This is a genomic window from Campylobacter concisus, assembly GCF_902460415.1.
In the GTDB taxonomy this organism is placed as follows: Bacteria; Campylobacterota; Campylobacteria; order Campylobacterales; family Campylobacteraceae; genus Campylobacter_A; species Campylobacter_A concisus_Y.
The window spans coordinates 597,827-654,625 of record NZ_CABPTY010000002.1; the positions used below are offsets into that span (position 1 = coordinate 597,827).

The window sequence follows — 56,799 nt, forward strand, 5'->3', positions numbered from 1 at the left end:
ACGTAAAAACGTATAAAAATATTAGAACGTAGAGGTAATATAAAAGATTTTTAAGTTTGTTTAATTATTTTTTGTAATTTTATTTTTGGAAAGACTTATACAATTAATATTAAAGAAGCTTAGTTATATAGACTAAAGATATATAAATAAATTATTTTAACTTAAATACTTGACATTGACAAACTAAAGTTGTATAATCCGCTTAGCAATTAAAAAGAAAGAGTGCTAAAAGTGAGTAAAACAAATAAACGTGATTTGATACTAAATTCTATCATCGAGGCTTATTTGCAGGACAATATGCCTATTGGTTCAAATGAGCTTGGCTCTCGTATGAGCGCGGCTATTCCGGCTTCTACGATACGTGTTTATTTTAAAAAGCTTTCAGATGAAGGTGAGATCACAAAGCTTCACATTAGTGGCGGTCGGATCCCAACAATCGCTGCGATGAGAAGATATTGGAGTGAAATTTTTGCTATAAGTGATATAAATTTAGAGATAAATGATGCCGAAGGGCTAAAAAAACTATGTGATGAATTTGAGCTTTATTGTATGATTTTTGGCACAATCGATAATGAGTTGCTAGAAATTTTAAATTTAAATAATAGATATATGATCTTAAATTTTGGTGAAGATGAGATCGTTATTAAATTTGATGCTAGGATGTATAAATTTTTAAGTAATCTTGCTGGAGTTAGTTTAAACAAGCTTGAGCTCATCTGCTCTCAAGTTGGCTTAAGCGAACTAAAAAGTAAAATAAGAGAGCTTAAAAGGACTAAAATTTACTTCCAAGAAAACGAAATTTTAGCCTTTGATATGTTTAAGGATAGACGTTTTAAGATGGTTTTTGACCCAAGTTTTAGTCTGCAAATGGATGAAAAACTTACATTTTCTCCTATGTTTGATGAAAATTTTATGGGGCTCAAATTTAGTGCAAACTATCTTGGCAACGAAGCACAGATGATCTGTGCTGGCAGTATTTATACTGACTATGTGAAATTTATAAATCTAATAAAGGAGGCTGCGTGAGCGAAGAGGTAAAAGAGCAAAACCTACCTGAGGTTGAGCCTGTGCAAGAACTAGCTAATGATAGTGTAAATTTGGACGCACTTGGCGATATTTCAAAGGTTGAAAAACTTGAAAAAGAGCTCGGAGAAATAACTGATAAATATTATAGAGCAAATGCTGAGTTTGAAAATATCAAAAAGCGTTATGAAAAAGAAAAGACAGACGTTGCAAACTATGCAAATGAGAAATTTGCTAGGGACTTGCTACCAGTCATCGATGCTCTTGAGATCGCTGCAAATTTTGATCCAGAGGATGATGAATTTGCCAAAAAGATCAAAGAGGGTATTTTGATAACTATAAATCAGTTTAAAAAATGCTTTGAAAAGCATGGCGTAAGCGAGATACCAACTGATACTGAGTTTGATCCAAGCGTGCATAATGCCGTTTTAAGGGTCGATAGCGAGGAGAAGCAGAGTGGTCAAATCGTACAAGCCTTGCAAAAAGGCTATATGATAAATGGTAGGGTTTTACGCCCAGCTATGGTCAGCGTGGCAAACTAAAATTATAAAAATAAAATCTAATAAAAAGGAAAAATATGTCAAAAGTTATAGGTATAGACTTAGGTACAACAAACTCTTGTGTGAGCGTTTTTGAGCGCGGCGAGAGCAAAGTTATCCCAAACAAAGAGGGTAAAAATACAACTCCATCAGTTGTTGCTTTCACAGACAAAGGTGAAATTCTAGTAGGTGACGTTGCAAAACGTCAAGCAGTTACAAACCCTGAAAAAACGATATATTCTATCAAACGTATCATGGGTTTGATGAGCAATGAAAAAAATGCTGAAGAGGCAAAAAGCCGCTTGCCATATCACGTTGTAGATAGAAACGGCGCTTGCGCAGTTGAGATCGCTGGTAAGGTTTATACTCCACAAGAAATTTCAGCAAAAATTCTTATCAAACTAAAAGAAGACGCTGAAGCATATCTTGGCGAGAAGGTAACAGATGCGGTTATTACCGTACCTGCATACTTTAACGACAGCCAAAGAAAAGCTACAAAAGAGGCTGGAACGATCGCGGGACTAAACGTACTTCGTATCATCAACGAGCCAACAGCTGCAGCGCTTGCTTATGGTCTTGATAAAAAAGAGGCTGAGAAAATTTTAGTTTATGACCTAGGTGGTGGTACGTTTGACGTTACAGTGCTAGAAACTGGTGATAATATTGTTGAAGTTTTGGCAACTGGCGGTAACGCATTCTTAGGCGGTGATGACTTTGATAACAAGATAATCGACTGGCTAGTAAGCGAGTTTAAAAACGAAAATGGTATCGATCTAAAAGGCGATATCATGGCACTTCAACGCTTAAAAGAAGCTGCTGAAAATGCTAAAAAAGAGCTAAGCTCAGCTCAAGAGACTGAGATAAATTTACCATTTATCACAGCTGATGCAACTGGTCCAAAACACCTTGTTAAAAAGCTAACTCGTGCTAAATTTGAGGGCATGATCGACTCACTTGTGGGCGAGACTATTACTAAGATAAACGAGGTAACAAAAGATGCTGGTTTAAATAAAAGCGACATCAAAGAGGTCGTAATGGTCGGTGGTTCAACTCGTGTGCCACTAGTTCAAGAAGAGGTTAAAAAAGCATTTGGTAAAGAGCTAAATAAGAGCGTAAACCCTGACGAAGTCGTAGCTATCGGTGCTGCTATCCAAGGTGCGGTTATAAAAGGCGATGTAAAAGACGTGCTACTTCTTGACGTTACTCCACTTAGCCTTGGTATCGAGACACTTGGCGGTGTGATGACAAAGATCATTGAAAAAGGTACAACTATACCAACTAAGAAGAGTCAAGTCTTCTCAACTGCTGAAGATAATCAAAGTGCGGTTACTATTATGGTTTTACAAGGTGAGCGTGAGTTTGCAAGAGATAATAAATCACTTGGAAATTTCAACCTCGAAGGCATCCCAGCAGCTCCAAGAGGCGTACCTCAAATAGAAGTTGAGTTTGACATCGACGCAAACGGAATTTTAACCGTTTCAGCAAAAGATAAAGCAACTGGCAAAGCTCAAAACATCACTATCTCTGGATCAAGCGGCTTAAGCGAAGAAGAGATAAACAATATGGTAAAAGATGCTGAGCTTCATAAAGAAGAGGACAAAAAACGCAAAGACGCAGTTGAGGCTAGAAATCAAGCTGACGCATTAGTTCATCAAACTGAAAAGAGCATGAGCGAGCTTGGCGAGAAGGTCCCAGCTGAGGATAGAAGCAACATCGAGGCTGCGCTAAACGATCTAAAAGAGGTCTTAAAAGATGAAAATTCTTCAAAAGAGCAAATCGATGCAAAAGTAGAAGCTCTAAGCAAAGCTAGCCACAAACTAGCAGAAGCTATGTATAAAAAAGATGAAAACGCTGGAGCAAACGGCGGAAATAATAAAAAAGACGACGACGTTATAGACGCTGAAGTCGAGTAAAACTTCTAGAGCAGGGCAGCTTGCCTTGCTCTTTTATAAATTTATCTTCATAAATCCTTAAGATTGATTCAAAATAAGTATTTTAAATAGTTAAAATTTATATAATGCCAAACAAAAAAAGGCAAAAAATGTATTTATTTTTTTTGATTACTCATTTAATTTGTGCCATTGTATTTATAGGATACGTTTTTTTCGATGTTTGCATATATCCGTTTGCTAAAAAAACGGTTGATGCTAAAACCCTTGAAATAGTTAAAAAGGCCTACACAAAAGGCAGCGCAAAGGTTTTTGGCACAGCATTTTTATTGCTTTTAATAAGTGGCGCTTATATGGCAAAAGACTATTTTGGAGGTAAGCTTGGCTGGTGGCAAAGCAACTTTCAAAAGCTACTGCTTGTAAAAATTTTTGTTTTACTCATAATGTGCCTTGTAACTTTTATCTCTGTTTTTAATGTCATTATTTTAAAAAAACCTGATCCATTTGGTAAATTTTCACATTTAATAGCTCTAGTGCTTTGCCTAATAATGGTCATTTTAGCAAAAGTAATGTGGTGGGCTTAAAAATTTAGCTAACAAATCTAAGCAAATCGCCAGCTAGAAGTTAAAAGTGTTCTAATCGATACTCTTTAACTTATCTTTATTTAGCCCTTCTTCTATGCGCTTTATCTCTTCACTTCCATCTCTTACGACGTTTTTGTCAAATTCCAAGTAGTCATTTATCTTTTTTGGATATTCAACGTGACTTAGGATAAATTTAAAGACATTTAGCCTAGCTTCTTTTTTGTTATCGCTTGAGACAATGACCCATGGTGAAATGCTATTGTGAGAGGCAAGAAGCATCGAATATTTAGCGATAGAGTACTGATCCCAAAGTTCTTGTGCTTTTTGATCAACGGGTGAAATTTTAAATTGCTTTAATGGATCATTTTGCCTCTCTTTGAAGCGTTTTTTCTGCTCATCCTTTGTGATTGACAGATAAATTTTAAAGAAAATTATGCCAGAGTTTATGATCATCTCTTCAAATTTTGGTACTTCACGTAAAAATTCCTTATGCTCTGCTTGCGTGCAAAAGCCCATCACTGGCTCAACACCAGCTCTATTGTACCAGCTTCTATCAAAGATCACGATCTCTCCAGCACTTGGTAGATGAGTCACATATCTTTGAAAATACCACTGCGTTTTTTCGACATCACTTGGCTTAGCAAGCGCTACTATACGGCAACCCCTTGGATTTAGATGCTCAGTTAGGCGTTTTATCGTTCCTCCTTTGCCGGCTGCGTCGCGCCCTTCCATTAGCATAAGTACTCTAAGACCTTTTTCTTTTACGTAATTTTGAAATTTTAAAAGTTCAATTTGAAGTAGTCTAAGCTCTTCCTCGTAGCCAAGCTTCTCGCTTTTTTGGTGTTTTTTGTCTTTTGACATCTTTGCTCCTTTAAAATTTCACATATTTTCACGATTTTACAATAAAATAGAATAAATTTAAGAATTTAGACTAAAATCATCTTTTTTAATTTAGCAAGGATTAGTATGTTTTTAAAATTTCTTTTTTCGCTCATTTTGTTTGCAGGCTCGCTTTTTGCTGAGGTTTTAGATGTTAGCAAAGCCTTTGTTTTAACTCCAAGCGTTGATAGTCAAAATGTTGAAGTGAAGTTTAACTTTGGTGAAAATATCTATCTTTATAAGGAGAGTTTTGAGATTAAGCTAGCTGGCAAAAAGATAAATGAGCTATTAAATTTGCCAAGTAGTGAAAATACAGGGGAATACGAAATTTATCCAAAAGATTTTTCGATTTTTATCCCATTAAATTTAGTAAAAGAAAATCTTTCAAATGGCAAAGCAATACTTGACATTAACTATCAAGGCTGTGCTAAAAACGGCATTTGCTACCGTCCACAAAGCAGAATTTATGAGATAACTGACCAAGCTGGAAAATTTAGTATCGCCACTTTTAAAAAAGAGCAAAAAAGCGATACCGACAGCTTTGCTGAAGAATTTTCTAGCGAGCAAGATATCGCAAATGGGCTTGGAGATAAAAATTTTTTTATCTCACTTCTTACTTTTTTTGGTTATGGTCTCTTGCTTTCACTAACACCTTGCGTCTTTCCGATGATACCGATACTTTCAAGTATAATTGTCTCAAAAGGTGCTAATTTAAATGCAAAAAAAGGCTTTTTATTATCATTTATCTATGTTGTCGCGATGAGCTTAGCTTACGCATTAGCTGGAGTGGCAGCTAGCCTACTTGGTTTTGGTATCGCAGGAGCTTTGCAAAACATCTATGTGCTCGGCGCTTTTGCGGCCATTTTTGTCATTTTAAGCTTTAGTATGTTTGGATTTTATGATATAAAATTGCCAGCAAAATTTGAAAATTTGATAAGTAAAAAATCGCAAAATAGTTCAGGCTATGTTGGAATTTTTATTATGGGTTTTGCCTCAGCTCTCATCGTATCACCTTGCGTAGCAGCACCATTAGCTGGCGCACTTCTTTATATCGCTCAAAGCGGAAATATCTTTTATGGTGGCATTATGCTTTTTATCATGGGGCTTGGCATGGGCGTGCCACTACTTATTATCGGGCTAAGCTCTGGAAAGCTCTTGCCAAAACCTGGTAGTTGGATGGATGAAGTGAAAAAATTCTTTGGTTTTTTGATGCTCATCATGGCGGTTTGGATCCTTGCACGTGTACTTGGAGAATTTTTTGAGCTATTAGGATATGGCATTATAGGCGTTTTTATGGCAGTTTATTTTGGGGCATTTGAAGTAGCAGAGCAAAGCTGGACTAAGTTTAAAAAAGCGTTTTTTATCCTAGTTTTTATATATTCAGTTATGCTAATAGTTGGTTCATTTTTAGGCTCAAAGGAGGCTTTTTCTCCACTTTCTGGATTAAATTTGGCAAAAAGTGATAGTGCGTTAAAATTTAATTCCGTTAAAAATTTAGATGAACTAAATGAGATAATAAAAAACTCAACCAAACCTGTTTTAGTAGATTTTTATGCTGATTGGTGTGTAAGCTGCAAAGAGATAGAAAAGATCACTTTTAAAGATAGCGATGTTATGGATGCTTTGGCAAATTTTACACTTATTCGTATCGATGTAACAAATGGTGGATCACAAAATGATGAGATGCTAAGAAATTTTGGACTTATTGATCCGCCTGCACTCTTGCTATTTAATGGTGGCAATGAGCTAAAATTTCTTAGAACTATCGGCTTTATAGATGCTAAAAATTTTCTAGCAAAGCTTGAGAAAATTAAATAATCTTATCCTTGCTGTTACAAAGATCATTTAAGATACACTCATGGCAAAGTGGCTTTTTGGCTTTACAGGTATAACGTCCAAAGAGCACCATGGCTTGATGAAGCTTACCAAGATCTGTTTTAAAGGCATGGCTAAGATCAGCTTCAGTGGCTTCTGGCGTTTTTGCATGGCTAAGATCAAGTCTATGTGCTACTCTAAAAACGTGCGTATCAACAGCCATAACATTTGCATTTGTAGCTTCTAAAAGCACGACATGAGCGGTCTTTTGTCCAACTCCAGCAAGCGCTTTTAGCTTCTCTTCATCAAGCGGAATTTCTCCATTATAAAGCTCAACCACGCTGTTTGCCATTTTGATTAAATTTGCCGCTTTGTTATTAAAAAAGCTACACGAGTTTATCATGAGTTTTAGACTTGCTAAATTTGCACTTGCTAGCTCAAAAACGTCTTTATACGCCTCGAATAGGGCAGGTGTGATCAAATTTACCCTTTTGTCGGTGCACTGGGCTGATAGCATGACGCAGACAAGTAGTTCATATAAATTTCTAAATTTAAGCTCACTTTTGGCGTCTTTAAACTCTTCTAGAAGTCTTCTTTTTATCTCTAAAATATCTTTTTTTGTTCTTTTTGTTCTCATTTTCGTATTTTACCTTATTTTCTTAAGTTAAATGAAAAGTTATCACTTTATTTGATATAATCTTGCCCATAAAATCAATTTTTTAAAGGATTTATATGAAAAAATTTTTGTTTCCAGCAGTTTTAAGTTTAGCTGCAGCTGTCACTCTAAACGCAGCAGTAGTTGCAACAGTTGATGGTGATGCTATAAGCGATAGCGATATTTCAAGCCTTTTATCGGCAGCTATGCCAGGATTTGACGCTAGCAAGCTTCAACCAAATGAGAAAAAACGTATAATCGACGATCTAATAAATAGAAAACTTCTTTTAAAAGATGCTAAGTCAAGCGGTATCGAAAAAGATGTAGAGTACATCAAAGCTGTAAAAGCTGCACAAGAAGGCATCGCGGTTGAGCTTTATATGAGAAAGCTTTTTGACGGCATAAAAGTAAGCGATAGTGATTTAAGGGATTTTTACAACAAAAATAAAGCTAGCATGAACCAACCAGCTCAAGCAAGAGCAAGACATATCTTAGTTGAAGATGAAAAAACAGCAAACGACATCATTGCTCAGCTTAAAAATTTAAAAGGCGAGGCACTAACTAAGAAATTTGCAGAGCTTGCAAGCGCAAAATCAATCGACAAAGGCTCAGCAGCACACGGTGGCGAGCTTGGCTGGTTTGGTCAAAGCCAAATGGTAAAACCTTTTGCAGATGCAGCATTTTCAATGGCTAATGGCACAGTTTCAACAAAACCAGTTAAAACTCAGTTTGGCTACCATGTTATCTTAAAAGAAGATGGCAAAGCTGCTGGCACTGTAAGCTTCGAGCAAGCAAAACCAGAGATCGAGCAAGCTGTAAAAATGGAGAAATTCCAAGCTGCTGTTAGACAAAAAAGTGAAGCTCTACGCCAAAAAGCAAAGATAGAATACAAATAAAATTTGGAGGATAAAATGGGCGTTTTAGATATCGTAAAACCTGGTGTTTTAAGCGGAGATGATGTAACAAAACTTTATGCTTATGCCAAAGAGCAAGGTTTTGCAATACCTGCTGTAAATGTCGTAGGTAGCGACTCGGTAAATGCTGTTTTAGAAGCGGCAAAGGTTGCTAACTCGCCTGTTATCGTTCAGTTTAGTAATGGCGGTGCAGGTTTTTACGCTGGTAAAGCCTGCGAAAATGCAGCCGTTCTTGGCGCGATCGCTGGAGCAAAGCATGTTCATTTGCTTGCTAAGGCTTACGGCGTGCCAGTCATTTTACACACTGACCACGCTGCTAGAAAGCTTTTGCCTTGGATAGACGAGCTAGTAAAAGCAAGTCATGAGTATAAAAAAACTCACGGCGTGCCACTTTTTAGCTCTCACATGCTTGATCTTAGTGAAGAGAATATCAACGAAAATTTAAGCACGTGCGAGAAGTATCTAAAAGAGCTTAGCGAGCTTGGCATAAGCCTAGAGATCGAGCTTGGCGTCACTGGTGGCGAAGAAGATGGCGTAGATAACACAAGCGTTGATAACGCACTTCTTTACACTCAGCCAGAGGACGTCGCGCTTGCTTATGAAAGACTAAGTAAGATAAGCGATAAATTTAGCATCGCAGCTAGTTTTGGCAACGTTCATGGTGTCTATAAACCAGGCAATGTCGTGCTAAGACCAGAAATTCTTAAAAACTCACAAGCCTATGTCGCTAAGAAATTTAACACAAAAAGCGACAAGCCAGTAAATTTTGTATTTCATGGTGGTAGCGGTAGCGAGCTAAAAGATATCAAAAATGCTGTAAGTTATGGCGTTATCAAGATGAACATTGACACCGATACGCAGTGGGCATTTTGGGACGGTGTGCGCGAGTATGAGGCCAAAAATAGAGCATACTTGCAAGGGCAGATCGGCAATCCAGAGGGCGAAGATAAGCCAAATAAAAAATACTACGACCCAAGGAAATGGCTAAGAAGTGGCGAGGAGAGCATGGTTAAGCGTCTTCAGACTGCTTTTAGCGACTTAAACTGCCTAAATAGGAACTAATCCTATGCAAAATCAAAATGATTTTAGTGAGCTAAGCGTACCAAAAGAGCGCCAAGCTCACTCTTTCTTTGTCTTTTTTAAAGTTATCTTTATCCCTTTAGCTATCTACATCTTGGCGATACTGGCGTATCTTGGCGTTATAAATTTTCAGATGAAGCTTCACACCATCGTGATGATGGGCGTTATACTCTTTGTTGCTTTTATATTTTCTCGCCACAGCGCCTTGGTCGCTTACTCAAATTTCTTAGCAAATGCTAAAGACTACAAGATAAGGCTAAAAGAATTTATCATCGCTCACCTTTTTGAAATTTCAAGCGTCAAAAAGGCAAACGCTAAATTTGAAGATTTTTTCGAGAGCTATACAAGAAATTTTAGAAATGACAACCTAGCAAACATCGGTCAAGCAGTCTTTCCTATGCTTGGAATTTTGGGCACATTTATCAGTATCGCTATCTCTATGCCAAGCTTTAGTTCAAGCACTGCAAACGGACTTGAAAAAGAGATCGCCATACTGCTAAACGGCGTGGCCACAGCGTTTTATGTATCGATATATGGCATATTTTTAGCGCTTTGGTGGATGTTTTTTGAAAAGATCGGCGTTAGTAAATTTGAGAAATTTTACAGCGAGCAAAAAGAGCTAAGCCGTGAGTTTTTCTGGCAGGAAAATGAGCTAAATGCAAATTTCATGAAGGCAAGTGTAGGCTACTTTAAAGATAGTCACGACGCCTTTAAAATGGTGCTTGATGATAAATTTGTAAAAGAGCTAAGCGAGCAGACAAATGAGAAATTTAACAGCCTAAAAGAGCTTTGCGAGGTTGAGAAAAATATCATCAATCAAAGCAAGGCCGAGCTTAGCGCAAGTTTAAAAATGCTAAACGAATCTGGACTAAAACAAGATGAATTTGTAAAAATCCACTCTGATATGCTAAAGGCAGTAAGCGCATTTTCTAATGCCTTTAAAGATATGGAGGTTAAAATTTTAACCGAGCATGCAAAGCTTGGCGAAATTTTTAGTAGAAATTTAAACGCTACAAAAGAGAGTCAGCTTAAATTTGAGCAGACTATCAAGGGCTTTGACAAGGTTTTAAGGGAATTTTCTTACTCACTCATGAAAGAGCAAAACGACGCACTAAAGGAATTTAGAGCCTCGCTCGTGGAGAGTGCTACGATATTTAAGGCGGCTTATGAGCAAGAGGGCAGGAGTTTGGAGCGTGAAAAAGAGCGTGAGAGCCTCATAGCTGAGCTTAAGAAAAACATAGACGAGATCGACAAAGAAGCAAATTCTGTAATAGAAAAAATCGAAAATCTAGTGCAATGAAAATAAACAAAAATAACGAGGATCAATCGAGCTTTTGGGTTTCGTACGCGGACTTGATGGCGGGTCTGCTCTTTGTTTTTATGCTGCTAATCGGCGCTGTCGTCGTAAAATACGTCCTAACTCAAAACACCCTTGAAAATAAAGAGCAAGCCATTATCACGGCACTAGCAAATTTAAAAGACGCTCAGGGTAAGAATTTCACCCTTGAAGAGCTAAATGAAGCCCTAAAAAGCGAGCTTTCAAAGATAAGCGACGAAAATATAAATTTAAAAAAATCAAATGAAATTTTTGTCATCCAAATAGACGCCCTAAAAGAAAAACTAGCCCAGCTCATAGAGCAAAACAAAGACGCAAATGCGAGCATAAAAGAGCTAAATGCTAGCATTTTTGATCTAAATCAAAAGATGATCGTGCTAAATGATGAAATTTCATCAAAAGATAGAGCGCTTAGCGACGCAAACGAAAGCAGTGAGAAAAATTTAGCCAAGATCGCCTTTTTGCTTGAGCAAGTGAGCCAAAGAGAGGCTAGATATGACGAGCTTTTAAGGGATCTAAACGTTACTCGCGATAGAGTTAAAAATTTAACCGGTATCAGAGTAAAAGTGATCTCAGCCATAAAAGATAGGCTAGGCTCAAGCATCGAGATCGATCCAAACTCAGGCGCGCTAAAGCTTAGCTCTTCAGTGCTTTTTGATAAAGGCAGTGCAGTCTTAAAAGAAGAGGTCAAAGAGGAGTTAAAGGCCGCGCTTAGTAAATATTTCGACGTACTTTTAAATGATAAGGATATAGCGTCAAATATTGATCAAATCATAATCGAAGGCTTTACAGATAGCGATGGAAGCTATATTTATAACTTAGAGCTTTCGCAAAAAAGAGCTTACGCGGTGATGGAGTTTATAAACTCATTTAGCGATGATGTGCGCCTTAGAAAGCTACTTGTCGCAAGCGGGCGAAGCTACAATGAGCTGGTTTTTAAAGACGGAGCCGAGGACAAGGATGCTTCAAGGCGCATCGAGATCAAGTTTTCACTCTCAAACAAAGAGGCTATCAACGAGATAGAGAAATTTTTGGAGTTTAAGGGTGATTGATAAAATTTGCTTAAGAGGGCGAGAATTTTGGCTTTTAAGAGATGATCTGTTAGGCGAGTTTAACGGCAACAAAGCAAGAAAACTAGAGTATTTTTTAAATGCTGATCTTGGCGCCATCAAAGCCATCGTTTCTCACGGCTCAAGCCAGTCAAATGCGATGTATAGTCTAAGCCTTTTTGCTAAACTAAAAGGGCTTAAATTTTACTACGTCGTCTCTCATCTAAGCTCAAATTTAAAGCAAAATCCAGTTGGAAATTTCAAATTTGCACTTGAAAATGGCATGGAAATTTTCGTAAAAGAAGAGCGTGAGAAATTTGCTAAAGAGCTAGCTAGAAGCAAAAATGCACTTTTTATAAACGAGGGCGTGGCGCAAAGCGAGGCTGAGTTTGGTTTTATCACGCAAGCAAATGAGATAAATGAGTGGAGCAAAAAAAGTGGCATAAGGCCTGATATCTTCTTGCCCTCAGGCACTGGCACAAGCGCATGCTACCTAGCAAAACATACCGATCTTAGAGTTTTTACAGCCCCTTGCGTGGGGGACAGTGACTATCTAAAAAAGCAAATTTATGAGCTAGATAAAGATAGCAAAGTGCAAATTTTAAATCCGCCAAAGAAGTATCATTTTGGGAATTTATACCCAGAGCTTTATGAAATTTGGCTAGAGGTTTGCAAAAGCGGCGTGGAATTTGACCTAGTGTATGACCCTGTTGGCTTTATCACGCTTTTTGCAAATTTAGATAAGCTTGGAGCTGAAATTTTATATATCCACCAGGGCGGAATTTTAGGTAACATTACACAAAGACAAAGATACGAGAGAAAAATAAAATTAAAGGAGCATGGATGAAATTTTTTCATAGCAGCGACGCTGATTTTGAGAGTAAATTTTTACAGCTTGTTAAACGAAGCGATAATGATATGAGCGCTGTAATGCCGGTGGTTGCTGGAATAATAGATGAGATAAGAAAAGATGGCGATAGTGCACTTTTTGCGCAGATAAGTAAATTTGATAAATTTAGCGTTACAAGTAAAAGCGACATAATAATCGATGTAAAAGAGATGGAAGCTGCCTATAATTCGCTAGATAACGCCTTAAGAGTAGCTTTAAATTTAGCTCACGATAGGATAAAAAGCTATCATGAGCGAACAAAGCCAAGTGACTGGACCTACAAAGATGAGCACGACATCTTACTTGGTGCAAAATACACAGCGGTTGACCGCGCTGGCCTTTATATCCCAGGTGGCAAGGCGGCATATCCTAGCTCACTTCTTATGAATGCGATCCCAGCGATTGTAGCTGGCGTAAAAGAGATCGTGGTTTGCACTCCAGCGCCAAATGGCAAGGTAAATACCTTGCTTCTTGCGGCAATGCACCTTTGTGGCATAAAGACAGCCTTTAAAATAGGCGGTGCAAGCGCGATCGCAGCGATGGCGTATGGAACTGCAACGGTGCCAAAAGTAGATGTCATCACAGGACCTGGCAATATCTACGTAGCTACTGCTAAAAAGCTAGTTTATGGCGATGTAAATATTGATATGATCGCAGGTCCAAGTGAGATAGGCGTTATCGCTGATGATAGTGCTGATTCTCGCCACATAGCTATCGATATGCTCTCACAAGCCGAGCACGACGAGATCGCAAGCGCCTTTTTGATAACGCCAGTGGAAGCTTTCGCAAGAGCGGTGCAAAGACACATCGAAGATGAGTTAAAGACGCTAAAACGTGAGCCGATCGCAAGTGCAAGTATAAGAAATAAAGCTGCAATAATAGTGGCAAAAGATTTAAAAGAGTGTTTTGTCCTTATGAATGAGCTTGCTGTTGAGCACCTAGAGATCGCTACAAACGATGCTTTAAGTTATATTGATGATGTGACTCATGCGGGCGCTATATTTTTTGGACACTTTACGCCTGAAGCGATGGGAGATTATATCGCTGGACCAAATCACACATTGCCAACTGGAGGAAGTGCGAGATTTTACTCGCCGCTTGGAGTTGAAAATTTCATGAAGCGAAGTTCGATCATTTCAGTAAGTAAAAAAGGTATCATGCATCTTGGCAAATCATGCATGCAGCTAGCTGAAGCTGAGGGGCTAACCGCTCATAAAAAATCAGTTGCAGTGAGGCTAGAAGAGTAAAGAAAAATGGATTTTATAGAGATTTTGCAACTTTTTATAGAATTTATAGTAGAATCCATGGCGAATTATTAAAAAGGAGTTGTTATGAAGTTAGGAACTTATATTGCAAACCAGGCTTCAGGAAACTATTATTTAGATCAAGCAAAAAATAGCGAGAAGAAAGCGCTAAATGCTATCTCTGCAAACAGCGAGATCAAAGCATCAGGTGCAAATTTGCAAATCGCAGAGAGTTTGCTTTCGCAAACAAATGTCTTGAACGAAGGTTTGGCAAATGCAAACGATATGATCGGTATGCTTCAAATCGCTGATTCAACGCTTTTAAATTTAAGTAAAAGTACGGATAGAATAGGTGAGCTTTCAAGTAAGCTTACAAATCCTACTCTCTCGGCAAATGAACAAAAAGGCATAAAGAGCGAAATCAACGCACTAAGAAATGCTATGAATGATAGCGTAAAAGAGGCTAAATTTAACGGTAAAAACGTATTTGATGCTGAGCTTGGATTTTTTACAGGCGAGAGTACAAAAAATATAAATTTGGGCACAAATGCTCTTTTAAATGTAAAAGATGACGGCTCAAATACAGGTGAAATTTTAAAAAATATAAATTCACTTCGCTCAGAGATCGGATCAACACAAAATGCTGTATTTAGAGGTATAAATGCTCTAGCCGCAAGAAGCGTGGCAAATGCTAATAGTGTAGAGAACCTTGATAGCAGCGACATCGCAAAGAGCTTGGAAGAAAATTTACAAGCAAATTTAAAACTTCATGCTGCGAGCTTAGCCAAAGCTCATGACACTACGAGCTTAGCTACAAAACTAGATAAACTTCTAGCTGAATAAATTTTTACCGGTTTTGTGCCGGTAAATTCTTTTTATCTAATTTTATTCTTTAAAAAATATTAAGTTTTTTGTATTTTTAAGTTGGTCTAATGGCTAAATGAGGGCTGAATCCAGCCTTTCAATAATAAAATCAATGTAGATTGTTAGTGAAATTTGTTGCTAAAAAATTTTTAAATTTTATAAAGCTAAAGAGAAAGTCTTAAGGAAAATATCCAAAAGAAAAAAGGGCTTTTTAGCCCTCAATGTAGTTTTTAAGTTTTCTACCGACTTTTGGGTGTTTTAGTTTTTTGATAGCTGAGCTTTCTATCTGGCGAACACGCTCGCGAGTGACATTTAGTGCCTTGCCGATCTCTTCAAGTGTGCGGTCGCTCTCATCTTCAAGCAAGCCAAATCTCATCGAAATGACTGCTTTTTCACGCTCATTTAGCTGCGAAAGCACATCGTCAATTTGCTCTCTAAGGTCACTTTTTAAAATTTGCTCTATCGGAGAAAGTGAGCTTTTATCCTCTACAAAATCTCCAAATTTTCCGTCCTCTTCGTTTGCGATTGGAGCTTCGAGGCTTATAGGCTCTTTTGTTATTTTGATGACTTGTTTTACCTTATCAACGCTTAGCCCAACCTCTTTTGCGATAACGCTTACATCAGGCTCTTTTCCCTCTTCTTGGAGGTATTTGCGGTTTATTTTATTGATACGATTTATCGTCTCTATCATATGGATAGGTATCCTAATCGTCCTTGCCTGATCGGCGATCGCACGCGAGATAGCCTGGCGGATCCACCATGTGGCGTAGGTTGAAAATTTATAACCTTTTCTGTATTCAAATTTATCAACCGCCTTCATAAGGCCGATGTTGCCCTCTTGGATGAGATCTAAAAATGGCAAGCCTCTATTTGTATAGCGTTTCGCGATACTTACAACTAGACGAAGGTTTGACTTAGCCATTCTAGCTTTTGCCTCGTCAGAAATTTTCTTTCCGCGTTTGATCTGCTCTAAAATTTCTTTTAGCCTTGTTGGCTCAAGATCAAAGCCTTGCTTGCTCGCCTCTTTTGTAGTAAATAGCTTTTTGATCTCGACATAAGTTGAGACCATTGTAGCTTCTGGCACACGAGCTGCGATCTCTTCTTTGCTAAGCTTTATGATATCTTTTAAAATACTTTTGTGATTTTTCTTAAGCTCGTCGCTAAACATCGGTAGGCGATACTCCAAGCGTTTTAGCTCTCTGTCAAATTCGTCATCGCTTTTTAGCGCTGTCTCCATTGATTTTACGATCTCGCTAATAAGCTTGCTTGTTGGGCCAAGGTCCATTAGCTTCTCTTTTAAAATTTTCTTTTTAAATGCAAGAGTCATCTTTGAAGCCGTGTCATCGCTCTCAACTTTATCTTGCTTATTTGCAGTCTTTAGCCACTCTTTTTTTGCCTTTTCGAGGGCCTTGAAACTCTCTATAACTTTTTCTGCGCGCTTGTCGTTTTTGGCTGATTTTTTAGGAGCTTCGTTTTCTTCGTTTTCTTCATCTTCCTCGTCTATATCGTCTTCGCTATCTTCATTTTCTTCGTTTTCACTCTCGTCTTCAAAGCTCTTAAAAAGCTCTTTTACACGGCGTTCTCTGTTGATAAGTGGCTCTTTATAGTCAAGTATGAAATCAATCAAAAATGGCACCGAACAAAATGCGTCGATGATAATATCTTCGCCAAGCTCGATTCTTTTGCTGATCTCTACCTCTTCATCTTTTGTAAGAAGCGCGATCTGACCCATCTCTCTTAAATACATCCTGACAGGGCTATCTGACCTTGACCACTCTAAAAGGTCGCTCTCGCCAGAAAGATCGAGATCTTCGTCGATATCTTGATCACTTTTTTGAGCATTTTCTTGGCGTTTTTTAGCATCGGCTAAATTTCTAAGCTTTGCAGCTTCAGCAGATGTGATGAGCTGGACTTTATTTGTTTTTGCTAGTTGTTCTATCTTTTTTACTATCGTAGCAGTCGGAGCTTTGTCTAATAATTTTACTAATTTTTCGTATGTCAAAAAGCCTTTTGCATTTTCAGCGAAAAGCTCTTCTATCTGAGAAAAAGAGTCTTTTGCGGCGCTCATAAATTTCCTTTCGAATCGTCTAATTGTGATTTAAGTATTGTTTAAAAGAAAGTGGATTATACCCAAATTTTGTAAATGTGTATAAAAACAAAGTTGGAACGATGATTGCTTAGTAGCTATAAAAATCAAATTTTGATTAGGAAATTTTATGCAAAATGGTTATTATCAAGCCACTGCTGGCATGGTAACGCAGTTTAACAGACTAAATGTCATCTCAAACAACCTTGCAAATGTAAATACGATCGGCTACAAGCGAAACGATGTGGTCATCGGTGACTTTGCGAGAATTTTTAAAGAGACGCAAGATGAGCTTCCGCTTAAAAATCACACAAAAGATGGAGCTAAATTTTTAAATAGAACTCTTAACCGTGTGCCACAAGTGAGCGAAGAGTATACCGACTTTAGTGCTGGTGGCTTTAAATACAGCTCAAACACGCTTGATTTTGCGATAAAAAGAGATGACGCATTTTTCTTAGTTGATACCCCAAATGGCGTAAAACTTAGCAAAAATGGCTCTTTTAGCCTTGATGGCGATGGTTATATCGTCACGAAGGAGGGCTATAAGGTTTTACCAAGTGGCTATGAGGCACAAAACCCTGGACAAAGAGGCATTCAGGTACCACAAGGTGAGGTACTAACTGCTGATAAAAATGGAAATTTATACTCAAATAACAATCAATTTTCTAAATTTTTTATAGCTCAGCCAAGAGAGATAAGAGATCTAAAAAAGGTTGGAGATAATCTCTTTGAGAGTAGAAATTTTGACGACATCACGGAACTTGACGAGGCTGATAGCGTGATGCAAGGATATGCTCAGATGTCAAACGTAAACCCAGTTTTAGAAATGGTGGGCCTAATAGAAACCCAGCGCTTAGTTGATATGTATCAAAAGGTTATGACAAGCCACATGAGCGACCTTAACCAAGATGCTGTTCAAAAACTAGCCCTAAAAGCTTAATAAAAGGATAAAACTATGATGAGATCACTTTACACTGCGGCCACTGGCATGATCGCCGAGCAGACGCAGATAGACGTAACCTCACACAACATCGCAAACGTAAATACCTATGGATATAAGAAAAATAGAGCTGAATTTGCCGATCTTATGTATCAAGTCATGGAGTACGCAGGCACGGCGACAAGCCAGACTACCACAAGCCCGACAGGCATCGAAGTAGGCCTTGGCGTGCGCCCAACAGCGATAAATAAAATTTTCTCTCAGGGCTATTTTAAAGAGACTAGCAACAACCTAGATATGGTCATAGCTGGCAACGGCTTTTTTCAAATTCAACTCCCTGATGGCACGACGGCTTATACTAGAAATGGCGCATTTAAGCTTGATGCAAACGGCACGATCGTAAATAGCGACGGCTACCAGCTCATCCCTCAGATCACAGTCCCTGCAAACGCGACGCAAATTTCAATAGGCACAGATGGCACCGTCTCAGTGCTTCAAGCTGGCGAAACCAACATGGCTCAGATAGGTCAGATCGAGCTAGCAAATTTCATAAACCCAGCTGGTCTTCACTCGATGGGTGATAACAACTACCTTCAAACAAGCGCTAGTGGCGACGTAGTGGTAGGTGTAGCTGGACTTGATGGACTTGGCACTATTAGACAGGGCTTTGTCGAGATGAGTAACGTGCAGCTAGTTGAAGAGATGACTGATCTTATCACTGGTCAGCGCGCATACGAGGCGAACTCAAAGGCGATAACTACGAGTGACTCGATGCTCGAAATAGTAAATGGGCTTAAAAGGTAGGTAGTATGGATGTGACTCTGACTATCGTTGGGCTTATACTGCTTTCTTTTACGCTTGAGGTATTTTACTTTTTAAATAAAACATCAAAAGGCAAGGACTCGATAAAACAGACTCATTAATTTGGGCGAAATTAAAATTTGGCACATCTCGTCTAAAATTTCTGCTTTTAGTAGCAAGAATAAAAGTTACTGAGAAATTTTTAAGCTACTGCATGCTTCTTCCAAATCAAGCTCGCAGGCTTTTTTATAGTAGTTTTTTGCTCTATTTTTATCTTTTGGTATATCAGCATCTCCTGTTTCATAGATAAGTGCAATGGTATAGCAAGCAAATGCATTTTTTAGTTCGCAAGCCTTATTATAAAGCCCAAGCCCTTCTTCTTTCTCCTGTGCTAGGGTGTCTTTTTGTAGATATATATTTCCTAAAAATAGACAATTGTGCGGATTGCCTAGCTTGCAGGCCTTGTTTGCCATAGCTGCCATTTTATCGTGCTCATTTTTGTCAAGGTAGATATATATAAGATCGGTGCAGCTTTCTATGTTGTTTAAAGCGCATTCATTTTCAAGCTTAGTGGCATCAAAATTTTTACCCCAAGAAAATAGAACACAAAATAAAATTAAAATTACTTTTTTCATCTTTTGGCTCCATAAATTTTTATTATTTTATAAAATTAGCTCCATTTTTACTCTAAATTTTTCAAATTTTGCTAACATTTCGGCTTTTATCAAGGTAAAATTTTGTCATTTAACTACGTTTTTAAACTATCTATTCCTATTTTTATGGGCTATTTTCCCCTCGGCGTCGCCTTTGGGATACTGGCTAAAAGCATGGGCGTTAGCGCTTTTATCGCCGTCGCTCTTAGCACGCTGGCATACGGCGGCGCAGCGCAGTTTATGATGCTCTCGCTCTTTAGCGTTGGCACGAGCTATGTTGAGGTCTTTATCGTGAGCTACCTTGTAAATTTACGCCATACTTTTTATGGAATTTCACTTTTAAAAGAGTATAGCGGGATCAAATTTAGGCTTTTAAACATCGCTTTGCTAACAGATGAGACTTTTGCCATATTTAAAAATTTAAAGCTAAAAGAGGCGAGTGATCGAAGCTTTGCCTTTACTTGGCTAAATATCCTTTCTTGGTATTACTGGGCGGCTGGGACGCTGTTTGGAGCGATACTTGGTGATTTTATAAAGGCCGATACAAAAGGGCTTGAGTTTAGCTTAACAGCACTTTTTATAGTTATTGTGATTGAAATGTTTAAAAATGATAAAAACTACCGCGTGCTTTTTTCGGCGACATTTTTTGGTGTGCTTGGAGTGAGCCTATTTCCAGCTAAATTTGTGCTTGTTGGCTCAATGGCGCTTTGTTTTATATTTTTGCTTTTGTTCAAGGATAAAATTTGATAAGTGTAAGCTCAAGCGAGATGGTACTTTTTGTGGCAGTGCTTTTAAGTGCTATAGCTACTTTTATAACGAGGGTAACGCCATTTTATGTACTGAAAAACTATAAGTCAAACCCTTATTTAGACGCCATTGAGAAGCATATGGGTATGATGATAATGGTCGTTTTGGTCTGCTATGGCTTAAAAGATACGAAATTTAGCGAGTTTCCTTATGGCTTAAGCGAGATAGTAGCAGTTTTTACAGCTATTTTGATGCATTTAAAATTTAAAAATACCCTTCTTAGCATAGTTATTTCAACCGGAATTTATATGTTTTTGATAAGAATTTTTTAAATAAATATAAAATTTGGAAGTTAATAATTTTTTTAAATAAATGGCATTATAATGACTTTGCAAATTTTAATGCAAAGGAGTTAAAATGCGTTTAATCTTTAAGGCGGTGTTACTCATGATTTTAGGTGCTACTTTAGCGGTTGCTAAGCCAACCATCTACATACTAGCTACTGGTGGAACGATAGCAGGAAGTGGCTCAGGATCGCTTGATTCGAGCTATACTTCTGGAACTGTTACGGTCGATAAACTAATCGCAGCCGTGCCAGATATCAACAAGATCGCTACCATAAAAGGCGAGCAAATTTCAAATATCGGCTCACAGGATATGAACAACGAAGTTTGGCTAAAGCTTGCAAATAGAATCAACGAACTTCTAAACAGCGGCAAGGCTGATGGTATCGTCGTTACTCACGGCACAGACACTATGGAAGAGACAGCTTACTTTCTAAATTTGGTCGTTAAAAGCGACAAGCCAGTTGTGCTTGTAGGTGCGATGAGAAATAGCGGCTCACTAAGCGCAGACGGTCCACTAAATTTATTTAACGCTGTAAACGTAGCTATTAGCAAAGATAGCGTAGGCAAGGGCGTTGTGGTCACTATGAATGACGAAATTCACGCTGCTAGAGAGGTAACAAAAACCAACACAACAGGCGTTGATACATTTAAATCACCAAACAGCGGTAAGATCGGCACAGTTTTTTATGGCAACGTAAAATACTATATGAATCCGATTAGAAAACACACAGCAAAATCAGCATTTGACCTAGAGGGCGTAAAAGAACTTCCAAGAGTCGATATCATCTACTCTCATGCAAATGATAACCCTGACTTTGTAAACATAGCTGTTAAAAACGGCGCAAAAGGTATCGTTAGTGCCGGCCTTGGCAACGGCAACCCTTACTTTAGCGTGCTAGAGGCTCTTGGCGAGGCTTCAAAAGCTGGCGTAGTGGTAGTTCGCGACTCACGCGTAGGAAGCGGCGAAACGACTATGAACGGTGAGGTGGACGACGCAAAATACGGCTTTTTAACAAGCGACAACCTAAACGCTCAAAAAGCTAGAGTGCTTTTAATGCTTGCTCTTACAAAAACAAGCAACAAAGCAAAAATTCAAGAGTATTTCTTGACTCACTAAAATTTATTTTTGGGCGGATCTGCTAAATTTATAGCACCGCCCTCTCTTTTCTCAAATTCACATCAAATTTAAGGCTCTAAAATGGGAATCAGTGCGCACTACTACGCCTACTTGCAAGATGATATAGAGATGATCAAAAATGGCTGCGGTGGTGAACTTTTGGACGAATACGACATGGATAATTTTTGGGATGCGATGTGTAAAATGCTAACTGGCAGAAATTTCTCCCAGAGACTTAAGGCTGGTTATATTTTTAGCTCAAAAGAGCCTTTTAGCTGGGCTATTTTTGGGCGTAGCGCGTTAAACGAAGAGCTAAGCGAGATGATCTCTTACACCAATGCTATAGATGTAAAAGAGGTGGCTAAAGCGATGATGGATACTGACATAAACGCACTTTTAGCAAATATAAATTTAAAAGAATTTGCAAGTTCAGGCACATATCCTGATATTTTTGGGTGCGAGAGCGAATTTGAAGATATAAAAGAAAAGCTAAAAGAGCATTTTGCCGGACTTTTAAATTTTTACCAAAATGCCGCTGATAAAGGGCTTGGCGTGCTAATAGTAATAGCCTAAATTTCTAAATTTATAAATTTGCCGTTTTGCTGTTTTTTATCATAAATTTATACATTTTGATTTAGCATTTCACTAAAATTTCAAGGCCTACCTATGAATTTCTTGCTCTTTTTCGTCACTATTTTTCCTATCTCTATGATGCCAGGTATAAACATGACCTATGCGATGAGTGTTGGTATGAGCCTTGGCTACAAGCACTCGTTTTTTGTAATGGCTGGGCAGCTTTTAGCACTTGCATTTGTTTCGTTTTGTTGTATGCTTGGCGTGGGCGCGGTGCTTCATCATTTTGAGTACGCATTTAAGGCACTAAACATCATTGCAGGCCTATATATGCTCTACCTTGGTGCGATGCTCTTTTTTGGCAAGGGCGAACTTAGCATCACGAACGTCTCAAATTTGCCAAGTAAAAAGCAGATGTTTATAAACGGCCTCATCGTTTGCGTCACAAATCCAAAGGCATGGATATTTTTCTCGGCTTTACTGCCTACATTTTTGGATAAAGAAGATCCCTTTAGACTAACTCGTATGTGTGCGATCGCGGCAATGCTCGTTTTCATCGAGTTTTGCTCGCTAAATATCTATGCGCTTGGCGGAGCTATGCTAAAGAAATTTTTACAAACGCACCTAAGGCTACTTGAAATTTGCACTGCCCTTATCGTCTGCACGATCGGAGTACTTTTACTTTTTAGATAAATTTAGCCTCTTTTTATATAGCTTGGCTAAAATTTGCTCGGTTTGCACTACATTTTTGGCAAAAGGAGAAAAAGATGAAAAAATTTCTATTTATACTTACAAATCAACCATACAACGGTACCGACAACGCTTACAACGCATTAAGGCTAGCTAAAACGCTAAAAGAAAAAGGCGAAGAGGTCAGAATTTTTCTAATGAACGACGCGGTCGACCTTGCGCGAAATAGCACCAAAAAGCCGGAAAACTATGACGTAGATCTAGTAGCGATGTTAAAAGAGCTTTACGCTAGCGGCGCTATATTAAAGGTTTGCGGTAGCTGCCAAACGAGGTGCGGTTTGCATGCGGGAGAGCCTTATTTCGAGGCTGAGGTGAAAGGCAGCATGGATATCTTGTCCGAGTGGGTTAGGCAGTGCGATCAAGTGATGACGTTTTAGAGTAGGCGAAAGAGAATTTATGAGCGTAACATTTAAGGTGAAAAATAAAAAGAAGCTTTTGGGCGGATATGAAAAGGCGCTAAGCGAGCGTGAAATTTCAGAGTTTATAGAGGGATTTTGCTTTTTTAATAGCCAAAACGACGAGCCGAGCGAGCATTCGCTAAATGAAAACGTGATGATTGCTGGCGTATGGCAAAAGAGCGCTCGCGGGTTTGAACTAAACTATGAAGACGGCAAATATATCGTCCGAGTCTGTACTCCAAGCGGGGTTGGCGACTGGCAGACGGCGATTTTGTTTCTTTCTAAAATTTCAGCCAAAACCGGCTCGAAAATAGAGTGCGACAATGAAGAAATTTACGATAGCGAGCAAATTTTAAAATTTGATTATGAAGCCGACATAATGTGGGGGCTTGAGGCTCTAAAGGACGCAAAAGAGAAAAATCAAACGCTTTATATCTCTGGCCTGGAGCGCGACGTGGCGTTTGACGCGGTTATGATAGATGAAATTTTTGCAAGCGCTAGCCCTGCGGCTAAATTTGATGAGATGATGAGACAGGTGCAGTATCTTGACGCTTATAGCGCAAGAGAGAATTTATACGAAGATAAAGACGGGAATGAAATTTTTGGCGCGTATACGCTTAGCGAAAATTTACCGACTATCTTGCCTTATGCCCCCTCTCCGTCGTGGCAAGCGCAAGAAGCACTTGGAGATCGCAAGGTCTCGCGCTGGATACTTACGCTAGTCGTCGGCGTAGACGATAGGGACGCGCACGTGCTCGGCGAATGCGAATATGGCGCTTTTATGGCAAATTTGCCAAAAGAAAAATATCGCTTCATAGACGCCGCAAATATACTGGTTGAGCCGCTTAGCGAAGAAGGGGTGATAGAAATTTTTAAAAAGGCAAATGAAGCTCAGGTTTAAATTTGATAAATCGCCCGGAAATGAAAATTCGCCTCAGGCTTGCTTAAAAATTTAAGTCGGTTTTAAGTGCAGATTTAAACTCGTAAAAGATAGAATTTTACTGGTATTGTCGCTTTTTGGGCTAAATTAGGCGAAATTTTAACCTAAATTAATCTAGGCTTTGCGTGATTTGAAAAAGGATAAAAATGAAAATTTTAAAGGCTATTTTAGCGGCGGCATTGGCGGTTTGTTATCTAAACTCGGCCGTTTTACCGCAAAACGACTGGAGCAAAAGAGAGCTAAAAGGCGAGGTAAAAAGCATGACGGCTACGGAGTACGAATACTCAATGGACGGCTCCGGGACGCTAGAAAATACGCGCGTAAAGCGGACGGAGTTTAACGAAAACGGCTATATAGTGCAAGAAACCGAGCATATAAACGGCGTACCGAACGGCTCGGTTTTGTTTGAGTACGGCAAAGACGGGCTAGTGCGCAAAAAGTATCAAGATAGCGCCGTTTATCTCTACGAATACGAATTTGACGGCGAAAATTTAGTCGCGACGGCCAAAGAACAGCACGTGGAGGATAAATTTTATCCCCGCACGGAGAAAATTTCCTACGGCAAGGACGGCAAAATGATCGCTAGGGCGGCGTATTCGGGCGGGACGCTAGTGACGGACGATAGCTACGTCTACGACGAAAAGGGCGTTTTAACGCGGATAGAAAATAATATGGAGCTGCGCCACGGCATAGAGATAAGCTTCGAACGCAAGCCAAACGGCGAATACGAAAAAATCACGCAAGCCCCAAACTCAAAATGGGTCTATTACTACGCCGCAAACGGCGACGAGATGGAGTATACGTCGGTAAATTACTTCGGCTCCGAGGCAAAAATCTGGCAAATATTGCAGTTTAAAGACATAACGAGGGACGAGCGAGGAAATTTGACGCGTAAAACCTCGGTCAAATTTAAGCCCGCGGACAAATACTACGAAAACGGCGACATAACGGAAATCGGCCTATATAAAAAGCTAGAAATTAGCTACGAATACTACTAAAGTGAATTTTTGAGCTAAGGCTATTTTTCCGAAAAAATTTTGCCGTTTATTATAGATTTAACCGTTAAAAACCCGACTATCAAAATCGAAGCGACTAGAACCGCAAAAGCGCCGACTCCTAAAATTAAGTAAAAATCGCTTTGCGTAATTTCGTAAGCTTTTAAAAACGCTATGGAGCTAGCGGCCGTCGGGAAAGTAAAAGCCCACCACGATAGGGCGAATTTGAGTTTAATAAATCTTTTATACGAAAAAAGTATAAGCGCTACGAAAAATACGTTTATATTAAGTAGTATCGCTGCAAAAGCGTCGAATTGCTCGGTTAATTTTACGTATCCCAAAAACGCCATAGCCGGCGGCGCTAGCGTAATGACTAGTGTCGGGACGAATTTGTCGGCTAACTTATCGCAAAAAACTAACCTATAAAATATAACGGCGAATAAAATAATCCAGAAAAATAGCCCCAAACTAAAATAATACCAGATCGCTTGAGATTTTTTGGCTATGATCGGGATTAGCAAGTTGCCCACTACGGGGATAAACCATGCCGGATTTAGCGTCGCGATATCGAATTTTTCGTCGATCCAAAAAGAAATTACGTAAAGCGTAAAAATCGTTTGCAAGCCTAAAGCCGCGTAAAAAAGCGAGTAGTATAGTCGCGGCGCGTCTTTGTAGGCTAGAGCTAAAAGAAAAAGCGAGATGATAAATCCGCCGATTTATAGGGTGCGAAAATTCGGCCTTTACCTCTTCTTTAAATTTTAAAAGCTTAAAGAGGTAAAACGCCGAAAGTAGGCAAAATACCGTGCAGTCTAGCGCTCTAAGCGCCGAGAATATCTCGTTCGGTAAATCAAATATTTCGCTTAGTTTCTTATAAGCCGAGCAAAGCCCTCCAAGCCCCATAGTACCGGCGAAAAGCATAATCGGCAGCGATTTTATTTTGCTTTGCGAGTCGTTTTTCTTAACGTCGTGCATTGTTTTTCTTTTCGTATTAAATTTTTATGCAATATTACCTATAATAAGGTTAAATTTTTGTAACGAAGTCACGAAAGGGCAAAATGCTAAGCGAAGAGTTAAAAGAAATTTTGCGCGAGAGGTTTACGAATAATTTCGATCTAGCAAGCGAGGATCTAAATGCGATCTTTGCTAACGCGTATCTAAAAACCGTAAAAAAGGGCGATATATTTTACTCCGGAAACGATTGCTTCGGATTTATCCTTATACTAAAAGGCGTTTTAAGGGCGTTCGTATCGTCTAGCGCAAAGGAAATAACGATATTTAGGCTAACTAAAGACGAGAGTTGCGTACTGTGCGATACGTGTTCTATAAATTCGCTAGAAAATAAAGTAAGCGTCGAAATCGAGCAAGATAGCGAGATCATCGTTATTCCGGCGCGGATTTACAAACCTCTTAAAGAAAAATATCCGAGCATTTTAAATTTTACTCTAAAAATCGTAGCCGATCGGTTTGCCAGAACCATAAACGTTATGGAACAGGCTTTATTTTCGCCGCTTTCGGTGCGGATTATGAATTTTTTATCCCAAAGCATCGAAAACCTAAACGAAAATTTTATAAAAATAACTCACGAAGAACTGGCGAATCATCTAGGAAGCGCTAGAGAGGCGGTATCTAGGGTGCTAAAAGAGCTTGAGAGAAGCGGGCAAATAACGCAAAGCCGCGGCGAAATAAGGCTTGTTTCTTAAAATTCTCGTTTTAAGGTAACTTTGTTACGGAGAGGACGGCCGTTTTTAGGTAGCATTTCATAAACTCGTTTAAAAGGAGAATTTATGAAAGGACTGCAAAGAAGAGACGCTTTAAAGCTAATGGGGGCCGTGGGGCTAGCCGCAAGTATGAGCGGTTGCTCGGTAACGGGTGGCGAAAACGACGATATAAATTCTAAAATCGTCATAATGGGCGCGGGACTTAGCGGTATCGCGTTGGCGGCTAAACTTAGAAGAGATATGCCTAACGCCAAGGTAATTCTCGTGGATAAAGACGAGAAATTTTACTACCAGCCGGGCTTTACGCTAATCGCCGTCGGAATTTACGAAGCTAGCGACGTCGTTTACGAAAAAGCGGATTATATCCCGCAAGGAGCCGAGTGGATACGCAAAAACGTATCGGAAATAAAGCCCGAAGCCAATCTACTCGTCCTAGACGATGGGAGCGAGCTGGGGTATGATTATCTAATCGTAGCAAGCGGCGTGGAATACGACTTTGAGGCCGTTAAAGGTCTGAGCTTAGAGGATATTAACGATACGAGCGGCAACATATCTTCCGTCTACACTCTACAAGGCGCCGTAAAGAGCAACGAGCTGATGAAAAAATTCTCTCAAAACGGCGGCTCGGCGGTATTTTGCGATCAAAAAACCCCGATGAAATGCAGCGGCGCCAATAAAAAAGTAACATGCATGAGCGAAGATAGGCTGAGGTTGGCCGGCAACCGCGATAAAGGCAGCGTTAATCTTTACGTCGGCGGCGGCAAACTTTTCGGCGATCCGACTTATGCCGCGGCTATGACTCAAATAATGATAAAAAGAAAGATAAAATTTAATCTTCGCCACCAAATCGTAGCCGTCGATAAAAGCTCAAATACTGCCACTTTCGAGTTTTGGACGGCGTATAGGCAAAACGGCGAAGATAAAATCGCGTCCGAGCTAATCGACGTAAAATACGACTGGCTTCACTTGCCGCCTAAGCAAAAAGGAAGCGAAATTTTAGCTCGCGCCGGCCTAACTAAAGAGGGCGACAAGCTAAATTTCCTAGCCGTCGATAAATACAGCCTGCAAAGTACAAAATTTAAAAATATATTCGGTATCGGCGATATTTGCGGATTTGCGTCTGGCAAAACGGGGGCTAGCGTTAGGAAAATGTATCCGATCTTAGCTAAAAATTTAGCCGATACGATAAAAGGACAAGAACCTAGCGAGAAATTTACCGGATATACGGCTTGCCCTTTTATCACCAAATACGGCAAGGCCATAATGGTAGAGTTCGACTGGGAGGGAACGGCTCCGACGTTAGAGTGCTTCGGCGCTACCAGAGAGAGCTATATGAGTTGGCTGGTTAAAATTTACGGATTTAAACCTATGGTTATGAACGGAATGCTAAAAGCTTTGGCTTAAAGGAGATAAAATGAGCGTTTTAGATAAAACTATACGTTTGATTATAGCGGCGATTTGGTTTTTTATTTTCGGATTTATTTGCGACTGCTGGTTGTGGACGGTCGGGCTAATTCCGCTTTTAACGGGATATTACGGTTACTGCCCACTTTATAAAATTTTCAAGAAAAGGTAAAAAATATGGTAAGCGTAAAAAGTAGAATTATTAGGGTCGTACTGGGGCTGATTTTTACGGTAGCGGTTTGGTATTTTTACGAGAGCTACTGGGCGTTAATCGGGTTAATCCCGATTATCGTCGGCGTTACGGGTTTTTGCCCGGCGTGTAAATTCCTAGGCAGGTGTTCTTTAAATTTAAAAAAATAAAAGGGGCGTTTAGCGCCCTTTGCCTTGCCCTTTAGCCGTTTAGGCCGCAAATTTTATTCGCCGTTTGATGAATTATTTAGCTACTTTTGGCTAAAATCTCGAAAATTTAAAAAAGGCGAAACTATGAATAAAGTTTGGAAATTCGGCGACAATATCGATACCGATATAATTATCGCCGCCAGATACTTAAATACTTCCGACGAAAATATCTTAGCAAAACATATAATGGAGGACGCCGATCCTAATTTTAGCTCCAAGATAGATAAGGGCGACATTATCGTAGCGGGCGAAAATTTCGGCTGCGGTAGCTCTCGCGAGCACGCTCCTATCGCGCTTAAAGCTGCCGGTATAGGCGCGGTGATAGCTAAAAGCTATGCAAGAATTTTTTATAGAAATAGCTTTAATACGGGACTTTTGATACTCGAGATCAAAGAAACGGACGAGATAAACGAGGGCGATGAGCTAAAAATAGACGTAGATAACGGCACGGTCGTAAATCTAACCAGCGGCAAAGAGTATAAATTTAGCCCCATACCGCCGTTTATGCAAGAGCTTTTAAACGCCGGCGGACTTATAGAATACGCAAAAGTAAAGTTGGATTAATAATGAGAGAATATAAAATTTGTGTTATAAAAGGCGATGGTATCGGTCCTGAGATCATAGATGAGGCGATAAAAATTTTAGATGTTGTTAGTGCTGAGTTTGGGATAAAATTTGAGTACGACTACAAGCTTATGGGCGGTGCAGCTTATGATGTATTTGGCGTGCCTTTGCCAGATGAAACGCTTAGTTCTGCTCTAAGCTCTGATGCTGTGCTTTTTGGAGCGATCGGCGGCGAGAAGTGGGATAGTTTGCCAAGACATCTAAGGCCAGAGAGCGGACTTTTAAAGATTAGAAAAGAGCTTGAAGCTTATGCAAATTTACGTCCAGCCATTGTTTTTGATGAGCTAGTGGATGCTAGCACACTAAAGCCAGAAGTTTTAAGAGGCGTTGATTTTGTCGTGGTTCGTGAGTTAACAGGCGGGCTTTATTTTGGACAGCCACGTGAAAAAGGCGAAGATAGAGCGTTTAATACGATGGTTTATTCTAAAATGGAGATCGAGCGCATCGCAAAGATTGCTTTTGAAACAGCAATGCTTCGCAAGAAAAAGGTCTGCATGGTCGATAAGGCAAATGTGCTTGAGACAAGCCAGCTTTGGCGAGAAGTCGTTAGCGAGGTATCTAAAAATTACCATGAAGTAGAGCTTAGCTTTATGTATGTAGATAACGCAGCTATGCAACTAGTAAGAGCTCCAGCAAATTTTGACGTCATACTTACTGAAAATTTATTCGGCGATATTTTAAGTGACGAAGCGAGCATGGTTTGTGGCTCGATAGGGCTTTTGCCAAGCGCTAGTATGGGCGGTAAAGTGGGAATTTATGAGCCAATACACGGCTCAGCACCAGACATCGCAGGGCAGGGCATAGCAAATCCGATCGCGACCATTTTAAGTGCAGCGATGATGCTAAGATACGCATTTAGTGAAAATGAAGCCGCAGATGCGATAGAAAATGCTGTGAAAGAGGCACTTGCAAAAGGTTACAGAACAAAAGACATCGCTGCTTTTAATGCGGTTGAAATTTGCTCAACTAGCGAGATAGGCGATGTTATCACAGGATTTATCAAAAAATGAAAAACACAATCACTGAAGCACTGATCTACGAAGCTCAGGGGCTAAAAGATGATGCACTTAAAATTTATAAAAATATCTTAAAGCAAGATCCATCAAACAAAGACGCCCTTAGCGCGATAAACCGTCTGAGCGGACTTCGCAAAGAGCGAGCGATAAAAAACGAGCAGATGAAAGAGTTTTTTATAGCGATGAAAAGTGATGAAGAGATAAATGAATTTAAAAGGTGGTTGATAAGATTATGAAGCTTGATGATATCGCTAGAATGGCAATCAGTGAGGTTAGCGCTGAGCTTGAGAAAATAGAAGCATTGCAAAGTAAAAAGCAAGAAGAGCTCGAGCGTGAGAATCTAAAAAAAGAGCTTTTGGCCATAGAGAATAATGAAAATGCGCTAAATAACGAGCTAAAAGTTGAGGCAAATTTACAAAATGAGCAAGCGTTTGAAGTAAAAGAGGAACCAGTAAGTCCAATAAAAAATAGAGAGGTGAGCGAAGAGAAAATTTTCTTAGCAAACCTTGCTGAACGCATAGAAGTGCTTTTTGAAGGGCTTAAACAAACTAGTGAACAAAATCTTGCTTCAAGGCTTGAACTAACGACAAAATTTTTAGAATTTACCCTTGCAAATATCGAAAATAGACTCCAAAATCTCTCAAAATAAGCCATTAGATGGCTCAAAAAATGAGATAAAAATCAAGAATAAAATTTATAAAAATAGCGAGCTAGACTTTTTTAGATCGCTATTTGCCCCATTTACTTCACGTGTCTATCTCGTAGGTGGCTGCGTGAGAGATGCATTCTTGGGGCGAGAAATTTATGATTATGACATCGAAGTTTATGACATTGAGCCTACTAAATTTAATGAGCTAATGGCTAGCATTGGAGCGAGTGGCGTTGGCAAAAGCTACTTCATCTATAAATACAAAAACTACGACATTGGGCTTCCAAGAAGCGAGAGCAAAACTGGAAATTCACACAAAGACTTTGCGGTAAGCTATATTAACGATCCAAAAACGGCGAGTCTTAGGCGAGATTTTACTATAAATGCCATGATGATGAATATCTTTAATGGAGAAATTTTAGACTTTTACGGCGGGAAGCAAGATCTAGCAAACAAGACATTAAGGCACATTGATAGTGAAAAATTTAAAGAGGATCCACTAAGGGTGCTTAGAGGAGTGCAGTTTAGCGCGAGGCTTGATTTTAGCATAGCTGATGGGACGCTAGCTCTTATGAAAAGCCTTAGTTTGGAGCATCTAAGCAGAGATAGGATAAATACTGAGCTTATTAAATTCTTTCGCGCAAAGTATCTAGAAAAAGGAGCTTACTATCTTTTTGAGCTTGGACTTTTTAAAGAAATTTTTGGTATGCAAATTTCTATGGACGATGGGTTTTTAAGTGATCTTAAGAGTGCTAGAGAATTTGTGGATGATGAGAGGCTATTTTTGTATCTTTTGTTTGGCAAATTTGAGCTTGACGCAAATGAAATTTTAGAGAAAATGCGTCTGCCAAAGAGCTACTTTTCTATCTTAAAGCAGCCTTATTTTAAGTACATGCCAATCGATAAAGAGCTAATGCAAATAGCTCTAAATATGCCCATAAAATCATGGCTTGGAGCTTATAATAAAGAGCGGATAGAGCGTGCCAAGAAGCTTGGAATTTATGAGGTAAAATTTGATGCGAAGGTTGATGTAGCGGAAATTTTATCAGCTGGTTTTAAAAACGAAGAAATTGCAAAAGAGATAAAACGTAGGCAAGAGCTTGAAATTTCAAAATATCTAAGCGAGCGTAAGCCTAGAAAAGATTAGTCTTTAAAACTCTTAAAAGCCCATTTTGGCTAAAATAGGCTAGTTTATAACACTTTTTAAGGCAAAGAAAGCTTATGTTTAACATAGTCCTAGTCTATCCTCAGATACCGCAAAATACTGGAGCTATCGGTAGAATGTGCGTTAATGCAAATTTAAAGCTACATATCGTTAAACCCACCGTGTTTGATTTGAGTGAAAAGGCTGTTAGACGAGCAGGGCTTGACTACTGGAAAATTTTAAATCCAAAAATTTGGGATAGTTTGGAAGAATTTTTAGAAGCGAACTTGAGTCACAAGGATAGATTTTTCTTCGCTACCACAAAGACAAATAGGCTTTACTACGAGGCTAGGTTTAAGCCAGGAGATTTTATATTTTTTGGTGGCGAGAGTACTGGGCTGCCAAGAGAATTTATGGATATAAATTTTAAAAACGCCATAACCATACCAATGGGAAAAGAGGGCAGGAGCTTAAATTTAGCTATGAGTGCTGGCATTATCGCGTATGAGGCGATCAGGCAAAATATCACTGAATTTGACTTTAGGAGTGAAATTTGAGAGTAGTTTTTGCTTTGTTTTTTACCATTTTAGTGGCATTTGCGAGTGAAATTAGCATCGCAACTTATAATGTGCAAAATTTATTTGATTGCAAAGATGATGGTAGCGAGTATCTTGATTTTAAAGTAGGCGTATCAAAATGGGACTGCGAGGCGGCTGATTCAAAACTACAAAGGACAAGACAAGTCATAAATGCACTAAATACTGACATTATCGCACTTCAAGAGATCGAAAATGAGCAAGTTTTAAAAGCCTTAGTAAGTGATAGCGAGTATAAATTTGTAAGCTTTACAAAGGAGAAAAACTCGCCTGTTGGGCTTGGGCTTATTTCAAAGTTACAGCCAAGTGGCAGTGAAGTTTTTAAAGTTCCAAATGTAAAGACGAGAAATATTTTAAAGGTTGTTTTTGAGGTAGAAGGTAAGAAATTTAGCATATTTGTAAATCACTTTCCAACTTATAAAAATGGCATAAATATGCAAAAAAAGGCTGAAAAAACGCTAAGAACGGCTCTGGGTAAAGAGAAAAATGCAATTATTTTGGGTGATTTTAACTCGCCCTTTGGACAAAAATCTATCCTAAATGACATCATTGCAACGAGAAATTTTTATGATCTTTATAAAGAGCTTGAGCCAAAAGATAGATATTCTCACGCAGTGCATGGCAAAAAAAGAGCGATCGATCATGTTTTGCTTTCGCCTAGTTTTATGGAAAATGGCGATCTAAGCTATGTTGGTGGTAGTTTTGAAGTCTTTAAACCAAGCTTTGCAGTTGATGAAAAAGGCTTTGCAAAGAGTGACCTTTATTCGGATCACTTTGCATTAAAGTTTAAAATTTCAACTGATCCAAGTCCAGTGAAAAAAGGATTTGTAAGTAAAATTTTTAAAAAAGATGAAAACAAAGCCAACAAAAAAACAAGCGAACAAAGCTATAAGACGGCTGATGTAGATACACTTTTTGATCATCCAGAAGCTGTACCAGTCGTGATTGAAAAAGCGGTTGTTATCTTAAAAGATAAACATGGCTTTATTATCTCGAAAAATCACCGTGGAATTTATGTTTATGATCCTAAAAATAGCGTTATTGTAGGCGAAGAGCTAGATGTTTTAGTAAGGCGAATGAAAATTTATAAAGATGCGCTTGAAGTTAGCTATTATGAGATCATAAATGAGCATGGCACAAAAGATATTAGTGAAAATTTACTAGATGCATCGCAATTAAGCGAAGCTAGAAGCGGCGATGTCTTTGCTAAAATTTCGGGTAGACTAGAGAGGGGCTATCTGCATACACCATACGGTAAGATCAGGGTTTATAGTAAGAAAAAGTTAAAAGATGGCGAGTATAGTTTTGAAAACGCGAGAGTTAAAATTTACAAGAGAGAAAACCAAATCATTGTGGAGTAGAGAGTGCAAATTTTAGATATTTTTATGATTACGGTGTTTGTTTTATTTCTTATTTTTATGATAAGAGGCGTCATTTTGCAGTCACAGGAGAAGGAGAGGGTAAGAAAAATGGTAAGAGAAAAAAGAGAAAATTTTAATAAAAAGAGTGAAATATGAAAGAGTTATTATTAGAAATTGGAGTTGAGGAGCTTCCAGCGATACCCTTTTTAAGGGAGCTGCCAAATATCAATGCTAAATGGCAGGCTGTACTTGAAAAATATAATCTTGTAAGCCCTTTTAAATTTTATTATACGCCGCGTCGTTTGGTCTTTTTCCATGAGAATTTTCCACAATCTCAGCCTGACAGCGTAGCTAGCTTTATCGGTGCGCCAAAGCAAGTAGCACTAAAAGACGGAGCATTTACAAAGGCAGCACTCAGCTTTGCAAATAAATGCGGCATAGATGATAGTGAGCTTAAATTTAAAGAGATAGACGGCAAAGAGGTGCTTTACTACGAAAAAGAGGTGAAGGGCGAGCTGGTTGCTAAGATAATGGGTGAGATGGTTGAAGAGTTTTTAAAGAGCCTTAGCTTTGGCAAGTCTATGCGCTGGGGCAACGGTGAGTTTGAGTTTATCCGCCCGATAAGATCGTTTTTATGCTTGCTTGGAGATGAGGTCATTAAATTTAACAAATTTGGCGTAGAGAGCAGTAACTCTACCTATCCTCACAGAAGTATCAGCTACGACAAGATAAAAATTTCAAATATAAAAGAGTATTTTGAAGGCTCAAAGAGCCGTGGTGTCGTGCTTGAAGCAGACGAGAGAGAAAAAATAATCCTTGATGAGTTTGAAAAGATCAGCCAAAAAAGTGGGCTAAAGATCGAGATCGATAAAGACTTGTTGGCTGAAGTCGTGGCGATCACTGAGTATCCGACGGCACTTCTTGGCTCATTTGAAGAGGAATTTTTGGAGGTGCCAAGCGAGGTCATCATCACTTCTATGAAAGAAAATCAGCGCTACTTCCCAGTCTTTAAAGGTGGCAAACTGGCAAATGGCTTTGTGGTTGTTAGCAACGCCATAACGCAGGACTATTCGCTCATCATCAAGGGCAACGAAAAGGTGCTAAGAGCAAGACTAAGTGATGCGATGTTCTTTTGGCAAAGCGACCTAGCGCACGAATTTGGCCCAGAAAAACTAAAAAATATAACCTACCTAAAAGAGCTTGGAAGTATCTACGAAAAAGAGCTTAGAGAGCTACAAGTGGCTAAAAAACTAGCCAGCAACTACGATGAACTACTCAAAAAAGAAGCTGGCGAGTATGGAGCCAAGCTTGAGCGAGCTGTGATGTTAAGCAAGGCTGATCTTACAACGCAGATGGTTTATGAGTTTACCGAGCTTCAAGGCATCATGGGTGCTTACTACGCAAAGGCAAAAAATGAGGATGAAGACGTCGTTTTGGCCATAAAAGAGCAGTATCTGCCAGACGGCGAGGAGGCACAGTGCCCAAGCAAGGTATTTAGCTCGGTTGTGGCACTTTCAAACAAGCTTGATACGCTAATGGGGCTCTTTAGTATCGGTAAAATCCCAAGCGGCACCAAAGATCCATACGCTCTAAGACGTGCGGCAAATGGCGTGATAAAGATCGTTTTGGCACATAGTTTGAAATTTAACGTAAAAGAAATTTTAGAAGATGTCGCAAAAGACTATAAAAAATTTGATGTTGAAGTGCTTATAAATTTCATCCTTGATAGGCTCTACACCTTCTTTGACGCAAACGCTTCTATCGTAAAAGCATGCATAAAAAGCGGCGAAAAGGATATCTTGGAGCTAACCAAGATGATAGAGGCACTTGCTAAAATTTCAAGCGAGCCAAATTTTAGAGAGAATTTCTCGACATTTAAGCGCCTTGCAAACATCATAAAAGATGATAAATTTAGCAAGGTCGATGAGAGCCTCTTTGAGATAGATGCTGAAAAAGCCCTAAATGATGCATTTAAAGCGGTCAATAAGAGCCTAGCGTATGAGCCAAGGCTAAAAGCGCTATTTGCCCTAAAACCACAGATCGATGAGTTTTTTGACAAAGTTATGATAAACGTTGAAAACGAGAAAGTGCGAAACAATCGCATCGCGATCATCGGTCAAATTTATAGTGAGATACTAAAAGTAGCTGATATAAAAGAGATCAGCTTTTAAATTTACGCCAGCTTCAGGCTCTTGCCTAGGCTGGCTTTAAATTTACTACCTAAAGATATCAAATTCTGGCTCATAAGCCTTAGTTTTTATTCCAAAATATCCAAGAACTGAGCTAAATATAAAATCATGCGAAAGACTTTCATTTTTTCTAATTTTTAGCCTTTTTAAAAGTTCTCTATCGCTTGAAAAGACGATGGCTGGGATGTGTTTTTGCTCATCTGGGGCGATGGAGTAAGGCAGACCATGTAAATATATGCCGTTTTCGCCTAGGCTCTCTCCGTGATCTGAGAAAAAGAACATGGCAACTTTAAATTCATCTTTTCTTGCTTCAAGGGCGTTTATTAGCTCGCTTTGTAGATAGTCCTCATATAAAATGGTGTTGTCGTAGGTGTTTGCTATCTCTTCTGGTGTACATTTGTTTAGCTCGGCAGTGTCGCATGTTGGGGTAAATTCTTTAAATTTGCTTGGGTAGCCTTTGTAGTAGATAGGGCCGTGCGAGCCTTGCAGATGTAGCACGATAAAGGTGGTGGAATTTGCATCTTCGATGACCTTTTTTGCTTCATTAAATATCACTTCGTCAAAGCCTTCTGCTCGATGATCTGAAGTATGGTTTTGATCAAGATTATTACAAACGCCCTTGCAACCGCCGCTATTGTTGCCAAAAAAGTATGTTTTTATGCCAAGTTTATTGATGATATCAACTAAATTTTCACGAGCTTTTGCTTCGCGGTTGCTAAAATTTTCTCGCTTTAAGTCTGAAAATAGGCAAGGCACGCTAGTCTCCGTGGCTGTTCCACATGAGTAGAAATTTGTAAAACTTACCACACCTTTTTGTTTAGTAAATTTATTCGTATCATTTTTGGCGTAGCCATTTAGTGAGTAGTTTCTGCTTCTTTGCGTCTCGCCAACTATCAAAACTAAAATTTTCTTTTTATCATTAGCTAGTACCGCATCATCTGCTACATAAGTAAAAGGTAGTGGTTTTTATGTGAGTGATTTTACTAGTTTTGTAGCTGAGTAGATGGGATAGTATGGGAGCAATACGGTCCTTAAATTCGAGTGTTCTCTAAAAAATGGTATAAAAATTTTAGGCGTTAATGAAAATATGATAGCTATTGCAACTATAGAAAATGAGATAATTTTTGCTCTTAATTTAAACTCATTAAATGCCAACAAAAACTAAGATAAAAATAATTGCAAATATAAGAAAAAGAGTATAAAAAAAGAGTGGATTATTTTATAAAAAGCCATAATAATAGGACTCAAGTGTAAATGGCTAGAAAATTTAAATAAAAAATAAGATTATTTTTTCTTGCCTTTGGAGTTTTTTGCTTCATTTTTTTTGACTTTCGCATTCTCTTTTATGCTAAGTTTTTCTTTAACTTTTTGCATATCGTTAAAGCCAATACCTTGGACTCTTTCAAGCTCATTGATACTTTTAAATTTATGGGCTTTTCTATATTTTATAATGTTTAACGCTTGGCCTTTACTTAGACCAAGCTCCATTAACTCGTTTTTGCTGGCTGTATTTAGATTGGCGCCATATGCAATACTTGCGACTACTAAACAAAGTAAAATTTTAATCCTCATCTTATCTTCCTAGAATAATAATCCATCATTTTCTTGATCTTGTATGATGTCATTTGCCGGTATATTTTGAGGTAGTGGTGAGTCGTTTGTGTAGTATTCGTCACTGCCACCATAATAGCCTTTATAAACACCATCTGGCTGCTCAAATGCACGTCTTAAAGTAGGATAAAGCTTAATGTAGCCTTCCATAAATTTCTTAAACACAGGTGCGGCTGTTCTACCACCGCCTTCAATCTTTTTCATAGGACTGTTGTCATCATTTCCGTACCAGATTATCGCTTCGATGTCAGGCGAGTAGCCACAAAACCAAGCATCGATGTTATTGTTTGTTGTGCCGGTTTTGCCTGCTATTTGGATACCGTTTATTTTAGCGTTACGTCCAGTACCGTTATTTACGACATTTTGAAGAAGTGTCGTCATCAAAAATGCTTGTTCTGGTTTTAGCGCTTGCTTTCTTTGTGGTTCATAATCCATCGACGCACCAAAACTATTTTCTATATGCTTAATAAGTGTTGGCTCAACCATCTCGCCCTCATTTGGGAACATCGAGTAAAATTTTGCAAAATCAAGTGGTGAAATCCCAAAACTTCCAAGTGCGATAGATAAATTTTCTGGGATATCGTTAAAGCCCATATCAGTAAGCTGTTTACGAACCGAGCTAAGGCCAAGATCGTTTAGCAAATTTATGGTTGCGAGGTTGCGCGACTGGGTTATGGCTGATTTTATAGTGATATAGCCTTGAAAGCCACCACTATAATTCTTTGGCGTCCACTCTTTGCCATTTCCCATGTCAAATGTCCTAGCGATATCAGCCACTTGAGAAACGACTGAGTAGCCGCTATCAAGTGCTATTTGATAGATAAACGGCTTAAAGCTTGATCCTGGCTGGCGCTTACTTTGAGTGGCGCGGTTATAGCTGCTTTTTGCGTAGTCAATACCGCCAATTAGTGCCAAAATTTGACCACTTTGTGGATGAGTGACTACTATAGCTCCATTTAGGATTTCTGCATTTGCTTTTTTATCGCGCTTTAAAATTTCATTGTAGCCATAGACTAGAGCGTCTTGAGCGATCTTTTGAACATTTAGATCAACTGTGCTTTGTATCTTATAGCCACCAGTCTTTATATCGTCAAATTTCTTTGAAGCCTCTTTTATTATCTCATCGACTACGTAAGGAGCTTTATTTCTTGTGAGTGTATCGTCAAAGACTGCTGGCTCTTCAAGCACGCCTTTGCGGTACTCGTCCTCGTTTATCCAGCCGATGCTATACATTCTCTCAAGTACTCTATTTGCACGGCTAAGTGATAGGTCAAGGTGCTTTGTAGGATCATAGGTGCTTGGAGCTTTTGGCAAGCCAACTAGCATGGCAACCTCTTTTATACTGAGCTCATTTAGCTCTTTTCTAAAATATCCTTCAGCTGCTGTTTTTATGCCGTAGTAGCCATGTCCAAAATATACGTGATTTAGGTATCTTTCGATGATATCTTCTTTGCTAAGCTCGCTTTCAAGCTTCATGGCAAGCACTATTTCTTTTATCTTTCTTGTAAATTTCTTCTCACGGCTTAGAGCCAAATTTTTAATGAGTTGTTGTGTTAGTGTTGAAGCTCCCTCTACTAGCTTTCTAGCCTTGATATCTTTTATGGCAGCTCTTGCCATAGCTTCTACGTTTATGCCACCATGCTCAAAGTAGCTCGTATCCTCAATAGCCACGAGTGCTTCTATGACACGCGGCGGGATGTCGTTATACTTTACGTAAATTCTATTTTCTTCAAAGATATTTGCGATGAGTTCATTGTTTCTATCAAAAATTTGCGTTGTAAGCTTTGGTTTATAATCAATAATAGCGTAAGCATCAAATCTAACTTGTGAATAAAAATATAAAAATGCTCCGCCAAGTGAAATGGCAACTATAAAGATAAATGCCAAGATATATTTCATAAAAATGCCTTTAATATTTTTAAATTTAGTCCCATGGCTGTGCTGGTTTCGCCGTGTTGGGAGATGATATATTTTTTATTAAAATTTTCTATCGTCATGGCTCCAGCCTTACCTTGCCACTCATTATTCTTTATGTATTCATTAAGGTCATACTCGTCAAATTTTTTAAATTTATACGTAGTTCTACTTACGTTTATAAGCTCAAATTCGCCTAAAAATATCATCGCCGTATAGACGCTGCATTCGTTACCGCTTTGTAAATTTAGCATGGCAATCGCTTCTTTTTCGTCCTTTGCTTTACCTAAAATTTTATCTCCACACGCCACACAGCTATCTGCAAAGAGCAAATTTTTAAGATCTATATTTTCTTTTAAAAATTGCTCTTTTTTAGCTTTTACGACATTTTGGACATAAATTTCAGGCTTTACATTTTTTTCTATCTTGCTCTCGTCAAACTGGAAAGAAATTTGAGTGAAATTTATGCCAGCATCTTTTAATAAATTTGCCCTTGTTGGTGAGCTTGAAGCGAGTGTTATCATAAAAACACCTTATAGCTTATACCAAGATAAATAGCTGCTAGAGAAGCTAATAAATTTAGCGGTGTGAAGTAATAAATTATAACGATCAAACTCTCATTTAGCTCGATCATTTCATGCGATCTTAGTGCTTTTAAGGCCTTTTTGTATCTATAAAATATATAGCTTAAATTTAATAGCAAAAATAGTTCTATTGCGCATTTTGTTGCCACCATCGCACTTGCCATAGGATTTGTCAAATTTGCATCATAAAATCCAAAAATTATAACTATGCTTGTAGCTATCACGCAAAGGATTAGTATGAAAATCGCAATGCCAAAGCGTCTTATAATGTGAAGTAAGATGTGATAGCGTTCCTTGTCTTCAAATTTATTTTTTATAAAGTAACTTCCAACAAGCACAAGACCGGCTTGTAGCCCCACAAAAAGAGCTACAAAGCATACATGCAAAAATAGTACTACTTGGTCAAATTTTATAAAAGCTATATCGTAATGACTCATTTTTCTAAGGCTTGCCTTGCGTACTCAAGTGAGTCTTTTATCGCATCTTCTATCATTGATGCATCTTTGCCACCGGCTGTTGCAAAGTCATCTTTACCACCGCCATTGCCACCTAGGATTTGTGCTGCAAATTTTACCCAAGCACCAGCTTTTAAAGGAGCATTTTTAACTCCAGCTGCAAGAGAAATTTTGCCACTCTCATCGGCTTGGATTAGCAAAATAGCAGCACTTTCATGCTCATTTTTAAACTCATCTATCAAGGTTTTTATATCTCCACCATCTACGCTTGTGACGCAAAGTTTGGTTTTATTTATATCTAAATAGACTAGCTCATGAGAATTTTTAGCATTTTTTAGTTTATCTTTTAAAACTTTTAGCTCATTTTTTAGCTTTTTGGCCGCATTTAGTGGCTCAGTGCTTTTTAGTTCATCTTTTAGCTCATCAAGCTCTGTTCTAAAAGACCTTGCTAAATTTAGCGCAGCTCTTGAGCAAACAGCCTCTATACGCCTAACGCCAGCACTTACGCCACCCTCTTTTGTGATGAAAAATGATCCTATCTCATCTATATTTTTCACGTGTGTGCCACCGCAAAGCTCTTTGCTGACGTCGCCAAAGCTAACGACTCTTACATTATCAGCGTATTTTTCATTAAATAGTGCGATAGCTCCACTTTTTTTAGCCTCTTCAAGCTCCATAACCTGCGTTTTTGCATTTGCACCGCTTAAGATCCACTCATTTACAAGGTTTTCGACCTTTGAAATTTCTTCGCTAGTAAGCGCCTTTGGATGAGAGAAGTCAAACCTTAGCCTATCTGCCTCGACGTTTGAGCCAGCTTGAGCGATATGCGTGCCAAGCACGCTTCTAAGGGCTGCGTGAAGCAAGTGTGTAGCGCTGTGATGACGTGCAGTTTCTGCTCTATCGCTAGAAACTTCAAGCTCTACTTCGTCGTCAACTTTTAGTGCCACGGTAGTTTTTACTAAAGATAAATTTAGCCCATGAAATTTTTGTGTATCAAGCACATTTGCTTTGCCTACTATCTTACCGCTATCACCGCACTGGCCGCCACTTTGAGCATAAAATGGAGTGACGTCAAACATCACCCAGCCCTCTTTGCCAGCATCTAAACTATCTACATTTTTAAATTCTTCATCAAGCAGGGCTAGAATTTTACTTTTGCTCTTAAGCTCTTCGTAGCCTATAAATTTATTCTCGCCAAATTTTTCAAGTAGCTCTTTAAAGTCGCCCTTCGCGCTCTTGTCGCCACTGCCTTTCCAGGCAGCTTTTGCACGTGCTTTTTGCTCACTCATAAGCTCATCAAACCTTGCCTCATCGACCTTTAGACCCTTTTCTCTAAGCATATCAGCTGTTAGATCAAGTGGAAAGCCAAATGTGTCATAAAGCTTAAACGCAGCCTCTCCGCTAAAAATTTCTTTTGTATTTTTAAGCTCGCTCTCAAATAGCTCCAAACCGCTAGCAATAGTCGCTAGAAATCTCTCTTCTTCAAGCTTGATCTGCTCTTTTACAGCCGCTTTTTTCTCATTTAGATAGGTGTAGTGCTCGCCCATTAGCTCGCAAACTTTATCGACAAGCTTATACATAAATGGCTCTTTTATGCCTAGCAAGTATCCATGGCGGATCGCACGGCGTAAGATGCGGCGAAGCACGTAGCCACGGCCTTCTTTATCAAATGTCGTGCCCTGAGCCAGCAAAAATGTGACCGAGCGGATGTGATCGCTTATGACGCGGTAGCTAGCGCCACTTTCATAGACGTATGGCTTGCCACAAAGCTTTGCTACTTCGTTAATTAGCGGCATAAAAAGTGAGCTATCGTAGTTGCTAAATTTACCTTGCAAGATAGCAGTAACACGCTCAAGTCCCATGCCTGTATCGATGCTTGGCTTTGGTAGTGGGCTTAGTTTGCCATCAGCGCTTCTTTCATACTGCATGAAAACAAGATTCCAAATCTCTAAAAATCTATCACCGTCGCCGCCCATGTAATCTTCAGGTGTATTGAAGTGCTCAGCACCTTGATCGTAAAAAATTTCACTGCAAGGGCCGCATGGTCCAGTATCGCCCATCTGCCAGAAGTTATCATGATCGCCAAAGCGGTAAATTCTCTCTTTTGCGATGTGAGTACTCCAAATTTCAAATGCTTCATCGTCGCTTTCGTGAACGGTTATATAAAGTTTGTCTTTTGGTAGTTTTAGTACTTCTGTTACAAATTCCCAAGCGTAAGCGATCGCCTCTTTTTTGAAGTATTCGCCAAAGCTAAAATTTCCAAGCATTTCAAAAAATGTGTGGTGGCGCGCTGTGTAGCCGACGTTATCTAGGTCGTTGTGCTTTCCGCCAGCTCTTATGCAGGTCTGACAGCTAGTGCGGATAGGTGGTGTTGGACGTGGCACTTCGCCTGTGAAAATACTCTTAAATGGCACCATACCAGCGTTTGTGAAAAGTAGCGTTGCATCATTTGGCACGAGTGGTGCAGAAGCTACGACTTCGTGACCTTTTGATTTAAAAAAATCAAGATACGCCTTTCTTATATCTAAATTTTGCATTTTTATCCTCGTTAGTTTTAAATTTTGCTTGATTTTAGCTAAAAATCGTTTGTAAATTTATAAAAAAATACAAAATTAATTTTTGCTTAATATATTTTATAAATTTATTTGTTTAAAAGCGATTTGCAATTAAAATAGCCTAAAAATTTATAACTAAAAGGTCTTTAGTGAAACTCAAAATTGGCATTGTTGGATACAATCTAGCTGGCAAGCGGCACTATATGGAGCTGAGGCGTTCTGACAAATTTGAAGTTTGTGGGGTTTTTGATAAAGAAAATAGAGATGATGCTTGCAGAGCTCCGTTTTTTGATGAGTTTAAGAAATTTATAGAAGTAGCCCAGCCGCAAGCTGTCGTACTTTGTCTGCCTCAACATGAGATAGTAGAGGCCTTTTGTCAGTGTGCAAAATATTGCCAAAATATCTTGATTTCAAGGCCGATATTTAAAAGTGTAAGCGAGCTAAAAGAGATAAAATATGCTTCAGTGGTAAATAAAGTAAGAGTTTGCACCGGCGTTGATGAGCGTTTTAATCCAACTATCGTTTCATTAAAAAAGGCACTTTTAAAAGAAGAAGAAATTTATAGCATTTCAATTGCGCATTTTAAGCCACTTTGTGAGGGAAATATTATAAACGAACTTTCGCTTTGCGATATAGACCTTGCGAAAAATTTAGTAGATAGTGAAATTTGTAGCTTTTTTTATACTCAGGCAAATAAAACCAATACCAAAATATGTGATAATGTTGGAATTAACATTAAAATGAAAAATCAAATTTTGGTGAGTATTACTGATTCTTTTTGTGGTTCATTAGAACGTTTTAAAATAGAAGTAAATGCCAAAGAAGGTGTTTATTTTGGCGATCTTATTGATTACAAACTTCACAGAGTAAATGAAAATGGTCAGATGAATTTAAAAACCGATCCTTTAAACAATGAAATAAAAGCCCAATATGATGCCTTTTATGATCTTTGTCAAAGCAGCGAAAGTAGCGAGCTTTCAAGCATTGATGATGCGATAAAAATTAAGGAGTTGTTTTGATGAAAAAGGCACTTTTGCTTTTAAATATGGGTGGGGCAAATAGCCTTGCTGATGTAGAAATTTTTCTAAAAAATATGTTTAATGACCCTTATATTTTGGGTATAAAGAATAAATTTTTAAGAAAATTTGTAGCTTTTATGATCACAAAAGGTAGGCTAAAAACGGCTAAGCATAACTACGAACAAATAGGTGGCAAATCGCCTATTTGCGAGCTTACAGCTAAGCTTTGCGATAAAATTTCAAGCTTACAAAATGAGTTTGATGCAGTTGATTTTGCGATGAACTATACTTCACCATTTGCAAAAGATGTGCTTAAAAAATACGAAAATTTTGATGAGATAGTGCTTTTGCCACTTTATCCTCATCATTCACAAACTACGATAACTTCGAGTTTAGATGATTTTAAAAAAGCAAAAGATGAGTTAGGCGTAAAGGCTAAAATTTTGCTTTGCGGGCCATTTTATGATGATGAAATTTATAATAAAATCATAATCTCACATATAAACGAAGCCATAAATAATATAGATGTAAGCGATGTGGAGCTTATCTTTTCGGCTCATTCATTACCTCAAAAAATTATCGATAAAGGCGATGTCTACGAAAAGCATATAAATGAGCATGTGCAAATTTTAAGCAAAATGATAAAAGATAGTGGACTAAACTTCAAAGAGATAAATTTAGCCTACCAATCGCGTCTTGGGCCTGTAAAATGGCTAGAACCCTCACTAAATGAAATTTTGGTAAAGAGTAAGAGTAAAAAGGCTCTTATCTATCCTCTCTCTTTTTGTATTGATAACTCTGAGACCATTTTTGAGCTAGTTATTGAGTACGCAAAGATTGCAAAAGAGCTAAATTTTAGCTTCTACAAGGTTGTTTGGTGCCCAAATTTTAGTGATGAGTTTGCTAGTTTTATCTTACAAAAATCAAAAACAGCCAAAGAGATTAACTTTTAGGAATAAATCTTGCTTATAAAATATATCTCAATACAGCAAAAGGAGATATATGAAGGTACAAAATAACGACATAATCGATTATTTATTGCAATCAGGCTCAAGCAAAACTAAGGATAAAAAAAATAGTTTTGATGAAATTTTAAGCCTTGCTATGGATAAAATCGCAAGCGATGCAAAAATTTCAGATAAGATTGAACAGTTTAAAAAAAGGCTTACTGAGATCGGCGCAGTTGGTTTTATAAGTGAGCTAAATTCTAACAAGATAGAAGAGAAAATAGCCCAAAAGAAAAAGGAGCTAACTGAACTTCTAGGCATAGATGATCCCGCAAAAACACAGGATCAAAAAAATGAGCTGCTTAAGATAATGGATAAAATTTTAAGTGATTACCGCAAAGAGCTAAATGTAGCACTTGCTAATCAAGCTCTGCTAGAGAAGCAAAAAAATCTTAATAGTAAGAGTAGTAGCTCGGTTAATTTAAGTTCTGTTTTAAATGAGCTAGGACTTGCTTAAAATTTATATAAAATATACTTAAGCCTATATAACTTTGCCAAAAATCTATCTTTTTACGGCAAAGTTATGCCAAATTTTATAGCAGCCCCGTATATTATTGCGCTAATTATTCCAGCAAAAAAGCCAGCTACCATATCATCGCCCATTACGCCAAGGCCACCTTTTACATTGCGGTCGATCCTACCTATTATCGAAGGCTTTTTAATATCAAGTACTCTAAAAAGTACAAGCGAGAGTATGAGCTGAGAAATCGTAGCTCCGCTAATGGCGACAGCAAGCCAAACTCCAGCAACTTCGTCGATCACAATAAAGCTCTCGTCGTGCGAATTTACCTTTTTTTCAAAATCATCTATAACGCTAATGCTTATCAAAAAGAGCAAAATACTAGCTAGAAAAAGCGTGGTTGATGATAAAAAATAAAGCACAAAATAAGCTACCACAGCACCAGCGATAGAACCCCAAGTGCCAGGTGCTTTTGGTAAAAGTCCAAATCCAAAAAAAGTTAAAAATAGTTTTTGCATAAATTTCCTTAAGTCATCGATGATGTTTGATAAAGCTTCATAAGCTCTTCGTAAAAGTCACGGTCAGTTTTGTTTTCAAGTAGTCCTGAATTTACAAAAAGATCATCGCAAAGCTTTTGCACGTCTTTGAAGCGATTTGTAAAGAGTTTGCTTAAAACTAGTGCAGAAATTTCTGGCCTCACAAGAATGGCTGGTGGCATAATGCCGTTAAATAGCAGCTCCTTGATAACATCTGGATGATATTTGATCTGATGATGTTGTCCGTGTGGGCAACTTTTGGTACTAACTAGTGTCTTGCATTTGTTGCAATAAACTAGCTCTGGCAGTACGATTACCTCTAAATTTAGGTCATTTTTATAAATATCAAGAATCGTATGAGCTTCATTGTGATCAAAAAACATTCCAATTCCTGAGTGGTTTTGTCCGATGACTAGCTTATTTGCTCCAAATCTTGAAGCAGCGATGCACTCAAGTGTTGGGTTTGCGTGTGAGCTAAAAAGAGTCGTATTTTTTAGAGCAAAGACAAAGACCTTTTTTGTCGGCAAATAATTTTGTATAAAATAATCTAGCACTTGCTTTCTAATCTCGTAATCAACGTGCTTTTCTTCGCGTGTTCGTATTAAAAAAATGATTACTAAATCAGCCTTGTCAATAGTCATTCTAACAAGGCGCTCGTGAGCTCTATTAAATGGATCAGCCGTTAAAAAGACCGCTGTTATCTTTTTAGCGCCATCTTCTTTTATTAGATCATTTAGTGTGTTTTTGCTTATTTGCATACTTTCATCATAAAGCTCAAATTCGCCACTAATGCCGTATTTGCCTAAATTTAGCTCTTTATCATTGCTAGCTTCGTTTGCTAAAAATATATTTTTAGCTCTCATGTTCTCGTCAAATTTAAAGACCTTGGCAACATTGATGTGCCCAACAATCTTACCATCAAGATTTAGATTTACCTTTTGTCCAGGAGTAAGCTTGCTGGCAATATTTTGATTTAGCTCGCCAAATGGAGCAAATCCAAAAGAATACGGCATCGGCTCACCATTAAAATAGCCTTTCTTACTCACCTCTTTTATCTGTTCATCATCCATCAGCGAGTCATAATCTGAGAGAATTTTATTTTTTATTAGCTCCAAAGCACCAAAAACTTCGGTATTTATAGAAATTTCGCTATTTTTTCTTGCTGACGTCATATTTCTTTCTCTTTTCCCAAAGTGATTTTCTAGAAATTCCAAGCTTCTTGCTAAGTTCTGTATCAGGGAATTTATCTTGATAATTAACGATTATGTACTTTATGTATTCATCGATCGTAACGATCTCATCGATATTGAAATTTTTATCGCGTCCTGAGAGTTCAAACTCGTCAAATGGTGCTTTTTGCGTAAAGTCGCTAGTTGAGATCGCGACCTTTTTCTTTTTGCAAATTTCTAAAATTTTCTCTTTTTCTTCTTGTTTTAGCTCCTCTAAATTTGTCATATAGATTAGCTCATCACCATTTTTGACTAGTGCCTTTTCAAGCTCAGAGAAACAGGCTTTGCCTAAAAATAAAAATGGCAATTTGCAAGCTTTTACGTAGCTAAATATAAATTTATCGCTGTATCCGCTTTTGCTTGATTTTAAAAGCAGTGGAAATTTTATCTTTTTTGCTTCAAAGCTAGAAATTTCATACTCTTTTAAAGCGTAATTTACGTAGCTTTCATAGTTTTTGATCTCATTTTTGAAATTTCTAAATTCCTCAAAATGCTTTATCTTTCTAACTAGCTCTTCTATCATAAATGGCTTTTGGATGTAATCAACCGCACCTGCTTGGATCGGTTTTAGCACAGTGTCACTGTTGATATAAGCGATGAGTAAAATGATTATAGAGCTTTTAAATTTTTCGATAACAGGGTAAAAATCCTGCCCTGGAAGTGTGGTAGAAAGTAACACTACATCAAAATTTTCAAACTTTAACGCTTCTTTTACGCTTTTAGCGATCTCGCAATCGTAGCCAAAATCAGCTAGTTTACTAGCCATCGAGCCAGCTAAGTAAATTTCGTTTTCTATTATTAAAATTTTCATATTTGCTTCCAGTTGTAAAATTTAAGGCTTGCACTTGCCATTACGGCGATCCCTTCGCATCTGCCAACAAAGCCAAGCCCTTCAGTAGTCGTTGCCTTTACATTTATGCGGCTCTGATTTAAATTTAGAGCTTTTGCGATATTTGCCTCCATTTTTGACTTTAGTTTTGAAATTTTTGGTTTTTGTGCCATTATCGTGATATCAGCGTTTGTTAGCACAAAACCCACGCTTTGCACCCTTTTGTAAGCTTCCTCAAGCAAGTAAATGGAGCTAATATCTTTAAATTTAGCATCTGTATCAGGAAAAAGTTCGCCTATATCGCCAAGTCCAGCAGCTCCCAAGATAGCGTCAGTTAGCGCATGAAGTGCCACGTCGCCGTCGCTGTGTGCTTTTAGCCCAAACTCATAGTCGATCTTCTCGCCACAAAGAATCAAAGGACGGCCCTTTTCAAACTCATGCACATCAAAGCCATTTCCCACAAAGACTTCATTTTCGGGCTCTTTTAAAGCAGAAATTTTGGCAAGATCCTCTTTGTAAGTGATCTTTCTTGCCATTTCATCACCTAAAATTTGCCAAACGCTTGCGCCAATGGCTCTCATAGCTGAGCTATCATCTGTGTAAATTTCACCGCCGCCAAGAGCTTTTTTAAGAAGTGTTGTGCGAGAGAGTTGTGGTGTTTGGATAAGTTTTACCTTTTCTCTATCGATAGCGTTTTCGCCAAGATAAGCAGTGTCAGCGATCTTTAGCGCCGGAACTACACAATCAGCCTGACTTGCTGCCTCTATAATTTTGTGAAAAAGCTCGCTTGATATGCAAGGGCGCGCGATGTCGCTAACTAGGACAAATTCGCTACTTACTAGCTCAAGAGCGTTTTTTAGGCTATCTTGTCTTGTCTCGCCGCCATCAACAAATTTATAATGTGGAGCAAATTTAGACATATATTTACACTCTTTACTAACGACGATGATCTCTTTAAATGTGTAAAAGTTACTCAAATTTTTAGTGGCAAATAGCCAAAGTGGGTCACTGCCTATACGAAGCCATTGCTTCTTTACAGGTAGCTCAAAACGGCTGGAATTTCCAGCTCCAAGCATTATAAGTGAGATATCAAGCAAGGTAGCTCCTTTGAAGATTGTTACGGAATTATACATTCTAAAACTTGAAAAAATCTTTTTAAAAAAGAGTAGAAATTTAGATTTATTTAGTTAGTTCAAATATAAAAAGGACTAAAATTAGCTTTTTTATAAATTTTTAAAAGGCTACTCATGAGAGAAAAGACGCAGATGTATTATGCTAGGCGAGGTGAGCTCACAAAGGAGATGAGCTATGTGGCAAAGATCGAGGGAGTGAGTGAAAATTTAGTGATGGACGAGGTGGCAAATGGCAGGATCATTATCCCAGCAAATGTAAATCACATAAATTTAAAGCCAATGGGCATAGGCAGAAAACTAAAGACAAAGGTTAATGCAAATATCGGCAACTCAAGCCTAAGCAGTGACATTTGCGCAGAGCTTAGAAAGCTTGAAATTTGCTTAGAATTTGGCGCTGATACGGTTATGGATCTAAGCACGGATGGCGATTTGGATGCCATTAGAAGCGCTATCATAGAGCATTCAAGCGTGCCAGTTGGAACTGTGCCGATGTATGAAATTTTAAAAGAGGCAAAAGAGGTTACAAATATCACAAATGAGCTAATTTTAAGCGTGCTAGAGAAACAAGCAAAGCAAGGAGTTAGTTACTTTACGATACACGCTGGCTTTTTGCGTGAGTTTTTGCCGCTTGTCAAAAAGCGAAAAATGGGCATAGTAAGCCGTGGTGGTAGTTTAAGTGCAAGCTATATGTCAAAGCTAAATAAGCAAAATCCATTTTATGAAATTTTTGATGAAATTTTAGAAATTTGCGCAAGATATGATGTCTCGCTCTCACTTGGTGATGGACTTCGCCCAGGATGTCTTTTTGATGCGACAGATGAGGCGCAGCTTAGCGAGCTAAAGGTGCTTGGAGAGCTAACGCTTCGTGCATGGGAAAAAGATGTGCAAGTGATGATTGAAGGTCCTGGCCATGTGCCATTAAATCAAATTGAGTATAATATGAAAATCGAACAAGAGCTCTGCCATGATGCCCCATTTTACGTGCTTGGGCCGCTTGTCTCAGACATAGGTGCAGGATACGATCATATCACCTCGGCGATCGGTGGCACAATGGCAGCATATCACGGTGCTAGCATGCTTTGCTACGTGACGCAAAAAGAGCACCTTGGCTTGCCAAACGAAAATGATGTAAGAGAGGGCATCGTAGCTCACAAGATAGCAGCTCATGCCGCAGACGTCGCGCTTGGCAAAGCTGGAGCTATCGAAAAAGATCATGCGATGAGTGATGCAAGATACGCATTTGATTGGAACAAGCAGTTTGAGCTTAGCTTTGATCCAAAAAAGGCTAGAGAGCTTCACGATGAGAGCTTGCCAGAAGACGTGTTTAAGAGTGCTCATTTTTGTTCGATGTGCGGACCAAAATTTTGTGCATATAAAATTTCAAAAGATCTAGAAAAAGGAGAAAAATGTTAAATAAAGAAGAGGTCTTAAATAGGCTAAAAGGTGTTATATATCCTGGTTTTGAAAAAGATATAGTTAGCTTTGGCTTTGTAAAAAATATAGAAATCGGCGATAAAATTACAATAGAAGTCGAGATAGTTAGCTCAAGCCCAGAAGTTGCAAACGAGCTAAAAACGGACATCAAACGTGTCATGGGCTCAAATGAGTATGTGCTAAATTTGATCCAGCCAAAGATACCTGAGGAGAAAAGTAACACTCAAAGTGGTAAAAATATTGCGCCGCAAGTTAAAAATTTCGTAATGGTAAGCTCTGGAAAAGGTGGCGTTGGTAAATCAACCACAACGCTAAATTTAGCCATCTCAATGGCAAAACTAGGCAAAAAAGTGGGAATTTTAGACGCTGATATCTATGGACCAAACATCCCAAGAATGCTCGGCGAAGTAAATACCCAGCCACAAGTCGTTGGTAACAAGCTAAAACCTATACTTAGCCACGGAGTTGAGATGATGAGTATGGGCGTTTTGATGGAAGAAGGTATGAGTCTTATTTGGAGAGGTTCGATGATCATGAAAGCGATCGAGCAGCTGCTAAAAGACGTGCTTTGGAGCGAGCTTGATGTCTTGTTTCTTGACATGCCTCCAGGAACGGGAGACGCGCAGCTAACTCTAGCTCAAAGCGTACCAGTAACGGCAGGTGTCTGCGTCACAACGCCACAAGTTGTAGCGCTTGACGATAGCAAGCGTGCGCTTGATATGTTTGAGAAGCTCCACATCCCAATCGCTGGCGTCATCGAAAATATGAGCGGTTTCATCTGCCCAGATAATGGCAAAGAGTATGACATCTTTGGCAAAGGCACGACTGAAGAGGTGGCAAAAGCTTACAACACGCAAATTTTAGCTGAAATCCCTATCGAGCCAGCTGTTCGCGTGGGTGGAGATAATGGTAAGCCAGTTAGCTTCTACGAGCCAAACTCAGTCACTGCAAAACGCTACGAGAGCGCGGCTGCTAGACTTTGGGAAGTGATAGAAAATATAAATAGTGATGGCGGAGCTGATAACTCAGCGATCCAGCCAGTAAATGACGGCAAGAGTGCTTGCTCGAAGTAAAATTTACAAAAGATAAAATTTAGAGCAAATTTTAAAATTTGCCAGTTTGAAGTTGGCTACCAAAATTTAGCTTTGCTTGATGCTTGGCTTAAATTTTGGAGCCAAAATGCAATCATTTAAAATTTAACAGGAGGAAATATGAAAGCGATCGTAACCGTAGTCGGAAAAGATAGAGTCGGCATCGTTGCTGGCGTCTCAGCAAAGCTTAGCGAGCTAGGGCTAAACATAGATGATATCTCACAGACTATTTTAGATGAGTTTTTTACGATGATGGCGGTGGTTTCAAGCGATGAAAATAAAGACTTTACGGCCTTAAGAGCAGAGCTTAACGAGCTTGGAGAGAGCCTAAAAGTAAAGATAAATATCCAAAGTTCTGCTATCTTTGATGCGATGCATACAATCTAAGGAAAAACAATGGACATCAAAAACGTAACCGAAACGATCTCGATGATCGAAGAGCAAAATTTTGACATCAGAACGATCACGATGGGCATTAGTTTGCTTGACTGCATCGATCCTGACATCAACAAAGCTTGTGACAAAATTTACGCAAAAATCACCACTAAAGCCAAAGACCTAGTCAAAGTGGGCAATGAAATTTCTGCTGAGCTAGGCATACCAATCGTCAATAAAAGAGTGAGCGTGACGCCTATCTCGATAATTGGCGCCGCAACGGACGCAAAAGACTACGTGATGATCGCAAAGACGCTTGATAGAGCGGCTATTGAGGTTGGTATTGATTTTATAGGTGGTTTTTCAGCTTTAGTTCAAAAGGGATATCAAAAGGGCGATGAAATTTTGATAAATTCTATCCCGCAAGCACTTTCCCAGACTTCAAAAGTATGTGCAAGTGTCAATGTCGGCTCAACGAAAACTGGCATAAATATGAGCGCGGTACGTGATATGGGACGCATTATAAAAGAGACAGCAGCAGCATCTGAGATGGGCTGTGCGAAGCTTGTTGTCTTTGCAAATGCAGTTGAAGATAATCCTTTTATGGCTGGTGCATTTCACGGCGTGGGCGAGGCCGATGTGGTGATAAATGTGGGCGTTTCAGGCCCTGGCGTTGTAAAAAGAGCCCTTGAAAAGGTGCGTGGCGAGAGCTTTGACGTGGTAGCTGAGACTGTTAAAAAGACGGCATTTAAGATCACGCGTATCGGCCAGCTAGTTGGCCAAATGGCGAGCGAGCGACTTGGGGTTAAATTTGGTATCGTCGATCTATCCCTTGCTCCAACACCAGCTGTGGGCGACTCGGTGGCTCGTGTGCTTGAGGAGATGGGACTTGAGGCTGTTGGTACGCACGGCACGACTGCGGCACTCGCTCTCCTAAATGACGCAGTAAAAAAAGGTGGCGTCATGGCGTGTAATCAAGTGGGTGGCTTAAGCGGTGCGTTTATCCCAGTTTCTGAGGATGAAGGTATGATAGCGGCGGTGCGCGCTGGCTCACTAAATTTAGAAAAACTTGAAGCGATGACCGCGATATGCTCGGTTGGTCTTGATATGATCGCTATACCTGCTGACACACCAAGCGAGAGCATAGCTGCGATGATCGCTGATGAGGCGGCTATCGGTGTTATAAATCAAAAAACAACGGCTGTTCGCATTATACCGCTAGGCAAAGAGGGCGATATGATCGAGTTTGGCGGACTTCTTGGTAGAGCGCCTGTGATGAGGATAAATAGAGCCTCTTCGACTAGTTTCATCTCTCGTGGTGGGCAAATTCCAGCACCTATTCATAGTTTTAAAAACTAAATTTTACAAAGTCCGCCTCAAATTTGCGGACTTTTCTACTCAAATTTATAGACAACATTTAAATATCTTTTAGTTAAAATAATTATAGATTTCACACATCAAGGGATTTAAATGAAATTTTTAAAATTTTTGATGGCACTTTGCTTTGGCATAGGTAGTGCAGCCGCAAATGACGGTAAGGTGAGGAGTATCGATATTTATGTGACGCCGTACTACTCGGCAAATGCCGGTAAGGTCGAGTATGTAAAGGTTTATGATAAGATCGATAACTTGCTCTTAAGTGGTAAGATAGAAGACTTCAAAAAAGCAGAAAAGATCGTGCAAGACGCCCCGCAAATGGTCTCTCCGATAACTCTTTTTGTTATCTCAGCTCGTGCTTATGATCTAGGACTTCGCGATGATGCGGTATTTTGGTTTTATGCGGCAAAAAATCGCGCGATCTTGCTAAGAGGCGTTATAGACATGGAGGGCGAGAAATTTACTGACGTGGTGGCCGCGATAGGGGCGTTTATGAAGCTTGTTGGCGACGTGGTCAATCCTTATGCATTTTGCGATATCAAAAAGCAACAAGATATCGCTGATAAAGCGCTTGAATGGACTAAGAAAAATGCCTATGAAGCGATGTTCTCGCCAGAATTTAGCTCTCCTCACGAAGATAGAAAAGCAGCCCTTGCAAAAGGCATAGAAAAGCTAGAAGCCCGCAATAAAAAAGAGAAAGATTACTTTTTAGATAAAGATAATCTTGCTAACTTTAAAGCTATGCGCAAGCAAAATGGCACTGATGAGAAATTTTGCTTCTAAATAGCGAGAAAAACTGAAAATTTGCTTGTAAATTTAGCTTTTGGTTTATGCTAAAAGGGCAAATTTACAAGCTATCTCTATTTTAGATGATAAATTTTAGCTCACTGCAAATCTGCTTAAATTTCGCTCTTTTTCGTAAGAGTAGCAAACCCACAAAAATGAGAATAAAAAATGACTTTGAAATTTGGCAAGCTTGAAAAAGTTGCAACAGATGAGGGCTTTATTTGGTATGCCCAGACGGTGCTAAAAAGCGAAATTTTTGGCCAAGTGCTCTTTTGCCTTATCTCGGCAAATGGGGCAGATGTGGATGATGAGACGATTTTGCTTGTGCAGCGTATCGCTCAGGATATCGACCGGCACATAAAAGATGCGCTTACATTTTTACAAGATGAGCTTAAACAGAAATGCCTTTTGAGCAAGGACGAGCTTAAATTACTTGACGTGCCAGTCTGCGATTTGCCTTTTAGCTCGCCTCAATGCACTTTTTATGTGCGTGATAAGCAGTGGCTGATGAGATTTGCTGAGGGTGCACTTGATATTTGTGAGCCTTTTGGTATTGGGGTGATTTTTGAAGGTGAAAAGCCACTTCGTTTAGAAAATTTGGAGCTTAGCCAGGAGTGTTAATCATGGATAAAATTTGCTTTTAAACGGTGAGATAAATTTGGTTGCTGTTTTAGGTTTTTAGCCCAAAACAGCAGAAACTTGCACTTATGCGTTGCAGCAGCAATAATCACTTGGATCTTTTTCTTTTGTGATCCTAGCTCTTAGGTCGTGACGGATGATCTCTATCGACCAGAACCATATCATGTGGCCGACAAATTCAGATACATGCTCGTACCAAGGAAGTGTCCAAAGTGGTGGAGTAAGCCCCAAAATAGGTAGTGCGATCACGTGAACAGCGATATTTACGATAACGCCAACTAGTAAGCCTTGCCATATTGTAATCTTTGGAAATTTCTCAGCCAAAACGCAATAAGCAACCGCGAAAACTATCGAAAACAATATATGCGTCATCATTACGTAGTTAAACGCATGCCCTGCAAACTCGTAAATAGCGGCATTTGGATCGACCACTCCCAAATAATCCCTTAAAAATACATAAGGCGGATTTAAGAAATTTCTAGAGCAATCGATCGCATCGGCTGCTCTAATGGCACTCTCTGGTCCGCAAGCAGCGTTAAACATATCCATCGGACTTCTTGGAGGAAGTGGAAATTCCGCTCCCCATTTGACAAAGGCTGAGACAACACCAGCGATAAGGCCGATTAACGCAGCCAGAGCAAATCTAGGTTTTGTTACTAAATTTGACATTTAAACTCCTTCTTTAAATTTGCAAAATCTTATTGCAATTTGCTTTATGATAAGATTAATCATTATTAAAAATATAAAAATATTTAAAATTTTAATGGACTTAAAATCATAAAATTTTTATCCATTTTTGGCTAGACTAAGAAAAAATTTAAAGGAGAATAGATGTCTAAAGAGTTTAAAGATGCAAATGAATTTAAGGAATTTTTTGAAGAATTTAGAAAAAAAGATGGCTACAAAGATCCGCTTGCTTTTGGTATCGCTAGGATCGATCGCGGACAAAAAAATACAGATAAAATTTTGCAAGCGACTTTTGCTGTTGTAAATTACAAAGAGAGCTTTTTAAGCGCAGCTGCTTATATCTATGCTTTGCAAAAATGTGATGTTAAGGTTGATTTTAATGGCTCTGAATTTGTAGCTGATCTTACGCCAAAAGTAGTGAAAAAAGCCAGTAAGCTCTTTAGCGTCTTTGAAAAAGAGATAAGCTCTCATAAAAATGTACAAAATTTGCATGCCGTAAAAATGGCATTTGATGATGATCTTGAACTAAATGAGAATAAATTTAAACTTGTGTTTTTGTTTGATGATGCAAAACCACTTAGCGTGGAGGCCGTATATCTCAAGCTTTACTTGATCTCACTTGGCAAGGTCGCACCTAGGACGATCGTGCTTGATGGAGCTTTTGGTGTGTTACCAAATGTTGCATGGACTACCCAAAATACGCCAATCGAGCTTGAATGGCTAAGAGAAAATGAAATTTCTCTAAAGATGTTTGGCGAATACCCAGCGATCGTTAGCGTCGATAAATTCCCAAGATTTTTAAGCCATATCATTCCGGCTGATAACACGAGAATTTTAGACTCAGCCAAGGTTCGCATGGGTGCTGCCGTGT

At 38.8% G+C, this 56,799-nt stretch carries 61 protein-coding genes and 1 pseudogene (1 of these 62 running past the window's edge); 44 read left to right on the top strand and 18 right to left on the bottom strand.

Annotation, left to right across the window (positions count from 1 at the left end; translation table 11 throughout):
- Positions 1-231: 231 nt before the first annotated feature.
- The 4 genes from FZ940_RS07075 to FZ940_RS07090 all read left to right on the top strand — a co-directional run bounded on the left by FZ940_RS07075 (position 232) and on the right by FZ940_RS07090 (position 4,035).
- A complete protein-coding gene (locus FZ940_RS07075; protein WP_085658273.1) occupies positions 232-1,026 on the top strand; it encodes an HrcA family transcriptional regulator in 795 nt (264 codons plus the stop codon).
- On the top strand, positions 1,023-1,565 hold the full coding sequence (grpE, locus tag FZ940_RS07080; protein WP_084042087.1) for a nucleotide exchange factor GrpE: 543 nt from the start codon (positions 1,023-1,025) through the stop codon (positions 1,563-1,565). The genes FZ940_RS07075 and grpE overlap by 4 nt, the downstream gene beginning before the upstream one ends.
- Before the next feature lie 35 nt (positions 1,566-1,600).
- A complete protein-coding gene (dnaK, locus tag FZ940_RS07085) occupies positions 1,601-3,475 on the top strand; it encodes a molecular chaperone DnaK (RefSeq protein WP_087578979.1) in 1,875 nt (624 codons plus the stop codon).
- Between the two features lie 128 nt (positions 3,476-3,603).
- On the top strand, positions 3,604-4,035 hold the full coding sequence (locus FZ940_RS07090) for a trehalose-6-phosphate synthase (RefSeq protein ID WP_148822041.1): 432 nt from the start codon (positions 3,604-3,606) through the stop codon (positions 4,033-4,035).
- Between the two features lie 51 nt (positions 4,036-4,086).
- Here FZ940_RS07090 and ppk2 read toward each other — a convergent pair whose 3' ends face one another.
- Positions 4,087-4,896: a polyphosphate kinase 2 gene (gene ppk2 / locus FZ940_RS07095; RefSeq protein ID WP_087578978.1), complete on the bottom strand. Its 810-nt coding sequence runs from the start codon at positions 4,894-4,896 to the stop codon at positions 4,087-4,089.
- Between the two features lie 105 nt (positions 4,897-5,001).
- Here ppk2 and dsbD point away from each other — a divergent pair, with 105 nt between their 5' ends.
- Positions 5,002-6,732 (top strand): protein-disulfide reductase DsbD, encoded by a 1,731-nt coding sequence (dsbD, locus tag FZ940_RS07100; RefSeq protein WP_148822042.1) that lies wholly within the window; start codon positions 5,002-5,004, stop codon positions 6,730-6,732.
- Here the strand turns inward: dsbD and nth are convergent.
- A complete protein-coding gene (gene nth, locus FZ940_RS07105; protein WP_103560638.1) occupies positions 6,725-7,366 on the bottom strand; it encodes an endonuclease III in 642 nt (213 codons plus the stop codon). The genes dsbD and nth overlap by 8 nt on opposite strands.
- Before the next feature lie 95 nt (positions 7,367-7,461).
- Here nth and FZ940_RS07110 point away from each other — a divergent pair, with 95 nt between their 5' ends.
- The 7 genes from FZ940_RS07110 to FZ940_RS07140 all read left to right on the top strand — a co-directional run bounded on the left by FZ940_RS07110 (position 7,462) and on the right by FZ940_RS07140 (position 14,739).
- Positions 7,462-8,280 (top strand): peptidylprolyl isomerase, encoded by an 819-nt coding sequence (locus FZ940_RS07110; protein ID WP_148822043.1) that lies wholly within the window; start codon positions 7,462-7,464, stop codon positions 8,278-8,280.
- A gap of 15 nt (positions 8,281-8,295) precedes the next feature.
- The gene (gene fbaA / locus FZ940_RS07115; RefSeq protein ID WP_021092185.1) at positions 8,296-9,360 is read left to right on the top strand and encodes a class II fructose-bisphosphate aldolase; all 1,065 of its coding nucleotides are present in this window, start codon (positions 8,296-8,298) and stop codon (positions 9,358-9,360) included.
- A gap of 4 nt (positions 9,361-9,364) precedes the next feature.
- A complete protein-coding gene (locus FZ940_RS07120) occupies positions 9,365-10,678 on the top strand; it encodes a MotA/TolQ/ExbB proton channel family protein (RefSeq protein WP_148822044.1) in 1,314 nt (437 codons plus the stop codon).
- Positions 10,675-11,766, top strand: a complete 1,092-nt coding sequence (locus FZ940_RS07125; protein ID WP_148822045.1) for an OmpA family protein — start codon at positions 10,675-10,677, stop codon at positions 11,764-11,766. The genes FZ940_RS07120 and FZ940_RS07125 overlap by 4 nt, the downstream gene beginning before the upstream one ends.
- Positions 11,759-12,610: a pyridoxal-phosphate dependent enzyme gene (locus FZ940_RS07130; RefSeq protein ID WP_148822046.1), complete on the top strand. Its 852-nt coding sequence runs from the start codon at positions 11,759-11,761 to the stop codon at positions 12,608-12,610. Before FZ940_RS07125 ends, FZ940_RS07130 begins: the two co-directional genes overlap by 8 nt.
- Entirely contained in the window at positions 12,607-13,899 is a 1,293-nt protein-coding gene (gene hisD, locus FZ940_RS07135; RefSeq protein ID WP_148822047.1) for a histidinol dehydrogenase, read from the top strand. The genes FZ940_RS07130 and hisD overlap by 4 nt, the downstream gene beginning before the upstream one ends.
- 84 nt (positions 13,900-13,983) lie before the next feature.
- Positions 13,984-14,739, top strand: coding sequence for a flagellin (locus FZ940_RS07140; RefSeq protein WP_187422151.1), 756 nt, complete (start codon positions 13,984-13,986; stop codon positions 14,737-14,739).
- Positions 14,740-14,971: 232 nt separating this feature from the next.
- On the opposite strand, the gene rpoD is transcribed toward FZ940_RS07140, so the two are convergent.
- Positions 14,972-16,828, bottom strand: a complete 1,857-nt coding sequence (gene rpoD, locus FZ940_RS07145; RefSeq protein WP_021091519.1) for an RNA polymerase sigma factor RpoD — start codon at positions 16,826-16,828, stop codon at positions 14,972-14,974.
- Between the two features lie 148 nt (positions 16,829-16,976).
- Between rpoD and FZ940_RS07150 the strand changes: the two genes are divergently transcribed.
- Together FZ940_RS07150 and flgG are read left to right on the top strand one after the other, a co-directional pair.
- Positions 16,977-17,786, top strand: a complete 810-nt coding sequence (locus FZ940_RS07150) for a flagellar hook-basal body protein (RefSeq protein WP_148822048.1) — start codon at positions 16,977-16,979, stop codon at positions 17,784-17,786.
- 15 nt (positions 17,787-17,801) lie between these two features.
- Positions 17,802-18,590, top strand: coding sequence for a flagellar basal-body rod protein FlgG (flgG, locus tag FZ940_RS07155; protein WP_103587128.1), 789 nt, complete (start codon positions 17,802-17,804; stop codon positions 18,588-18,590).
- 185 nt (positions 18,591-18,775) lie between these two features.
- Here the strand turns inward: flgG and FZ940_RS07165 are convergent, their stop codons facing one another.
- A complete protein-coding gene (locus FZ940_RS07165) occupies positions 18,776-19,222 on the bottom strand; it encodes a tetratricopeptide repeat protein (protein ID WP_148822050.1) in 447 nt (148 codons plus the stop codon).
- A gap of 102 nt (positions 19,223-19,324) precedes the next feature.
- Here FZ940_RS07165 and FZ940_RS07170 point away from each other — a divergent pair, with 102 nt between their 5' ends.
- The 8 genes from FZ940_RS07170 to FZ940_RS07205 all read left to right on the top strand — a co-directional run bounded on the left by FZ940_RS07170 (position 19,325) and on the right by FZ940_RS07205 (position 25,110).
- The gene (locus tag FZ940_RS07170) at positions 19,325-19,987 is read left to right on the top strand and encodes an AzlC family ABC transporter permease (protein WP_148822051.1); all 663 of its coding nucleotides are present in this window, start codon (positions 19,325-19,327) and stop codon (positions 19,985-19,987) included.
- Positions 19,984-20,319 (top strand): branched-chain amino acid transporter permease, encoded by a 336-nt coding sequence (locus FZ940_RS07175; protein ID WP_103651494.1) that lies wholly within the window; start codon positions 19,984-19,986, stop codon positions 20,317-20,319. Before FZ940_RS07170 ends, FZ940_RS07175 begins: the two co-directional genes overlap by 4 nt.
- Positions 20,320-20,434: 115 nt before the next feature.
- Entirely contained in the window at positions 20,435-21,451 is a 1,017-nt protein-coding gene (locus tag FZ940_RS07180; RefSeq protein WP_187422154.1) for a type II asparaginase, read from the top strand.
- An 81-nt stretch (positions 21,452-21,532) separates the two neighbouring features.
- The gene (locus tag FZ940_RS07185) at positions 21,533-22,024 is read left to right on the top strand and encodes a DUF1877 family protein (RefSeq protein WP_107793749.1); all 492 of its coding nucleotides are present in this window, start codon (positions 21,533-21,535) and stop codon (positions 22,022-22,024) included.
- A 93-nt stretch (positions 22,025-22,117) separates the two neighbouring features.
- Complete coding sequence (locus FZ940_RS07190; protein WP_148822052.1) at positions 22,118-22,717, top strand: LysE family translocator; 600 nt, start codon at positions 22,118-22,120, stop codon at positions 22,715-22,717.
- Between the two features lie 74 nt (positions 22,718-22,791).
- The gene (locus FZ940_RS07195) at positions 22,792-23,151 is read left to right on the top strand and encodes a DsrE/DsrF/TusD sulfur relay family protein (RefSeq protein WP_148822053.1); all 360 of its coding nucleotides are present in this window, start codon (positions 22,792-22,794) and stop codon (positions 23,149-23,151) included.
- 19 nt (positions 23,152-23,170) lie between these two features.
- Positions 23,171-24,073, top strand: coding sequence for a DUF4299 family protein (locus tag FZ940_RS07200; protein ID WP_148822054.1), 903 nt, complete (start codon positions 23,171-23,173; stop codon positions 24,071-24,073).
- A 185-nt stretch (positions 24,074-24,258) separates the two neighbouring features.
- Positions 24,259-25,110 (top strand): hypothetical protein, encoded by an 852-nt coding sequence (locus FZ940_RS07205; protein WP_148822055.1) that lies wholly within the window; start codon positions 24,259-24,261, stop codon positions 25,108-25,110.
- Positions 25,111-25,130: 20 nt separating this feature from the next.
- Here the strand turns inward: FZ940_RS07205 and FZ940_RS07210 are convergent, their stop codons facing one another.
- Positions 25,131-25,823 carry an SLAC1 family transporter gene (locus tag FZ940_RS07210; RefSeq protein ID WP_148822113.1) on the bottom strand — a complete coding sequence of 231 codons (693 nt, stop codon included), beginning with the start codon at positions 25,821-25,823 and terminating at the stop codon, positions 25,131-25,133.
- A 10-nt stretch (positions 25,824-25,833) separates the two neighbouring features.
- Positions 25,834-26,079 (bottom strand): annotated as a pseudogene (locus FZ940_RS09830) (SLAC1 anion channel family protein); the annotation flags it as partial.
- Positions 26,080-26,162: 83 nt separating this feature from the next.
- Here FZ940_RS09830 and FZ940_RS07220 point away from each other — a divergent pair.
- From FZ940_RS07220 to glyS, 12 genes are all read left to right on the top strand, one after another.
- A complete protein-coding gene (locus FZ940_RS07220) occupies positions 26,163-26,807 on the top strand; it encodes a Crp/Fnr family transcriptional regulator (protein WP_148822057.1) in 645 nt (214 codons plus the stop codon).
- An 84-nt stretch (positions 26,808-26,891) separates the two neighbouring features.
- The gene (locus FZ940_RS07225; protein ID WP_148822058.1) at positions 26,892-28,229 is read left to right on the top strand and encodes an NAD(P)/FAD-dependent oxidoreductase; all 1,338 of its coding nucleotides are present in this window, start codon (positions 26,892-26,894) and stop codon (positions 28,227-28,229) included.
- A 10-nt stretch (positions 28,230-28,239) separates the two neighbouring features.
- Complete coding sequence (locus FZ940_RS07230; protein ID WP_021091464.1) at positions 28,240-28,401, top strand: YgaP family membrane protein; 162 nt, start codon at positions 28,240-28,242, stop codon at positions 28,399-28,401.
- A 5-nt stretch (positions 28,402-28,406) separates the two neighbouring features.
- Positions 28,407-28,589 (top strand): YgaP family membrane protein, encoded by a 183-nt coding sequence (locus FZ940_RS07235; protein WP_072594653.1) that lies wholly within the window; start codon positions 28,407-28,409, stop codon positions 28,587-28,589.
- 123 nt (positions 28,590-28,712) lie between these two features.
- A complete protein-coding gene (locus FZ940_RS07240; protein WP_148822059.1) occupies positions 28,713-29,192 on the top strand; it encodes a 3-isopropylmalate dehydratase small subunit in 480 nt (159 codons plus the stop codon).
- A 2-nt stretch (positions 29,193-29,194) separates the two neighbouring features.
- Positions 29,195-30,262: a 3-isopropylmalate dehydrogenase gene (gene leuB, locus FZ940_RS07245; RefSeq protein ID WP_148822060.1), complete on the top strand. Its 1,068-nt coding sequence runs from the start codon at positions 29,195-29,197 to the stop codon at positions 30,260-30,262.
- Entirely contained in the window at positions 30,259-30,504 is a 246-nt protein-coding gene (locus FZ940_RS07250; RefSeq protein WP_148822061.1) for a hypothetical protein, read from the top strand. Before leuB ends, FZ940_RS07250 begins: the two co-directional genes overlap by 4 nt.
- Entirely contained in the window at positions 30,501-30,917 is a 417-nt protein-coding gene (locus FZ940_RS07255) for a CiaD-like domain-containing protein (RefSeq protein ID WP_103623912.1), read from the top strand. Before FZ940_RS07250 ends, FZ940_RS07255 begins: the two co-directional genes overlap by 4 nt.
- A complete protein-coding gene (locus tag FZ940_RS07260; RefSeq protein WP_148822062.1) occupies positions 30,877-32,064 on the top strand; it encodes a tRNA nucleotidyltransferase/poly(A) polymerase-related protein in 1,188 nt (395 codons plus the stop codon). Before FZ940_RS07255 ends, FZ940_RS07260 begins: the two co-directional genes overlap by 41 nt.
- Positions 32,065-32,138: 74 nt before the next feature.
- Positions 32,139-32,618 (top strand): tRNA (cytidine(34)-2'-O)-methyltransferase, encoded by a 480-nt coding sequence (locus FZ940_RS07265; protein WP_148822063.1) that lies wholly within the window; start codon positions 32,139-32,141, stop codon positions 32,616-32,618.
- Complete coding sequence (locus FZ940_RS07270) at positions 32,615-34,018, top strand: endonuclease/exonuclease/phosphatase family protein (protein ID WP_148822064.1); 1,404 nt, start codon at positions 32,615-32,617, stop codon at positions 34,016-34,018. The genes FZ940_RS07265 and FZ940_RS07270 overlap by 4 nt, the downstream gene beginning before the upstream one ends.
- A gap of 152 nt (positions 34,019-34,170) precedes the next feature.
- On the top strand, positions 34,171-36,189 hold the full coding sequence (gene glyS, locus FZ940_RS07275) for a glycine--tRNA ligase subunit beta (RefSeq protein ID WP_148822065.1): 2,019 nt from the start codon (positions 34,171-34,173) through the stop codon (positions 36,187-36,189).
- A 45-nt stretch (positions 36,190-36,234) separates the two neighbouring features.
- On the opposite strand, the gene FZ940_RS07280 is transcribed toward glyS, so the two are convergent.
- The 7 genes from FZ940_RS07280 to alaS form a co-directional block, all read right to left on the bottom strand.
- Complete coding sequence (locus FZ940_RS07280; protein WP_258033409.1) at positions 36,235-37,104, bottom strand: phosphoethanolamine transferase; 870 nt, start codon at positions 37,102-37,104, stop codon at positions 36,235-36,237.
- Positions 37,105-37,173: 69 nt separating this feature from the next.
- Positions 37,174-37,365: a phosphoethanolamine transferase domain-containing protein gene (locus FZ940_RS09655; RefSeq protein ID WP_316246151.1), complete on the bottom strand. Its 192-nt coding sequence runs from the start codon at positions 37,363-37,365 to the stop codon at positions 37,174-37,176.
- A 126-nt stretch (positions 37,366-37,491) separates the two neighbouring features.
- On the bottom strand, positions 37,492-37,779 hold the full coding sequence (locus tag FZ940_RS07285; RefSeq protein WP_148822066.1) for a ComEA family DNA-binding protein: 288 nt from the start codon (positions 37,777-37,779) through the stop codon (positions 37,492-37,494).
- A 9-nt stretch (positions 37,780-37,788) separates the two neighbouring features.
- On the bottom strand, positions 37,789-39,717 hold the full coding sequence (locus tag FZ940_RS07290) for a transglycosylase domain-containing protein (RefSeq protein ID WP_148822067.1): 1,929 nt from the start codon (positions 39,715-39,717) through the stop codon (positions 37,789-37,791).
- Complete coding sequence (maf, locus tag FZ940_RS07295) at positions 39,714-40,256, bottom strand: septum formation inhibitor Maf (RefSeq protein WP_148822068.1); 543 nt, start codon at positions 40,254-40,256, stop codon at positions 39,714-39,716. Before maf ends, FZ940_RS07290 begins: the two co-directional genes overlap by 4 nt.
- Positions 40,253-40,753 carry a hypothetical protein gene (locus tag FZ940_RS07300; RefSeq protein ID WP_054196863.1) on the bottom strand — a complete coding sequence of 167 codons (501 nt, stop codon included), beginning with the start codon at positions 40,751-40,753 and terminating at the stop codon, positions 40,253-40,255. Before FZ940_RS07300 ends, maf begins: the two co-directional genes overlap by 4 nt.
- Positions 40,750-43,308 (bottom strand): alanine--tRNA ligase, encoded by a 2,559-nt coding sequence (gene alaS / locus FZ940_RS07305; protein ID WP_148822069.1) that lies wholly within the window; start codon positions 43,306-43,308, stop codon positions 40,750-40,752. The genes FZ940_RS07300 and alaS overlap by 4 nt, the downstream gene beginning before the upstream one ends.
- Positions 43,309-43,475: 167 nt before the next feature.
- Between alaS and FZ940_RS07310 the strand changes: the two genes are divergently transcribed.
- Genes FZ940_RS07310 through FZ940_RS07320 form a run of 3 tightly spaced genes read left to right on the top strand, consistent with a single transcriptional unit; the run spans position 43,476 to position 45,809 of the window.
- The gene (locus tag FZ940_RS07310) at positions 43,476-44,345 is read left to right on the top strand and encodes a Gfo/Idh/MocA family protein (RefSeq protein WP_148822070.1); all 870 of its coding nucleotides are present in this window, start codon (positions 43,476-43,478) and stop codon (positions 44,343-44,345) included.
- The gene (gene hemH, locus FZ940_RS07315; RefSeq protein ID WP_148822071.1) at positions 44,345-45,298 is read left to right on the top strand and encodes a ferrochelatase; all 954 of its coding nucleotides are present in this window, start codon (positions 44,345-44,347) and stop codon (positions 45,296-45,298) included. Before FZ940_RS07310 ends, hemH begins: the two co-directional genes overlap by 1 nt.
- Before the next feature lie 49 nt (positions 45,299-45,347).
- On the top strand, positions 45,348-45,809 hold the full coding sequence (locus tag FZ940_RS07320) for a hypothetical protein (protein WP_054196859.1): 462 nt from the start codon (positions 45,348-45,350) through the stop codon (positions 45,807-45,809).
- Positions 45,810-45,862: 53 nt separating this feature from the next.
- On the opposite strand, the gene FZ940_RS07325 is transcribed toward FZ940_RS07320, so the two are convergent.
- Genes FZ940_RS07325 through FZ940_RS07340 form a run of 4 tightly spaced genes read right to left on the bottom strand, consistent with a single transcriptional unit; the run spans position 45,863 to position 49,503 of the window.
- Positions 45,863-46,330, bottom strand: a complete 468-nt coding sequence (locus tag FZ940_RS07325) for a phosphatidylglycerophosphatase A family protein (RefSeq protein WP_148822072.1) — start codon at positions 46,328-46,330, stop codon at positions 45,863-45,865.
- Positions 46,331-46,338: 8 nt separating this feature from the next.
- A complete protein-coding gene (locus tag FZ940_RS07330; protein ID WP_148822073.1) occupies positions 46,339-47,520 on the bottom strand; it encodes a sulfate adenylyltransferase in 1,182 nt (393 codons plus the stop codon).
- Positions 47,498-48,388, bottom strand: coding sequence for a response regulator (locus tag FZ940_RS07335; protein ID WP_148822074.1), 891 nt, complete (start codon positions 48,386-48,388; stop codon positions 47,498-47,500). Before FZ940_RS07335 ends, FZ940_RS07330 begins: the two co-directional genes overlap by 23 nt.
- A complete protein-coding gene (locus FZ940_RS07340) occupies positions 48,385-49,503 on the bottom strand; it encodes a bifunctional 2-C-methyl-D-erythritol 4-phosphate cytidylyltransferase/2-C-methyl-D-erythritol 2,4-cyclodiphosphate synthase (protein ID WP_148822075.1) in 1,119 nt (372 codons plus the stop codon). The genes FZ940_RS07335 and FZ940_RS07340 overlap by 4 nt, the downstream gene beginning before the upstream one ends.
- Before the next feature lie 150 nt (positions 49,504-49,653).
- On the opposite strand from FZ940_RS07340, the gene thiC reads away from it, so the two are divergent.
- The 6 genes from thiC (at position 49,654) to FZ940_RS07370 (ending at position 55,223) form a co-directional block, all read left to right on the top strand.
- Positions 49,654-50,952, top strand: a complete 1,299-nt coding sequence (gene thiC, locus FZ940_RS07345) for a phosphomethylpyrimidine synthase ThiC (protein ID WP_148822076.1) — start codon at positions 49,654-49,656, stop codon at positions 50,950-50,952.
- Positions 50,946-52,046 carry an Mrp/NBP35 family ATP-binding protein gene (locus FZ940_RS07350; RefSeq protein WP_148822077.1) on the top strand — a complete coding sequence of 367 codons (1,101 nt, stop codon included), beginning with the start codon at positions 50,946-50,948 and terminating at the stop codon, positions 52,044-52,046. Before thiC ends, FZ940_RS07350 begins: the two co-directional genes overlap by 7 nt.
- Positions 52,047-52,184: 138 nt before the next feature.
- Positions 52,185-52,451: an ACT domain-containing protein gene (locus FZ940_RS07355; RefSeq protein WP_021091480.1), complete on the top strand. Its 267-nt coding sequence runs from the start codon at positions 52,185-52,187 to the stop codon at positions 52,449-52,451.
- Positions 52,452-52,460: 9 nt separating this feature from the next.
- Positions 52,461-53,798 (top strand): PFL family protein, encoded by a 1,338-nt coding sequence (locus FZ940_RS07360; protein WP_148822078.1) that lies wholly within the window; start codon positions 52,461-52,463, stop codon positions 53,796-53,798.
- Positions 53,799-53,909: 111 nt separating this feature from the next.
- Entirely contained in the window at positions 53,910-54,599 is a 690-nt protein-coding gene (locus FZ940_RS07365) for a penicillin acylase family protein (RefSeq protein WP_148822079.1), read from the top strand.
- Between the two features lie 171 nt (positions 54,600-54,770).
- A complete protein-coding gene (locus FZ940_RS07370; RefSeq protein WP_148822080.1) occupies positions 54,771-55,223 on the top strand; it encodes a hypothetical protein in 453 nt (150 codons plus the stop codon).
- An 84-nt stretch (positions 55,224-55,307) separates the two neighbouring features.
- Here the strand turns inward: FZ940_RS07370 and FZ940_RS07375 are convergent, their stop codons facing one another.
- Positions 55,308-55,910, bottom strand: a complete 603-nt coding sequence (locus tag FZ940_RS07375; protein ID WP_148822081.1) for a YagU family protein — start codon at positions 55,908-55,910, stop codon at positions 55,308-55,310.
- Positions 55,911-56,072: 162 nt separating this feature from the next.
- Between FZ940_RS07375 and FZ940_RS07380 the strand changes: the two genes are divergently transcribed.
- Positions 56,073-56,799: the 5' portion of a 2,3,4,5-tetrahydropyridine-2,6-carboxylate N-succinyltransferase gene (locus tag FZ940_RS07380; RefSeq protein WP_148822082.1), read on the top strand. Its footprint extends 473 nt past the window's final position; only the first 727 of its 1,200 coding nucleotides appear in the window; the start codon lies at positions 56,073-56,075; its stop codon lies beyond the right edge, outside the window.

Excerpts from the sequence above, each read along its gene's own strand:
- dnaK (WP_087578979.1), top strand. The coding sequence starts at position 1,601 with ATGTCAAAAGTTATAGGTATAGACTTAGGTACAACAAACTCTTGTGTG.
- FZ940_RS07090 (WP_148822041.1), top strand. The coding sequence starts at position 3,604 with ATGTATTTATTTTTTTTGATTACTCATTTAATTTGTGCCATTGTATTT.
- ppk2 (WP_087578978.1), bottom strand. The coding sequence starts at position 4,896 with ATGTCAAAAGACAAAAAACACCAAAAAAGCGAGAAGCTTGGCTACGAG.
- dsbD (WP_148822042.1), top strand. The coding sequence starts at position 5,002 with ATGTTTTTAAAATTTCTTTTTTCGCTCATTTTGTTTGCAGGCTCGCTT.
- nth (WP_103560638.1), bottom strand. The coding sequence starts at position 7,366 with ATGAGAACAAAAAGAACAAAAAAAGATATTTTAGAGATAAAAAGAAGA.
- FZ940_RS07110 (WP_148822043.1), top strand. The coding sequence starts at position 7,462 with ATGAAAAAATTTTTGTTTCCAGCAGTTTTAAGTTTAGCTGCAGCTGTC.
- fbaA (WP_021092185.1), top strand. The coding sequence starts at position 8,296 with ATGGGCGTTTTAGATATCGTAAAACCTGGTGTTTTAAGCGGAGATGAT.
- FZ940_RS07120 (WP_148822044.1), top strand. The coding sequence starts at position 9,365 with ATGCAAAATCAAAATGATTTTAGTGAGCTAAGCGTACCAAAAGAGCGC.
- FZ940_RS07125 (WP_148822045.1), top strand. The coding sequence starts at position 10,675 with ATGAAAATAAACAAAAATAACGAGGATCAATCGAGCTTTTGGGTTTCG.
- hisD (WP_148822047.1), top strand. The coding sequence starts at position 12,607 with ATGAAATTTTTTCATAGCAGCGACGCTGATTTTGAGAGTAAATTTTTA.
- FZ940_RS07140 (WP_187422151.1), top strand. The coding sequence starts at position 13,984 with ATGAAGTTAGGAACTTATATTGCAAACCAGGCTTCAGGAAACTATTAT.
- rpoD (WP_021091519.1), bottom strand. The coding sequence starts at position 16,828 with ATGAGCGCCGCAAAAGACTCTTTTTCTCAGATAGAAGAGCTTTTCGCT.
- FZ940_RS07150 (WP_148822048.1), top strand. The coding sequence starts at position 16,977 with ATGCAAAATGGTTATTATCAAGCCACTGCTGGCATGGTAACGCAGTTT.
- flgG (WP_103587128.1), top strand. The coding sequence starts at position 17,802 with ATGATGAGATCACTTTACACTGCGGCCACTGGCATGATCGCCGAGCAG.
- FZ940_RS07165 (WP_148822050.1), bottom strand. The coding sequence starts at position 19,222 with ATGAAAAAAGTAATTTTAATTTTATTTTGTGTTCTATTTTCTTGGGGT.
- FZ940_RS07180 (WP_187422154.1), top strand. The coding sequence starts at position 20,435 with ATGATTTTAGGTGCTACTTTAGCGGTTGCTAAGCCAACCATCTACATA.
- FZ940_RS07185 (WP_107793749.1), top strand. The coding sequence starts at position 21,533 with ATGGGAATCAGTGCGCACTACTACGCCTACTTGCAAGATGATATAGAG.
- FZ940_RS07190 (WP_148822052.1), top strand. The coding sequence starts at position 22,118 with ATGAATTTCTTGCTCTTTTTCGTCACTATTTTTCCTATCTCTATGATG.
- FZ940_RS07195 (WP_148822053.1), top strand. The coding sequence starts at position 22,792 with ATGAAAAAATTTCTATTTATACTTACAAATCAACCATACAACGGTACC.
- FZ940_RS07200 (WP_148822054.1), top strand. The coding sequence starts at position 23,171 with ATGAGCGTAACATTTAAGGTGAAAAATAAAAAGAAGCTTTTGGGCGGA.
- FZ940_RS07205 (WP_148822055.1), top strand. The coding sequence starts at position 24,259 with ATGAAAATTTTAAAGGCTATTTTAGCGGCGGCATTGGCGGTTTGTTAT.
- FZ940_RS07220 (WP_148822057.1), top strand. The coding sequence starts at position 26,163 with ATGCTAAGCGAAGAGTTAAAAGAAATTTTGCGCGAGAGGTTTACGAAT.
- FZ940_RS07225 (WP_148822058.1), top strand. The coding sequence starts at position 26,892 with ATGAAAGGACTGCAAAGAAGAGACGCTTTAAAGCTAATGGGGGCCGTG.
- FZ940_RS07230 (WP_021091464.1), top strand. The coding sequence starts at position 28,240 with ATGAGCGTTTTAGATAAAACTATACGTTTGATTATAGCGGCGATTTGG.
- FZ940_RS07235 (WP_072594653.1), top strand. The coding sequence starts at position 28,407 with ATGGTAAGCGTAAAAAGTAGAATTATTAGGGTCGTACTGGGGCTGATT.
- FZ940_RS07240 (WP_148822059.1), top strand. The coding sequence starts at position 28,713 with ATGAATAAAGTTTGGAAATTCGGCGACAATATCGATACCGATATAATT.
- leuB (WP_148822060.1), top strand. The coding sequence starts at position 29,195 with ATGAGAGAATATAAAATTTGTGTTATAAAAGGCGATGGTATCGGTCCT.
- FZ940_RS07250 (WP_148822061.1), top strand. The coding sequence starts at position 30,259 with ATGAAAAACACAATCACTGAAGCACTGATCTACGAAGCTCAGGGGCTA.
- FZ940_RS07255 (WP_103623912.1), top strand. The coding sequence starts at position 30,501 with ATGAAGCTTGATGATATCGCTAGAATGGCAATCAGTGAGGTTAGCGCT.
- FZ940_RS07265 (WP_148822063.1), top strand. The coding sequence starts at position 32,139 with ATGTTTAACATAGTCCTAGTCTATCCTCAGATACCGCAAAATACTGGA.
- glyS (WP_148822065.1), top strand. The coding sequence starts at position 34,171 with ATGAAAGAGTTATTATTAGAAATTGGAGTTGAGGAGCTTCCAGCGATA.
- FZ940_RS07285 (WP_148822066.1), bottom strand. The coding sequence starts at position 37,779 with ATGAGGATTAAAATTTTACTTTGTTTAGTAGTCGCAAGTATTGCATAT.
- FZ940_RS07290 (WP_148822067.1), bottom strand. The coding sequence starts at position 39,717 with ATGAAATATATCTTGGCATTTATCTTTATAGTTGCCATTTCACTTGGC.
- maf (WP_148822068.1), bottom strand. The coding sequence starts at position 40,256 with ATGATAACACTCGCTTCAAGCTCACCAACAAGGGCAAATTTATTAAAA.
- FZ940_RS07300 (WP_054196863.1), bottom strand. The coding sequence starts at position 40,753 with ATGAGTCATTACGATATAGCTTTTATAAAATTTGACCAAGTAGTACTA.
- alaS (WP_148822069.1), bottom strand. The coding sequence starts at position 43,308 with ATGCAAAATTTAGATATAAGAAAGGCGTATCTTGATTTTTTTAAATCA.
- hemH (WP_148822071.1), top strand. The coding sequence starts at position 44,345 with ATGAAAAAGGCACTTTTGCTTTTAAATATGGGTGGGGCAAATAGCCTT.
- FZ940_RS07320 (WP_054196859.1), top strand. The coding sequence starts at position 45,348 with ATGAAGGTACAAAATAACGACATAATCGATTATTTATTGCAATCAGGC.
- FZ940_RS07325 (WP_148822072.1), bottom strand. The coding sequence starts at position 46,330 with ATGCAAAAACTATTTTTAACTTTTTTTGGATTTGGACTTTTACCAAAA.
- FZ940_RS07330 (WP_148822073.1), bottom strand. The coding sequence starts at position 47,520 with ATGACGTCAGCAAGAAAAAATAGCGAAATTTCTATAAATACCGAAGTT.
- FZ940_RS07335 (WP_148822074.1), bottom strand. The coding sequence starts at position 48,388 with ATGAAAATTTTAATAATAGAAAACGAAATTTACTTAGCTGGCTCGATG.
- thiC (WP_148822076.1), top strand. The coding sequence starts at position 49,654 with ATGAGAGAAAAGACGCAGATGTATTATGCTAGGCGAGGTGAGCTCACA.
- FZ940_RS07350 (WP_148822077.1), top strand. The coding sequence starts at position 50,946 with ATGTTAAATAAAGAAGAGGTCTTAAATAGGCTAAAAGGTGTTATATAT.
- FZ940_RS07355 (WP_021091480.1), top strand. The coding sequence starts at position 52,185 with ATGAAAGCGATCGTAACCGTAGTCGGAAAAGATAGAGTCGGCATCGTT.
- FZ940_RS07360 (WP_148822078.1), top strand. The coding sequence starts at position 52,461 with ATGGACATCAAAAACGTAACCGAAACGATCTCGATGATCGAAGAGCAA.
- FZ940_RS07365 (WP_148822079.1), top strand. The coding sequence starts at position 53,910 with ATGAAATTTTTAAAATTTTTGATGGCACTTTGCTTTGGCATAGGTAGT.
- FZ940_RS07370 (WP_148822080.1), top strand. The coding sequence starts at position 54,771 with ATGACTTTGAAATTTGGCAAGCTTGAAAAAGTTGCAACAGATGAGGGC.
- FZ940_RS07375 (WP_148822081.1), bottom strand. The coding sequence starts at position 55,910 with ATGTCAAATTTAGTAACAAAACCTAGATTTGCTCTGGCTGCGTTAATC.